Annotated in this window: 53 protein-coding genes (2 of these 53 running past the window's edge); 25 read left to right on the top strand and 28 right to left on the bottom strand. The window is 65.1% G+C overall.

The features are described from left to right. Positions 1-1,885, top strand: the 3' portion of a protein-coding gene (gene ppsA, locus LPW30_RS00505; RefSeq protein WP_239679814.1) for a phosphoenolpyruvate synthase. The gene continues 500 nt to the left of window position 1, outside the view; the window shows 1,885 of its 2,385 coding nt (coding positions 501-2,385); its start codon lies beyond the left edge, outside the window; the stop codon is at positions 1,883-1,885. 98 nt (positions 1,886-1,983) lie between these two features. Next, positions 1,984-2,799, top strand: a complete 816-nt coding sequence (gene ppsR, locus LPW30_RS00500; protein WP_025282753.1) for a posphoenolpyruvate synthetase regulatory kinase/phosphorylase PpsR — start codon at positions 1,984-1,986, stop codon at positions 2,797-2,799. Between the two features lie 4 nt (positions 2,800-2,803). Here the strand turns inward: ppsR and cysQ are convergent, their stop codons facing one another. Further along, positions 2,804-3,619 (bottom strand): 3'(2'),5'-bisphosphate nucleotidase CysQ, encoded by an 816-nt coding sequence (cysQ, locus tag LPW30_RS00495; protein WP_238623972.1) that lies wholly within the window; start codon positions 3,617-3,619, stop codon positions 2,804-2,806. Then, positions 3,616-4,164, bottom strand: coding sequence for an ADP compounds hydrolase NudE (nudE, locus tag LPW30_RS00490; RefSeq protein WP_025282751.1), 549 nt, complete (start codon positions 4,162-4,164; stop codon positions 3,616-3,618). The genes cysQ and nudE overlap by 4 nt, the downstream gene beginning before the upstream one ends. Positions 4,165-4,271: 107 nt before the next feature. On the opposite strand from nudE, the gene yrfG reads away from it, so the two are divergent. Both yrfG and LPW30_RS00480 read left to right on the top strand, forming a co-directional pair. Beyond that, complete coding sequence (gene yrfG / locus LPW30_RS00485; RefSeq protein ID WP_026623859.1) at positions 4,272-4,940, top strand: GMP/IMP nucleotidase; 669 nt, start codon at positions 4,272-4,274, stop codon at positions 4,938-4,940. A gap of 40 nt (positions 4,941-4,980) precedes the next feature. Continuing rightward, positions 4,981-5,667: a sulfite exporter TauE/SafE family protein gene (locus LPW30_RS00480; RefSeq protein ID WP_238623971.1), complete on the top strand. Its 687-nt coding sequence runs from the start codon at positions 4,981-4,983 to the stop codon at positions 5,665-5,667. Here the strand turns inward: LPW30_RS00480 and LPW30_RS00475 are convergent. The 4 genes from LPW30_RS00475 to LPW30_RS00460 form a co-directional block, all read right to left on the bottom strand. Then, entirely contained in the window at positions 5,631-5,963 is a 333-nt protein-coding gene (locus LPW30_RS00475) for a DUF167 domain-containing protein (RefSeq protein ID WP_025282748.1), read from the bottom strand. The genes LPW30_RS00480 and LPW30_RS00475 overlap by 37 nt on opposite strands. A gap of 14 nt (positions 5,964-5,977) precedes the next feature. Beyond that, positions 5,978-6,532, bottom strand: coding sequence for a YggT family protein (locus tag LPW30_RS00470; protein WP_026623860.1), 555 nt, complete (start codon positions 6,530-6,532; stop codon positions 5,978-5,980). A gap of 9 nt (positions 6,533-6,541) precedes the next feature. Next, complete coding sequence (proC, locus tag LPW30_RS00465; RefSeq protein WP_025282747.1) at positions 6,542-7,369, bottom strand: pyrroline-5-carboxylate reductase; 828 nt, start codon at positions 7,367-7,369, stop codon at positions 6,542-6,544. An 86-nt stretch (positions 7,370-7,455) separates the two neighbouring features. After that, positions 7,456-8,139 carry a YggS family pyridoxal phosphate-dependent enzyme gene (locus tag LPW30_RS00460; protein WP_238623970.1) on the bottom strand — a complete coding sequence of 228 codons (684 nt, stop codon included), beginning with the start codon at positions 8,137-8,139 and terminating at the stop codon, positions 7,456-7,458. Positions 8,140-8,232: 93 nt separating this feature from the next. On the opposite strand from LPW30_RS00460, the gene LPW30_RS00455 reads away from it, so the two are divergent. The 3 genes from LPW30_RS00455 to LPW30_RS00445 all read left to right on the top strand — a co-directional run bounded on the left by LPW30_RS00455 (position 8,233) and on the right by LPW30_RS00445 (position 11,771). After that, positions 8,233-9,267, top strand: coding sequence for a type IV pilus twitching motility protein PilT (locus LPW30_RS00455; RefSeq protein WP_025282745.1), 1,035 nt, complete (start codon positions 8,233-8,235; stop codon positions 9,265-9,267). 73 nt (positions 9,268-9,340) lie between these two features. Beyond that, positions 9,341-10,507 carry a PilT/PilU family type 4a pilus ATPase gene (locus LPW30_RS00450; protein ID WP_026623861.1) on the top strand — a complete coding sequence of 389 codons (1,167 nt, stop codon included), beginning with the start codon at positions 9,341-9,343 and terminating at the stop codon, positions 10,505-10,507. 49 nt (positions 10,508-10,556) lie between these two features. Then, the gene (locus tag LPW30_RS00445; RefSeq protein WP_025282789.1) at positions 10,557-11,771 is read left to right on the top strand and encodes a PilT/PilU family type 4a pilus ATPase; all 1,215 of its coding nucleotides are present in this window, start codon (positions 10,557-10,559) and stop codon (positions 11,769-11,771) included. A 46-nt stretch (positions 11,772-11,817) separates the two neighbouring features. Here the strand turns inward: LPW30_RS00445 and LPW30_RS00440 are convergent, their stop codons facing one another. From LPW30_RS00440 to gshB, 11 genes are all read right to left on the bottom strand, one after another. Next, complete coding sequence (locus tag LPW30_RS00440; RefSeq protein ID WP_026623862.1) at positions 11,818-12,699, bottom strand: dihydroorotate dehydrogenase electron transfer subunit; 882 nt, start codon at positions 12,697-12,699, stop codon at positions 11,818-11,820. Positions 12,700-12,714: 15 nt separating this feature from the next. Beyond that, on the bottom strand, positions 12,715-13,995 hold the full coding sequence (locus LPW30_RS00435; protein ID WP_025282786.1) for a dihydroorotase: 1,281 nt from the start codon (positions 13,993-13,995) through the stop codon (positions 12,715-12,717). Further along, complete coding sequence (locus LPW30_RS00430; protein WP_025282785.1) at positions 13,992-15,014, bottom strand: aspartate carbamoyltransferase catalytic subunit; 1,023 nt, start codon at positions 15,012-15,014, stop codon at positions 13,992-13,994. Before LPW30_RS00430 ends, LPW30_RS00435 begins: the two co-directional genes overlap by 4 nt. Beyond that, the gene (pyrR, locus tag LPW30_RS00425) at positions 15,011-15,520 is read right to left on the bottom strand and encodes a bifunctional pyr operon transcriptional regulator/uracil phosphoribosyltransferase PyrR (protein WP_025282784.1); all 510 of its coding nucleotides are present in this window, start codon (positions 15,518-15,520) and stop codon (positions 15,011-15,013) included. Before pyrR ends, LPW30_RS00430 begins: the two co-directional genes overlap by 4 nt. After that, positions 15,513-15,989 carry a Holliday junction resolvase RuvX gene (ruvX, locus tag LPW30_RS00420; RefSeq protein WP_025282783.1) on the bottom strand — a complete coding sequence of 159 codons (477 nt, stop codon included), beginning with the start codon at positions 15,987-15,989 and terminating at the stop codon, positions 15,513-15,515. The genes pyrR and ruvX overlap by 8 nt, the downstream gene beginning before the upstream one ends. Then, a complete protein-coding gene (locus LPW30_RS00415; RefSeq protein ID WP_025282782.1) occupies positions 15,982-16,539 on the bottom strand; it encodes a YqgE/AlgH family protein in 558 nt (185 codons plus the stop codon). Before LPW30_RS00415 ends, ruvX begins: the two co-directional genes overlap by 8 nt. 90 nt (positions 16,540-16,629) lie before the next feature. Next, entirely contained in the window at positions 16,630-17,514 is an 885-nt protein-coding gene (locus LPW30_RS00410; protein ID WP_025282781.1) for an energy transducer TonB, read from the bottom strand. After that, positions 17,511-18,020, bottom strand: a complete 510-nt coding sequence (locus tag LPW30_RS00405) for a Gx transporter family protein (RefSeq protein ID WP_239679813.1) — start codon at positions 18,018-18,020, stop codon at positions 17,511-17,513. Before LPW30_RS00405 ends, LPW30_RS00410 begins: the two co-directional genes overlap by 4 nt. A gap of 17 nt (positions 18,021-18,037) precedes the next feature. Next, the gene (locus LPW30_RS00400; RefSeq protein WP_239679812.1) at positions 18,038-18,400 is read right to left on the bottom strand and encodes a NusG domain II-containing protein; all 363 of its coding nucleotides are present in this window, start codon (positions 18,398-18,400) and stop codon (positions 18,038-18,040) included. After that, positions 18,397-19,482, bottom strand: coding sequence for an FAD:protein FMN transferase (locus LPW30_RS00395; RefSeq protein WP_239679811.1), 1,086 nt, complete (start codon positions 19,480-19,482; stop codon positions 18,397-18,399). Before LPW30_RS00395 ends, LPW30_RS00400 begins: the two co-directional genes overlap by 4 nt. After that, on the bottom strand, positions 19,479-20,444 hold the full coding sequence (gene gshB / locus LPW30_RS00390) for a glutathione synthase (protein ID WP_274521594.1): 966 nt from the start codon (positions 20,442-20,444) through the stop codon (positions 19,479-19,481). Before gshB ends, LPW30_RS00395 begins: the two co-directional genes overlap by 4 nt. A 216-nt stretch (positions 20,445-20,660) precedes the next feature. Here gshB and LPW30_RS00385 point away from each other — a divergent pair, with 216 nt between their 5' ends. The 6 genes from LPW30_RS00385 to LPW30_RS00360 all read left to right on the top strand — a co-directional run bounded on the left by LPW30_RS00385 (position 20,661) and on the right by LPW30_RS00360 (position 30,254). Next, positions 20,661-21,017: a response regulator gene (locus LPW30_RS00385; protein ID WP_177169973.1), complete on the top strand. Its 357-nt coding sequence runs from the start codon at positions 20,661-20,663 to the stop codon at positions 21,015-21,017. Positions 21,018-21,104: 87 nt separating this feature from the next. Continuing rightward, positions 21,105-21,467: a response regulator gene (locus tag LPW30_RS00380; RefSeq protein WP_025282775.1), complete on the top strand. Its 363-nt coding sequence runs from the start codon at positions 21,105-21,107 to the stop codon at positions 21,465-21,467. Next, complete coding sequence (locus LPW30_RS00375; RefSeq protein ID WP_035369662.1) at positions 21,467-22,027, top strand: chemotaxis protein CheW; 561 nt, start codon at positions 21,467-21,469, stop codon at positions 22,025-22,027. The genes LPW30_RS00380 and LPW30_RS00375 overlap by 1 nt, the downstream gene beginning before the upstream one ends. A 61-nt stretch (positions 22,028-22,088) precedes the next feature. Then, positions 22,089-24,185 carry a methyl-accepting chemotaxis protein gene (locus LPW30_RS00370; protein ID WP_239679809.1) on the top strand — a complete coding sequence of 699 codons (2,097 nt, stop codon included), beginning with the start codon at positions 22,089-22,091 and terminating at the stop codon, positions 24,183-24,185. 82 nt (positions 24,186-24,267) lie between these two features. Then, positions 24,268-29,787 (top strand): hybrid sensor histidine kinase/response regulator, encoded by a 5,520-nt coding sequence (locus tag LPW30_RS00365; RefSeq protein WP_239679808.1) that lies wholly within the window; start codon positions 24,268-24,270, stop codon positions 29,785-29,787. Further along, positions 29,784-30,254 (top strand): chemotaxis protein CheW, encoded by a 471-nt coding sequence (locus LPW30_RS00360; RefSeq protein ID WP_025282773.1) that lies wholly within the window; start codon positions 29,784-29,786, stop codon positions 30,252-30,254. The genes LPW30_RS00365 and LPW30_RS00360 overlap by 4 nt, the downstream gene beginning before the upstream one ends. Here the strand turns inward: LPW30_RS00360 and LPW30_RS00355 are convergent, their stop codons facing one another. From LPW30_RS00355 to LPW30_RS00345, 3 genes are all read right to left on the bottom strand, one after another. Next, positions 30,255-31,016 (bottom strand): 16S rRNA (uracil(1498)-N(3))-methyltransferase, encoded by a 762-nt coding sequence (locus LPW30_RS00355; protein WP_025282772.1) that lies wholly within the window; start codon positions 31,014-31,016, stop codon positions 30,255-30,257. 73 nt (positions 31,017-31,089) lie between these two features. Then, positions 31,090-32,619: a YifB family Mg chelatase-like AAA ATPase gene (locus LPW30_RS00350; protein WP_239679807.1), complete on the bottom strand. Its 1,530-nt coding sequence runs from the start codon at positions 32,617-32,619 to the stop codon at positions 31,090-31,092. A 91-nt stretch (positions 32,620-32,710) separates the two neighbouring features. Then, on the bottom strand, positions 32,711-34,282 hold the full coding sequence (locus LPW30_RS00345) for an ArnT family glycosyltransferase (protein ID WP_239679806.1): 1,572 nt from the start codon (positions 34,280-34,282) through the stop codon (positions 32,711-32,713). Positions 34,283-34,360: 78 nt separating this feature from the next. Here LPW30_RS00345 and LPW30_RS00340 point away from each other — a divergent pair, with 78 nt between their 5' ends. The 4 genes from LPW30_RS00340 (at position 34,361) to LPW30_RS00325 (ending at position 38,797) form a co-directional block, all read left to right on the top strand. Then, on the top strand, positions 34,361-35,272 hold the full coding sequence (locus tag LPW30_RS00340) for a lysylphosphatidylglycerol synthase transmembrane domain-containing protein (protein WP_238623962.1): 912 nt from the start codon (positions 34,361-34,363) through the stop codon (positions 35,270-35,272). A 68-nt stretch (positions 35,273-35,340) separates the two neighbouring features. Next, a complete protein-coding gene (locus tag LPW30_RS00335) occupies positions 35,341-36,348 on the top strand; it encodes a glycosyltransferase family 2 protein (protein WP_238624047.1) in 1,008 nt (335 codons plus the stop codon). Between the two features lie 184 nt (positions 36,349-36,532). Further along, complete coding sequence (locus LPW30_RS00330; RefSeq protein ID WP_239679805.1) at positions 36,533-38,173, top strand: tetrathionate reductase family octaheme c-type cytochrome; 1,641 nt, start codon at positions 36,533-36,535, stop codon at positions 38,171-38,173. 12 nt (positions 38,174-38,185) lie between these two features. Then, positions 38,186-38,797 carry a cytochrome b/b6 domain-containing protein gene (locus LPW30_RS00325; protein WP_025282766.1) on the top strand — a complete coding sequence of 204 codons (612 nt, stop codon included), beginning with the start codon at positions 38,186-38,188 and terminating at the stop codon, positions 38,795-38,797. Positions 38,798-38,918: 121 nt separating this feature from the next. Here the strand turns inward: LPW30_RS00325 and LPW30_RS00320 are convergent, their stop codons facing one another. Further along, on the bottom strand, positions 38,919-39,122 hold the full coding sequence (locus tag LPW30_RS00320) for a cold-shock protein (RefSeq protein ID WP_025282765.1): 204 nt from the start codon (positions 39,120-39,122) through the stop codon (positions 38,919-38,921). 217 nt (positions 39,123-39,339) lie between these two features. Here LPW30_RS00320 and LPW30_RS00315 point away from each other — a divergent pair, with 217 nt between their 5' ends. From LPW30_RS00315 to LPW30_RS00305, 3 genes are all read left to right on the top strand, one after another. Next, positions 39,340-41,523 carry a tRNA(Met) cytidine acetyltransferase TmcA gene (locus tag LPW30_RS00315; protein WP_239679804.1) on the top strand — a complete coding sequence of 728 codons (2,184 nt, stop codon included), beginning with the start codon at positions 39,340-39,342 and terminating at the stop codon, positions 41,521-41,523. 227 nt (positions 41,524-41,750) lie between these two features. Beyond that, entirely contained in the window at positions 41,751-43,478 is a 1,728-nt protein-coding gene (gene ilvG, locus LPW30_RS00310; RefSeq protein WP_239679803.1) for an acetolactate synthase 2 catalytic subunit, read from the top strand. Further along, on the top strand, positions 43,475-43,756 hold the full coding sequence (locus tag LPW30_RS00305; protein WP_025280453.1) for an ACT domain-containing protein: 282 nt from the start codon (positions 43,475-43,477) through the stop codon (positions 43,754-43,756). The genes ilvG and LPW30_RS00305 overlap by 4 nt, the downstream gene beginning before the upstream one ends. Positions 43,757-43,830: 74 nt before the next feature. On the opposite strand, the gene LPW30_RS00300 is transcribed toward LPW30_RS00305, so the two are convergent. From LPW30_RS00300 to LPW30_RS00290, 3 genes are all read right to left on the bottom strand, one after another. Beyond that, the gene (locus tag LPW30_RS00300) at positions 43,831-45,162 is read right to left on the bottom strand and encodes an MFS transporter (RefSeq protein ID WP_025280454.1); all 1,332 of its coding nucleotides are present in this window, start codon (positions 45,160-45,162) and stop codon (positions 43,831-43,833) included. 81 nt (positions 45,163-45,243) lie between these two features. Continuing rightward, positions 45,244-46,317 (bottom strand): homoserine O-succinyltransferase MetA, encoded by a 1,074-nt coding sequence (metA, locus tag LPW30_RS00295; RefSeq protein WP_025280455.1) that lies wholly within the window; start codon positions 46,315-46,317, stop codon positions 45,244-45,246. Between the two features lie 22 nt (positions 46,318-46,339). Next, positions 46,340-47,188: an ATPase gene (locus tag LPW30_RS00290; protein ID WP_238623959.1), complete on the bottom strand. Its 849-nt coding sequence runs from the start codon at positions 47,186-47,188 to the stop codon at positions 46,340-46,342. A gap of 144 nt (positions 47,189-47,332) precedes the next feature. Here LPW30_RS00290 and uup point away from each other — a divergent pair, with 144 nt between their 5' ends. Then, a complete protein-coding gene (gene uup, locus LPW30_RS00285; protein WP_239679802.1) occupies positions 47,333-49,225 on the top strand; it encodes an ATP-binding cassette ATPase Uup in 1,893 nt (630 codons plus the stop codon). Between the two features lie 123 nt (positions 49,226-49,348). On the opposite strand, the gene LPW30_RS00280 is transcribed toward uup, so the two are convergent. Further along, complete coding sequence (locus LPW30_RS00280; protein WP_025280458.1) at positions 49,349-49,897, bottom strand: SprT family zinc-dependent metalloprotease; 549 nt, start codon at positions 49,895-49,897, stop codon at positions 49,349-49,351. 294 nt (positions 49,898-50,191) lie between these two features. On the opposite strand from LPW30_RS00280, the gene LPW30_RS00275 reads away from it, so the two are divergent. After that, positions 50,192-50,587, top strand: a complete 396-nt coding sequence (locus LPW30_RS00275) for a hypothetical protein (RefSeq protein WP_239679801.1) — start codon at positions 50,192-50,194, stop codon at positions 50,585-50,587. Positions 50,588-50,839: 252 nt separating this feature from the next. Next, positions 50,840-51,046: a transcription antiterminator/RNA stability regulator CspE gene (cspE, locus tag LPW30_RS00270; RefSeq protein WP_025280460.1), complete on the top strand. Its 207-nt coding sequence runs from the start codon at positions 50,840-50,842 to the stop codon at positions 51,044-51,046. 105 nt (positions 51,047-51,151) lie between these two features. On the opposite strand, the gene LPW30_RS00265 is transcribed toward cspE, so the two are convergent. Both LPW30_RS00265 and rnd read right to left on the bottom strand, forming a co-directional pair. Next, the gene (locus tag LPW30_RS00265; RefSeq protein ID WP_025280461.1) at positions 51,152-51,640 is read right to left on the bottom strand and encodes an FKBP-type peptidyl-prolyl cis-trans isomerase; all 489 of its coding nucleotides are present in this window, start codon (positions 51,638-51,640) and stop codon (positions 51,152-51,154) included. Positions 51,641-51,704: 64 nt separating this feature from the next. After that, positions 51,705-52,874 (bottom strand): ribonuclease D, encoded by a 1,170-nt coding sequence (gene rnd / locus LPW30_RS00260; protein WP_239679800.1) that lies wholly within the window; start codon positions 52,872-52,874, stop codon positions 51,705-51,707. A 183-nt stretch (positions 52,875-53,057) separates the two neighbouring features. Between rnd and LPW30_RS00255 the strand changes: the two genes are divergently transcribed. Continuing rightward, the gene (locus tag LPW30_RS00255; RefSeq protein WP_239679799.1) at positions 53,058-54,038 is read left to right on the top strand and encodes a ChaN family lipoprotein; all 981 of its coding nucleotides are present in this window, start codon (positions 53,058-53,060) and stop codon (positions 54,036-54,038) included. A gap of 54 nt (positions 54,039-54,092) precedes the next feature. On the opposite strand, the gene LPW30_RS00250 is transcribed toward LPW30_RS00255, so the two are convergent. After that, on the bottom strand, positions 54,093-55,688 hold the full coding sequence (locus LPW30_RS00250) for a sulfatase-like hydrolase/transferase (RefSeq protein WP_239679798.1): 1,596 nt from the start codon (positions 55,686-55,688) through the stop codon (positions 54,093-54,095). Positions 55,689-55,727: 39 nt separating this feature from the next. On the opposite strand from LPW30_RS00250, the gene LPW30_RS00245 reads away from it, so the two are divergent. Further along, on the top strand, positions 55,728-56,574 hold the 5' portion of the coding sequence (locus LPW30_RS00245; RefSeq protein WP_239679797.1) for an OpgD/OpgG family glucan biosynthesis protein. Its footprint extends 659 nt past the window's final position; 847 of the gene's 1,506 nt are visible here — the first part of the coding sequence; the start codon lies at positions 55,728-55,730; the stop codon falls past the right edge of the window.

Genomic DNA, 56,574 nt, shown 5'->3' with positions numbered 1-56,574 from the left:
CCGGGCCATCTCCTACCGCGTGCACCAGGGGTTCGATCACTCCGAGGTGGCCTTGTCCGCCGGCGTGCAGCGCATGGTGCGCTCGGACATCGGTGCCTCCGGCGTCATGTTCACCCTGGACACGGAATCCGGTTTCCGCGATGTGGTCTTCGTGACCGCCTCCTGGGGCCTGGGCGAGACGGTGGTGCAGGGTTCGGTCAACCCGGATGAATTCCACCTCTACAAGCCCTCCCTGGAGGCCGGTCGCCCCGCCGTGCTGCGCCGCCACCTGGGCAGCAAGGCCATCCAGATGACCTTTGGCCAGGATGGCCAGAGCACTCAGACCATCCCCGTCGACGACGCCGACCGAAACCGCTTCTGCATCAATGACAAGCAACTTGAGGAGCTGGCCCGCCAGGCCGTGATCATCGAGAAGCACTATGGTCGCCCCATGGATATCGAATGGGCCCTGGATGGCGTGGATGGCGAGCTGTATATCGTCCAGGCCCGTCCGGAGACGGTGGAGAGCCGTCAGGACGGCCAGGTGATCGAACGCTTCCGCATCCGCTCGCCCCGCAGCGAAGTCATCGCCCGCGGGCGCGCCATCGGCCAGCGCATGGGCGCCGGCAAGGTGCGCGTGGTGATGGACCTGGACGATATGCACAAGGTGGAGGCCGGCGACGTGCTGGTCACCGACATGACCGATCCGGACTGGGAGCCGGTGATGAAGCGGGCCGCCGCCATTGTCACCGATCGGGGCGGGCGCACCTGCCACGCCGCCATCATCGCCCGCGAGCTGGGCATCCCCGCCGTGGTGGGCTGTGGTGACGCATCCCAGCGCATCAAGGACGGCCAGGAGGCCACCGTGTCCTGCGCCGAGGGTGACGAGGGTCGCATCTACAAGGGAATCCTGGATTTCGAGATCACCCAGACGCGCACCGACTCCATGCCCGAGGTGCCCTGCAAGGTGATGATGAACGTGGGCAACCCGGGCCGCGCCTTCCACTTCCGCAACATCCCCAACGCCGGTGTGGGCCTGGCGCGTCTGGAGTTCATCATCAACAGCATGATCGGCGTGCATCCCAAGGCGCTGCTGAACTTCGACTCGCTCTCCGGTGATCTGAAGGAAGAGATCTCCCGCCGCATTGCCGGTTACGATGATCCCGTGACCTTCTACGTGGAAAAGCTGGTGGAAGGGATCGCCACCCTGGGCGCTGCCTTCAATCCGCAGCCGGTGATCGTGCGCCTGTCGGACTTCAAGTCCAACGAATACGCCAACCTGCTGGCCGGTGAGCAGTACGAGCCCGATGAAGAGAACCCGATGATCGGCTACCGGGGTACCTCCCGTTACCTGTCGGAGAACTTCCGCGACTGCTTCGAGCTGGAATGCCGCGCGGTGCGCAAGGTGCGCGACGAGATGGGCCTGACCAACGTGGTCATCATGGTGCCCTTCGTGCGCACCCTGGGCGAGGCCGAGGGCGTGATCAAGCTGCTGTCGGAACTGGGTCTCAAGCGCGGCGAGAACGGGCTGAAGATCTACATGATGTGCGAGATCCCCTCCAACGCCGTGCTGGCCGAGCAGTTCCTGGAGTACTTCGATGGCTTCTCCATCGGCTCCAACGACCTCACCCAGCTCACCCTGGGCCTGGACCGGGATTCCGGTCTGGTGGCGGCCACCTTCGACGAGCGCGACCCGGCGGTGAAGGCCTTGCTGTCCCAGGCCATTCAGGGTGCCCGCAAGGCCGGCAAGTACGTGGGTATCTGCGGTCAGGGTCCGTCGGACTATCCGGATCTGGCCGAGTGGCTGATGCAGGAGGGCATCGAGTCCATCTCCCTGAACCCGGATACGGTGGTGGAGACCTGGCTGCGCCTCGCCGGCGACGAGAAGGGCCGCAAGGACGGCTGAGGCCGTGAGGGCGCACCCGCCCCCTCACCCCAGCCCCTCTCCCCAAGGGGGAGGGGGGGCTCTTTTTTGAACACTGGCTGCACGCGAGGAGAATGGCCATGATCCGCTCCGTCTTTTTCGTCTCCGACGGCACCGGCATCACCGCCGAGACCCTCGGGCACACCCTGCTCACCCAGTTCGAGCAGGTGTCCTTTCAGCAAATGAGCCTGCCCTTCGTGAACACCGACGACAAGGTGGAGTGGGCAGTGCAGCGCATCAACCGGGCGGCAGAATCCGATGGGGTGAAGCCTCTGGTGTTCTCCACCCTCATCGACTCCCAACTCAGAACCCATCTGGTCAAGTGCAACGGCGTGGTCTTCGATTTCTTCGAGACGTTCACCGGCGCCATGGAGAAGGAACTGGGGGTGACCGCCCAGCGGGTGGCAGGCCGATCTCATGGCATGGGGAACGTGCGCGCTTATTCCGAGCGCATCGATGCCTTGCATTACGCCATCCAGAACGACGATGGCGCCACCACCCGTGACTATCCCATGGCCGACGTGGTGGTCATGGGCGTCTCCCGGGCCGGCAAGACGCCCACCTGCATGTACCTGGCGCTCACCTACGGGGTCCGGGCTGCCAACTACCCCCTGGCGGATGATGATTTCGAACGGGGCAGCCTGCCGGCGGTGCTCGAACCCTACCGGCACAAGCTGTTCGGGCTCACGGTGGACCCGGAGCGATTGCATCAGATCCGCAAGGAGCGCCGCCGCGATAGCCGCTACGCCAGCATGGAGCAGTGCCTGATGGAGGTGCGTGCCGTGGAGAGGCTCTTCAAGCGCGAGCGCATCCCGTTTTTCAATATCACCCAGCGCTCCATCGAGGAGATCTCCGCCCAACTCATGCAGCAGGCAGGCCTGACGCGGCGGATTTGAGGCCCTAAAGGCCCTCCAGATACCGGGCCCAGTTGCGGTTGGTGTCGCCGATCACCAGGAATTCCGGGTTGAGCAGCGAGTCCTTGGTGTTATAACGCAAGGGCTGCATGTGGATATCGGTCACCTGTCCGCCGGCCTCGCAGACAACGCACTGCGCGGCGGCCGTGTCCCATTCGGACGTGGGGCCCAGACGCGGGTAGAGGTCCGCCTTGCCCTCGGCCACCAGACAGAACTTGAGCGAACTGCCCATGCTGATCAGTTCATGCTCTCCCACCCTTTCCAGCAGGGCCTGCATGCGCTCGGTGCCGTGAGAACGACTGCCGGCGATCACGGGGACGCGTTGCCCGGTGTTCACCCGGATGGGTTCGGCTGCGTCCGCGGCTGAACGGCGGCGGTGGGCACCCAGCCCTCGGGCGGCACTGTAGAGCAGATCAAGGGCCGGACAGAACACCACCCCCAGCACCGGCTCGTGGTCATGGATCAGGGCGATGTTCACGGTGAATTCGCCGTTGCGCTTGATGAACTCCCGGGTGCCGTCCAGGGGGTCCACCAGCCAGTAGCTGGACCATTGGCTGCGTTCGCCGAAGGGGATCTGGGTCGATTCCTCCGAGAGGATGGGAATCTCCGGGGTCAGTTCTCCAAGGCCCTGAACGATATGCCGGTGTGCTGCCATGTCCGCTTCCGTGAGTGGCGTGCGGTCCGCCTTTTCCATGACATCGAAGCCTTGGCCATAAATGGTCATGATGGCCGCGCCGGCCTCACGAGCAATGCGGCAGGTGTTGTTGAGAAGGCGTTCCAGTGAGTGTTCGTCCAGTGTCATGCGGTTCTCGAGAGTTGGTCGCGGGCCATGTAGAGCGCGGCGATGGAGCGGGCCTCGGTACAGTCGTCCAGAGCGATGAGTTGATCCAGCTGGCTCAGCTTCCAGGGTACCACCTGGATGTCCTCAGGTTCGTCCCCGGGGAGGCGTTCCGGGTAGAGGTCCCGGGCCAGGATCACGTGGGTGCTGTGACTCAGATACCCCGGGGCCACGGTCAGGGCAGTCAGGTAATCCAGTTGACGCGCGCCGTAACCCACCTCTTCCATGATCTCACGGTTGGCTGCCTCCAGCAGTTCCTCGCCTTGCTCCACCAGCCCCTTGGGCAGGCCCAGTTCATAGCGTTGCGTACCGGCAGCATATTCGCGGATGAGCAGCACCGTGTCGTCATCCAGCATGGGCACGATCAGCACTGCCCCCCGGCCAGAGCCCACCAGGCGTTCAAAACGGGTACGGGCGCCGTTGGCAAACAGGAGTTCCAGTTCCTCCACGTGGAAGAGCCGGCTGCGTGCCACCGTTCGGCGGCTGAGGATCTGAGGTTTTTGCGGCATGATGTCTGGGTGCCCTGTGATGGGTCGATGGGGTAGTCTCATGCTTGCCGGCGCAAGTCTCAAGGCCCGGATTTCATGTTTTCGAGTTTCGTGAGGACCGCAGTACAGTGAAGCCAACAGCCCCAAACCTGCCCTGGAACGACGTGGACACCGTGCTGCTGGACATGGACGGCACCCTGCTTGATCTTAACTTCGACAATCATTTCTGGCTGGAGTATCTGCCGCGCCGTTATGCCGAACGCCACGGCATGGCCCCGCAAGTGGCCCGGGAGGGCATGATCAAGCGTTATGCCGCGGTTCGCGGTACCCTCAACTGGTACTGCCTGGACTACTGGCAGCAGGAGCTGCAGATGGATATCGTCGCCCTCAAGCAGGAGGTGGCCCATCTGGTGGCAGTGCATGAACACGTGCCGGCCTTTCTGGCCACCATGCGTCGCCAGGGCCGCCGGCTGGTGCTGGTGACCAATGCCCATCGCGGTGGATTGGAGATGAAACTCACGCTCACCGCCCTGGAGGGGCATTTTCATCGGGTGATCAGCGCCCATGAGTACGGGCGCCCCAAGGAAGACCAGCGCTTCTGGGAGCAGTTCCGCACCAAGGAGCCCTTTGACCCGGCCCGTACCTTGTTTGTGGACGATAACCTGGATGTGCTGCGCGCCGCCGAGCGTTTCGGCATTGCCCATCTGCGCGCCGTGCGCCGGCCCGATAGCCGACGCGGCGAGGTGGACACCGGCGAGTTCGTCGCCATCCGCGATTTTCGGGATCTGATGCCCTGACGATCGCCCCCTGGAGCCATGGACCACCCCAAGGATTCACATGTCACTGGAACCCGGAACCCTCCTGGCCGCGTTTGTCGTCGGCCTGCTTGGCGGCGTGCACTGCGTGGGCATGTGCGGCGGCATCGTCGGCGCGCTGACCCTGGGCGTGAAGGGCGCCCAGAGTGATGAGCGCCCCCGTCTGGCGCCCTTCCTGCTGGCCTATAACAGTGGCCGCGTCATCACCTACACCCTGGCCGGCGTCCTGGCCGGTGGCGTGGGCTGGTTTGCCGCGAACCTCACCGATGTACACCACGCCCAGCAGGGGCTGCAGATCCTGGCCGGCCTGTTCATGATCGCCCTGGGACTGTATCTGGCCGGCTGGTGGTACGGCCTTGCCCGACTGGAGCGGGCAGGTGGTGTGGTGTGGCGGCGCCTGGAGCCCCTGGGCAGGCGCATGATGCCGGTACGCACGCCCGGGCAGGCACTGGGGCTGGGGCTGGTGTGGGGCTGGCTGCCCTGTGGCCTGGTGTATAGCGTACTCATCTGGTCGCTCACCGCCGGAGGGGCCCTGCAGGGGGGCGCCCTCATGCTGGCCTTCGGCCTGGGCACCCTGCCCAATCTGCTGCTGATGGGGGTCTTCGCGGCGCGTCTGGCCAGCTTTGTGCGCAAGCCCTGGGTGCGGGGTATCGCCGGTGGGGCAGTGGCGGGCTACGGGGTGTACATGCTGTTCGTGTCCTGGGTGTGATCCTGGCCGCAAACATCCAGCGGCGCCGCAAGACGCTGCGGTGCCTCAATGGCCAGGGTCTTCTCCCGGGAGGTGGCGCCGGACACCAGTTCCACCCGGGACCGGGCCACGCCGCAGTGCTTGCTCACCAGTCGGATCAGCCGCTGGTTGGCCGCCCCGTCCACCGGTGGGGCGGTGACATGGACCTTCAGACGATCCCCCAGCGGTTCTCCCAGCTTGTCGCGTGAGGCCTTGGGCTGGAGTTTCAGGCGCAGCAGCAGGGTGTCACCCTGCCACTGCCACCAAGTGTGGTTCATGGCTCGGACTTCCGTCAGATGGAGCTCACGAAAATCAGCAGCACGTTCAGCCCGATGATGGCCACCAATGGCGACAGGTCCACCATGCCCGTCTGCGGCATGATGCGACGGATGGGGGCCAGAATGGGGTGGTTCAGGCTGAACACCAGGTCCGCCACCGGGTTGCGACCCATGGCGCCACCGGCCTGGAACCAGCTCATCACCGCCTGGATGATGATGCTGATGATGTAGATCCAGATCACCAGACGGACCAGCGCCAGCACACTCACTACAAACAGGGTGAAGATGGGCACGCCCACTCCGTGCAGCATGGCGATCAGCCATATCTCCAGCATCTTGAGCAACAGCACCAGCACGAACGCCGCCGTGTCGATCCGGCCCATGGGGGGGATGAATCGGCGCAGCACCCGCAGCGGCGGATTGGTGACCGTGACAAGAAACTGGGATACCGGGTTGTAGAAATCCGCCCGGGCCATGGCCAGCAGGGTGCGGAGCATCACCGCCAGGATGTACAGGCTGAACAGGGTGGAAATCAGAAAGTCAGCGACGTTTTGAAACGCGTGCGTCATGGATGAACCTCAGTCCCGACCCAGTTGGTCGGCCAGTGCATGGGAACGGTCACGGGCGGCGGTGAGGGCGCGCAGCATGAGCTCGCGCAGCCCCCCGGATTCCAGCTGCGCCAGCGCCTGCTCGGTGGTGCCTCCCTTGGAGGTTACCCGGGTACGCAGGGTGGCGGCATCCTCGTCGGACTCCAGGGCCAGCTTGGCAGCGCCGAAGGCGGTCTGCAGGGCCAGCAGCCGGGCCGTGTCGCGGGGCAGGCCCAGCTCCACGGCCGCATCCTCCAGAGCCTCGATGAACAGGAAGCAATAGGCCGGGCCACTGCCCGAGAGGGCAGTCACCGCATCCAGCTGAGCTTCATCCTCCAGCCATACGGTCAGCCCCACGGCGCGCAGTATGGATTCCGCCACGTCGCGCTGTTCGTCACTCACGTGGGGGTTGGCGGCCAGCCCCGTGGCGCCGCTGCCCACCAGGGCCGGCGTATTGGGCATGCAGCGCACCACCGGCAGATTGCCACCCAGCCAGCGCTCGATATCCGCACCGCGCACGCCGGCGGCGATGGACACCACCAAGGGGTGGCGTTCCTGCACCTGGGTGGCCACCGAGCGGCACACCTCGCCGAGCACCTGGGGCTTGACCGCCAGGACCAGCACCTGTGCATGGGCGATGGCCGCAGCATTGTCATCGGTCGCGTGCACATCGGGCCATCGCTGGCTCACCGCGTCTCGTTGGTCCGGATTGGGATCGGCCGCCCAGATGGCATCCTGGTTCCACCCATCGGCGATAAGTCCACCGATGAGGCTGCGCGCCATGTTGCCGGCGCCGATGAAGGCGATCGTCTCATTCATGGGATGGCCCGTGTTGGCTATGTCCGTAGAGGCCCTATGGTAACCCGAACGCCGGGTGGATTCGTATGCCGCTCAAGCCCTGCCACCTATCCTCTGGCACCGAAGATGGCTGTGCCCACGCGGACAATGGTGGCGCCTTCGGCCACGGCGGCCTCCAGGTCGTCGGTCATGCCCATGGAGAGGGTGTCCAGATCGAAACCGCGTCGGATCAGATCCTCTTGAGCCTCCCGCAACCGGGCAAAGGCCCGCCGCTGCTCATCGAAATCATCGCTGGGGGCGGGGATGGCCATCAGCCCACGCAGTTTCAGGCCGGGCAGGGGGGCCACAGCTTCGGCCAGGGCAGGCAGGTCTTCCAGCGCGACGCCGGACTTGCTGTCCTCCTCGCTGATGTTCACCTGCAGGCATACATTCAGCGGCACGGCACCCAACGGGCGCTGCTCGCTCAGCCGCCGTGCAATGCGTTCCCGATCCACCGAGTGCGCCCAGCGGGCCGTATCGGCGATCAAGCGTGTCTTGTTGCTCTGGATGGGGCCGATGAAATGCCAGGCGGGGTGCCGATCACCCAGTGCCCGGGACTTCTCCTCCAGTTCCGAGGCATAGTTCTCCCCGAACTCACGCAGCCCGCAGTCCATGGCCTGGGCCACGATTTCCGCCGGGCGCGTCTTGCTCACCGCCAGGAGCTGGACGTCTTCAGTGGGGCGGCCGAAGCGCCGGGCTGCCGCCTGTAGGCGGTCTTGCACCGCCTGGATTCGATCGCATAGCTGGCTCATGGCGCTATGCTATATTCGGGGCTGATCAGAGTCACCTGTTCGTATGCGTTACAGGCATGCAACAGGTGAGGACAGGACATCAAAGGGGGCTGGATGGACATCACCCAATTGCTTGCGTTCGCCGTGAAGAACGGCGCTTCCGACCTGCATCTCTCCTCGGGACTGCCCCCCATGATCCGGGTGGACGGGGACGTCAGGCGCATCAACGTACCCGCGATGGACCACAAGCAGGTCCATTCCATGGTGTACGACATCATGAACGACAAGCAGCGCAAGGACTTCGAGGAGTTCCTGGAAACCGACTTCTCCTTCGAGATCCCCGGCCTGGCCCGCTTCCGTGTCAATGCGTTCAATCATAATCGGGGTGCCGGCTCGGTTTTCCGTACCATTCCCAGCAAGATCCTCACCCTGGAGGAACTGGGCTGCCCCAAGATCTTCGAGAAGATCTCCGAATATCCCCGTGGCATCGTGCTGGTCACCGGCCCCACCGGCTCGGGCAAGTCCACCACCCTGGCGGCCATGGTGAACCACAAGAACGAGACCGAGTACGGGCACATCCTCACGGTGGAGGACCCCATCGAGTTCGTGCACGAATCCAAGAAGTGCCTGGTCAACCAGCGCGAGGTGCATCGGGACACCCTGGGTTTCAACGAGGCCCTGCGCTCCGCCCTGCGTGAAGACCCCGACACCATCCTGGTGGGGGAAATGCGCGATCTGGAGACCATCCGCCTGGCGCTGACCGCCGCCGAGACCGGTCACCTGGTCTTCGGTACCCTGCACACCAGTTCCGCCGCCAAGACCATCGACCGTATCGTCGATGTCTTCCCGGCCGCCGAAAAGGACATGGTGCGCGCCATGCTCTCCGAGTCCCTGCGGGCGGTCATCTCCCAGACGCTCATGAAAAAGATCGGCGGCGGCCGCTGCGCCGCCCACGAGATCATGCTGGGCACCCCCGCCATCCGCAACCTCATCCGCGAGAACAAGATCGCGCAGATGTACTCCGCCATCCAGACCAGCCAGGGTGCCGGCATGCAGACCCTCGACCAGGGCCTGAAGGAAATGCTCCAGCGAGGCCTGGTCAGCAAGGAAGAAGCCAGGCGCAAGGCGGCGAATCCGGATAATCTCTGAGTCTGTCGGATACACTCAAACCAGGGTGGCCGGCGCCGGGCCGGCGGGTTGAATCACATTCGAGGCACGCTTCATGGATCGGGACAAGGCAATACGCTTCATGCACGACCTGCTCAGAACCCTTTTGAGCAAACAGGGGTCGGATCTGTTCATCACCGTGGGCGCGCCGCCGTCCATGAAGATCGACGGCAAGATGACGCCCGTGACCAACCAGCCCCTCTCGCCGGCCCACACCCAGGTGCTGGTGCGCTCCATCATGAATGACCGGCAGTCCTCGGAGTTCGAGCGTTGCCAGGAGTGCAACTTTGCCATCAGCCTGCCGGGGATCTCCCGCTTCCGGGTGAACGCCTTCACCCAGCGGGGCAGCGCCGGGATGGTGCTGCGCGTGATCACTGCCGACATCCCCGCCCTGGAGGATCTGGGTCTGCCGATGCAGCTCAAGGATGTGTCCATGACCAAGCGGGGCCTGGTGATCTTTGTGGGCGGCACCGGTTCGGGCAAGTCCACCTCCCTGGCGGCCATGGTGGGCTATCGCAACCAGAACAGTTACGGACACATCGTCACCATCGAGGACCCCATCGAGTTCGTGCACTCCCATGTGAATTGCCTGGTCACCCAGCGCGAGGTGGGGGTGGATACGGAAAACTACGAGATTGCCCTGAAGAACACCCTGCGTCAGGCACCGGACGTGATCCTCATCGGCGAGATCCGTGATCGGGAGACCATGGATTACGCCATCGCCTTCGCCGAGACCGGTCACCTGTGTCTGAGTACGTTGCACGCCAACAGCACCAACCAGGCGCTGGACCGCATCATCAACTTCTTCCCCGAGGAGCGGCGCCAGCAACTGCTCATGGACCTGTCCCTGAACCTCAAGTCGGTGATCTCCCAGCGCCTCATCCCCAAGGCGGATGGCAAGGGGCGGGTACCGGCGGTGGAGGTGATGATCAATACCCCGCTGATGTCGGACCTCATCTTCAAGGGCGAGATCCACCAGATGAAGGAGCTCATGTCCAAGTCCAACGAGGCCGGCATGCAGACCTTCGACCAGGCCCTGTTCCAGCTATTCGAGGCCGGCCAGATCACTTACGAGGATGCCCTGCGCAATGCTGACTCGGTCAACGACCTGCGCCTGCGCATCAAGCTGGACAGCAAGCGGGCCAGGAGCCAGGGGCTGCTGGATGATACCCAGGGTCTGAAGATGGAGGAGACCCCGGAGGAGTCGGGGATGCTCAAATGAGTCGTCGTTACGCCTGACGCCGCCGCTTGCTGAATCACGGGACCCGGACATGCTGCTTCAACCCTACCTCAAACTCATGGCCCAGAAGAATGCCTCCGACCTGTTCTTCACCACCGGTGCGCCGGCTTGCGTGAAGATCGAGGGAGAGGTGCGGCCCATGAGCCGCCAGTATCTGCAGTCGGGAGCAGTGAAAGAGCTGGCCTACGACATCATGGATGAGCGCCAGATCGAGATCTTCGAGCGCGAGAAGGAGATGAACCTGGGCATCTCGGTGGAGCAGTTGGGGCGCTTTCGGGTGAATGTCTATGTGCAGCGGGGTGAGGTTTCCATGGTGATCCGCTACATCAAGAGCGAGATCCCCACCGTGGAGCAACTGCGTCTGCCGCCAATCCTCAAGGAACTGGTGATGCATGACAACGGGCTGGTGCTGGTGGTGGGCTCCACCGGTTGCGGCAAGTCCACCACCCTGGCTTCCATGATCGACCACCGCAACAGCACGCGCACCGGGCATATCCTCACCATTGAGGATCCCATCGAGTACAGCTTCATGCACAAGAAGTCCATCATCGGGCAGCGTGAGGTGGGGCTGGACACCCTCTCTTACGACAATGCCCTTCGCGAGGCCATGCGCGAGGCTCCGGACATGATCATGATCGGCGAGGTGCGTGACCTCAACACCATGAAGGCGGCCATCACCTATGCAGACACTGGCCATCTGGCCCTCTCGACCCTGCATGCCGTGAATGCCAACCAGGCCCTGGACCGGATCATCAATTTCTTCCCCCCCGAGGCCAAACAACAGATCCTCATGGATCTTTCCCTGAATCTGCGGGGTATCGTCTCCCAGCGTCTGGTGCTGGGCAAGGAGGGTAATCGTCTGCCGGCCGTGGAGGTCATGCTCAATACCCCCTATGTGGCCGAGCTCATCCGCAAGGGGGAGATCAATGGCATCAAGGCCGTGATGGAGAAGGGGGCCTCCATGGGGATGCAGACTTTCGATCAGTCCCTTTTCGAGTTGTACAAGGCGGATCTGGTCCACCTGCCCGAGGCGCTATCCAAGGCCGACTCCCGGGGCGACCTGGAATGGCGCATCCATTTCGGGGGTGGGGTGCGCAGCCTGAAGAAGAAGGACGAGGACCTCAATCTGCCCAGTTCCGACAGTATGGCGGGCGCACGGGGGGTCACGGACGGACGCAAGGGCTTTGATGATGAGCTCAAGCCCTTGTCGGAGACAGGGGTGGGATCCGGGCAACCAAAGGAATAAACGGGCCATGGGGGCGGTGTCCCGGCGATGGGAGACACCGCCTGGTTCAGGCGGCGGGGAACACCCGCTCCGCCGGGAACACCGGGCCATCCACGCAGACCCGCTTCATGGCGGGGCCCTGGTCTGTGTGCACCTTGACCACGCAGCCAGCACACCCGCCCACGGCACAGGCCATGTATTCCTCCAGCGATACCTGACAGGGCAGGCGGTATTCCCGGGCAAGCGCCGCACAGGCCTCCAGCATGGGGTGGGGGCCGCAGGCGTAGATCTGTACCTTGCGCTGCTCGTGGGGCGGCAGGGCGTTCAGCCACAGGCGAGCCAGGTCGGTCACGAAACCCTCATGGCACCCGGAGAATCCGGCCTGGCTGGTGAGCCTTGATGGCACGCCCCAGTCCTCCAGCAACGGCATGGCGGCGATCACGCCCTCCGGGATACCGGGGATCATGATGCGTGATGGCTGCGGCTTGAAGGGGAAGGGCACTTCCGAGCCCATGATGACGAACGGCTCACTCACCGGGTCGCGGCGCATGGCATCGGCCAGGAAGACCATGGGCGGGATGCCCACCCCACCACCCAGCAGCAGGGCCCGGGGTCGGTCACCGTGGGGCATCTCGAACGGCGTGCCGATGGGGCCCATCATGTTGATCTTCTCGCCCACCTGGCGCCGTGCCAGCAGCCGCGTGCCTTCGCCCACCGACTTGTAAAGAAACTCCACCCAGCCCTCGTCGGGGTGGGTGCGCATGATGGACAGCGGCCGACGCATGGGCAGCAGCGGGTCGCACTGCAGGTGGGCAAAACTCCCGGGCCGTGCGTGGGCGGCGCACTGGGGCGCCCTCACCCGCAGGATGTGCTGATCGCCGGGATGGGAGGTGTGAGACAGGATGGGCGCATCCTCGACGAAGATGGTCCCGCGGTGTTTATGATTCATGGGGCGACTCGTTGTTTACTTTCGGGACTCGAAGATGACACGTCCGGCGGCCAGGGTATGGGTGACCCGACCCTGGAACTCCCAGCCAAAGAACGGACTGTTGCGACCGGCGCTGAGCCAGTTGTCGGCGCTGGGGCTATAGACCTTGTCCGGGTCCACCAGGGTGATGTCGGCCCGTGCATCCGGGGCCAGGGTGCCGGTGGGCAGGCCCATGATGCTGGCCGGGCCGGTGGTCACCCGCCGGATGGCCTCCATCAGGGGCAGCACGCCTTCTTCGGCCAGCCGCAGCGTCAGCGGCAGCAGGGTTTCCAGGGTGGACATGCCGGCCTGGGTGGCCGGGAACGGGGCCAGTTTGGCGTCCGCCTCGTGGGGTTGATGGTCCGAGCAGATGGCGGCGATGGTGCCGTCGGCCACCGCCTGGCGCAGGCCCTCGCGGTCACGGGCGGTGCGCAGCGGTGGCACCACGTGACACAGGCTGTTGAAGTCCGCCACGTCCATCTCGGTAAGGAACAGCTGGTGAGCGCATACATCGGCCGTCACCGGGAGGCCGTCCTGCCGGGCGCGGGCCACCAGGGCGGCACCCCTTGCCGTGGACAGTCGGCACAGATGGATGCGGGCGCCCGTCTGGGCCACCAGTGCCAGGATGACCCCCAGGCTGGCTGTTTCCGCGGCCTCGGGGATGCCCGTCAGCCCCAGGCGGGTGGCCACGGAGCCCTCGTGGGCACAGCCACCCGCAGCCAGGGAACGGTCGATGGGGTGCAGGAAGACGGTGATCTCGTGGCTGGCAGCATATTCCAGGGCCCGGCGCAGCAGCACGTGGCTGTCCAGGGGTTTGAGGCCCTGGCTGGCACCCAGGGCGCCGGCCCGCTTGAGTGCTGCCATTTCCGCCAGTTGCTGACCCTGCAGGCCTTCGGTGAGTGCCCCCAGGGGATGCACGCGCACGCCGCAGGCCTGTTTGGCGCGGCGATGAATCAGTTCGATCTGAGCGGGGGAATCCACCGGCGGGTCGGTGTCCGGGGGGCAGATGAGGGTGGTGATGCCGGCGCTGGCGGCGGCCCGGGTCTCGGAGGCGATGGTGGCCTTGTTCTCGAACCCCGGCTCGCGCAGGCGCGCCGCCAGATCCACCAGCCCGGGCAGCACCCAGCGACCCCGGGCATCGATACGCCGGTCGGGGTTGAACCCCTCCGGCGCGACACCCATTGCGACGATCCGCTCTTTTTCGATGAACAGATCCGTGACTTCATCCAGGCCCTGGTGCGGATCAATGACCCGGCCCTGTTCTATCAACAGCTTCATTGCGATGCACCCTGGTTGACGCTCCCCCCCATGATCATGGACATCACGGCCATGCGCACGGCGATACCATAGGTCACCTGCTTGAGGATGACGGACTGTGGTCCGTCCGCCACCCGGGAGTCGATTTCCACGCCCCGGTTGGCCGGGCCGGGATGCATGACGATGGCCTCGGGGGCAGCCAGGGCCAGGCGCTCCTCGTTCAGGCCCCAGAGCTGGAAGAACTCGTGCTCGGAGGGCAGCAGGCCGCTATCCATGCGCTCTCGCTGCAGTCGCAGCATGATGATCACGTCCACATCCTTGAGGCCGGCGCGGATGTCGTGGAAGACATGCACACCCAGTTCCTCCACAAAGGCTGGCAGCAGGGTGCGAGGGGCGATCACCCGCACCTCGCCAGCGCCCAGGACGTTGAGGGCGTGGATCTGGGAGCGGGCCACCCGCGAATGCAGGATGTCACCGACGATGGCCACCCGCAGGGCGGAGAAATCCCCTTTGTGGTGGCGGATGGTGAACATGTCCAGCAGCGCCTGAGTGGGGTGGGCATGACGACCGTCGCCGGCGTTGAGCACGCTCACGTGGGGTGCCACGTGCCGGGCGATGAAGTGGGCGGCACCGCTGTCGGCGTGACGCACCACGAACATGTCCACCAGCATGGCTTCCAGGTTGCGCAGGGTGTCCAGCAGGCTCTCGCCCTTCACCGTGGCCGAGGTGCTGATGTTGATGTTGAGCACGTCGGCGGACAGGCGTTTGGCGGCCAGTTCGAAGGTGGTGCGGGTGCGGGTGCTGGCCTCGAAGAACAGGTTCATCACCGTCTTGCCCCGCAGCAGGGGCACCTTTTTCACCGTTTGGGCGTTCACGCCCAGAAAAGACTCGGCGGTGTCCAGGATCTCGGTGATCAAGGGCCGGGAGAGCCCTTCGATGGTCAGCAGATGGCGCAGCCGACCCTGATCGCCAAACTGCAGCGATGGAGGCAGTGGCCCCGAGGTGGCTGGAGCAGGGGGGGTGGGCCGGGCCTCCGTCATGACGATGCCTCCAGTTGCACGATATCCAGATGCAACGGCTCAGGGCCGCGCAGCTTCACTTGTTGGTCCGGGTTCAGCTTCAGGTGTTCCCCCACCACCTGGGCCTGGATGGGCAACTCTCGTCCGTCGCGCTCCACCAGCACCACCAGGGTCACCGAGGCGGGCCGCCCATAATCGAAGATCTCGTTCATGGCGGCGCGGATGGTGCGGCCAGTGAAGAGCACGTCGTCCACCAGCAGGATATGCCGGTCTTCAACCGAGAAGGGGATGGAGGAGGGTTTCACCTGGGGGTGCATGCCGATGCGACTGAAGTCATCCCGGTAGAAGGAGATGTCCAGTCTGCCCAATGGGGCCTCCAGCTGCAGGCGGGACTGCAACTGCTCGGCCACCCAGACACCGCCACTGTGAATGCCCACCAGGCCGGGATCGGTGATGCTCTTGTCCTGCAGGCGGTGACGCAGTTCGTCGGCCATGCGGTCCAGGAGCTGTTTGACGTGTTCAGTCATGGGAGGTCTCTTGGGAAAGCCAGTGTTCCAGGAGCACCGCCGCCGCCACGGCGTCGATGTCCTCTTTGCGAATACGCCCGCGGCGTCCCTCGCGGCGCCAGTCCTTGAGATGGGATTCGGCCTCGGCAGAGGTGAATTGTTCATCCACCGGGCGCACCTTCAAGCCGTAGCGGGCACGCAGCCGGTCAGAAAAGGCCTGGATGCGTCGGGCCAGGGGGTGCTCGGTGCCGTCATCCGTTTCCGGCAGACCCACTACCAGCAACTGGGGCTGCCATTCGCGCACCAGGGTGTCCAGGCGGGGCCATTCGGGGATGCCGTTGCGGGCCGGCAGGGTTTCCAGGGGGGCGCTGGTGCCGGTGAGGCCATTACCCACCGCCACCCCAATGCGTCTCTCGCCATAGTCCAGCCCCAGTACCGTGCCCGACGTGGCCGGCCCCGTATTCGCCGGCTTCGATCGCTGTTCAGGCATGTCCCGCCTGGCCGGTCATCAGCGACAGATCGACCCCCAGGCGGCCCGCGGCAGCCTGCCAGCGCTTTTCGGTGGGTTGCTGGAAGAGGATATCCGGGTCGGAGGCGCAGGTGAGCCAGGCGTTCTCGCCGATCTCCTGTTCCAGTTGCCCGGGGCCCCAGCCGGCGTAGCCCAGGGCGATGAGGTAGGACTCGGGGCCGCTGCCGCGGGCCATGGCCTCCAGGATGTCCCGGGAGGTGGTGACCGAGATCCGCTCGCTCACCTGCATGGTGGAGGTCCAGCGTCGCTCCGGCGGGTGCAGGATGAAGCCCCGGTCCGGTTGTACCGGGCCACCATTGAAGACGGGCACCTGGCTGGCGTCCACCTCGATGGAGATGCCCATGTGCTCCAGCACCGACTCCAGGGTGAGGTCGGTGGGATGGTTGATGACGATGCCCATGGCGCCATCCTCGCTGTGCTCGCACACGTAGGTGACCGAATGAAAGAAATTCGGATCCTCCAGCGAGGGCATGGCGATCAGGAACTGGTCTGTGAAGTTGGCACTGTGCATGGGTTCAGGGCGCACTTGGGGTACATGGGCTAGTGTACACCCTTGATGCCGGCTGTCGTAGGTGGGGCAGTCAGTCAGATCGACCGATGTTCAACGGGTGCGCAGGGTCTGGTTGCCCTGGAACACCCAGGTGCGGGTAATCATGATCTGGTCGTAGGACTTGCGCATGTCGGCCGGGAAGGGCGCGAAAGGACCCGCCAGATCGACGATGCGCCGGGCTGCGTCGTCCAGCACGCGCTCTCCGGAACTGTTGCCCACCTCGATGCTCAGCACCTGGCCCTCCTGGTCCACCAGCACGCTGAGCACCAGGGAGCCGGAGAGACGCTGGCGCCGCGCCTCATCCGGGTAGTTGAGGTTGCCCACCCGCTCCACCTTGCGTACCCAGGCATCCAGATAACTGGCCTCCACGGCGGACTTGGCGCTCAGGGCATCCACGTAATGGGTGCGGGGACGATGGCCGTGGCGTCGGTTCTGTTCGGAGATCTCCGAACTCAACCGGGCCATCTGCAGGCTGCGCTCCACCAGTTCATCGGTGGTCAGTTCACGCGTGGGTGCTGGCGTTTCGGTGGGGGTGTCCGGCGTGGCGGGCTGTTCGCTCTGCTCCGCGGTGATCACCTCCACTGCTTCCCGGGGCGTGGGTTCCGGGGCGCCGGCGCGCAATTCTTCCGGAGCCAGGCCGTCGGTGGGTCTGAGCAGGGGGGCGGTCACCGGACTGCTGGGGCGCTCCTCGTCGGCCTCACGGCCGCTGGCCTGTTGATCCACCTGGGCGATGTGACGGGCATCGTCGGGCGTTTCCCGGGACTGGGTCTGCACCAGCACCACATCCATCATGGGTGGGCGTTCCAGGGGAGGCGCCGGCTCGAAATCGAAGCCCAGGCCGAAGATGACGATGCCGTGGATCGCCAGCGCCAGGAAGATTCCCAGGCCCAGGCGGTCGCCGGGTGTCACCATGCTGGAGGGGGTCAGGTTGCTCACGCTGAAGGCGAAAGCCGTCGTTGCATCAGGACCGCCATTGTACCGCTCACCACACCGAAAATCAGTGAGAAGGTGAGCAACACCGGCAGCAGTTTGAGCAGGCTGGCGTGGGGGATGAACAGCCACCAGGCCAGCAGGAACTGCCCCAGCATGTGCGCCAGGGCCGCCAGCACGCACAGTCCCATGGGACTCAGGGCCCGGCCTGCCAGACAATGGGCCAGGCCCAGGGCTGCAAGGCTGCACAGGGCACCGGCGGCGCTGAGCCAGAACGTGGGGCTGAGAAAGGTGCCGATCACCAGGCTGCCGGCCAGCACCCGCAGGCCGGTCACCCAGGCAGCCATGCGCCATCCATAGAGCACCAGGACCAGCACGGTAATCACGTTGGCCAGTCCCGGCTTGATCCCCGGCAGCGGGCTGGGGAAGGCGGCCTCCAGCACGTGCACGGCAATGGCCAGGGCGGCCAGCCAGGCAATCAGGTGGTCTTCGCGGGTGGTGGCAAGCTGCACGGGGGCGATGTCGGGAGTCAGTAGTTCATGCTGTCGAATTCGGACTCATCGCCCAGCACCTCGATGATCACCCGGTTGGGCAGGCTCACGGCCATGTCGCCGGTCCGCCTCAACCAGCCTGCGCTCTGGCAGATGCCCTGGGAGCCGGGGGAAGCAGCACAGCGCGCGGCCCCATCGGCGATCTCCACCACGGTGATGCCGGCAGGGCCCGAGATCTCCAGTTGCCGGGCCTCGTTCAGGGGCAGCCGGGCCACCTCTTCGTTGCCGGAAATCACCCGCACCTGCGAGGCGGGGGCACCCGGGCTCCAAAGCCAGGCATAGGTGCTGGCCACCAGCCCGCAGGCCAGCAGGATCACCAGGGCGTCGGCTCGGGTGATCATGCCGGCGGGGCGACGGACGCCGCGTCCTGCCCGTCGGGCAGCGGCGTGATGATGCGATCCTTGGGCTTCGTCTCGAAACGCACCCGCTTTTCCATGGCCGGGGTCATGTGCACCACGCCCGCATCATCGATGAGCATGACCTTCTCGATGCCCAGGCGGGCGGCGATGCGGGGCCAGTCGTCGGTACCGGCGATGAACAGGGCGGTGCTGGCCACATCCGCCTCGGCGGCATGATCATGGATCACCGTGACCGATCGGGTGCCCCGTGCGGGATGACCGGTACGCGGGTCGAGAATGTGATGATAACGCTCGCCCTCGTGCATGAAATACCGCTCATAGTCACCGGAGGTGAAAATGGCCTCATCGCCCTTGGTGTCGATGGCCGCGAGCACGCCCTGACCGTCGGGTGCGCGAACGCCGATGCGCCAGGGGCGGTTGCCCGGCCGGCCAATGGCGCGCAGGTCGCCCCCGGCATTGAGTATGGCGTTTTCCACGCCCAGGTCCTTGAGGTGTTCCATGGCCTGATGCAGGCCATACCCCTTGGCGTAGGCCCCCAGGTCCAGGCGCACGGCGGTGTTGTGACTGCGCATGCGGATGCCGTCGATCCATACATCGTCCATGGCAGGCTGTTGCTCCAGGATCGCCTGAATCTCCGCGTCATCCGGCGGCGGGCCCTGAGGGTCGTCCGACTGAAAGCCCCACAGGGCAAACAGCTCTCCCAGGGCCGGATTGAACAAGCCCTCGGTGGCCTCGGAGAGTCGCTTGGCCTCGATGATCAGCGGCAGTACCGAGGGGTTGGCGGAGAATTCCATGCCGGTGGCCAGCAGTTGGTTGGTGCGCCCCATGGGGCCGGGTTCCCAGGCATGCCAGGCGCCGTGCATGTAGTCCAGATCCGCCCGCACGGCCTCAGCGGCGGTGCGGGCCAGTTCCCGGTCAGCGGTGTAGATGTTCAGTTCGACGATGGTGCCGAAGGCGATGAAACGGTCCCGATGAATCTCCGGACGCTCGCAGCCGGCCATGAGGGCGGTGGTCACGATGATGGCCAGTACCGCAGCGGCCCTGTGAAGGATTGCCCGGCTCATGCCTCAGCCTCCAGTTTGCGGGCGATGGCACCCATGAGTTGATCTCCGATATCCAGTTCGAACAGGGTGTCCAGTTCCCGGATGCAGGTGGGGCTGGTCACATTGATCTCGGTGAGGTAATCGCCGATCACGTCCAGGCCCACGAAGGTCAGTCCCTTTTCCTTCAGCCTGGGGCCCACCTGCTGGCAGATCCATTGATCCCGGTCGCTGAGCTCCAGACCCTCGCCACGCCCGCCCACGGCCAGGTTGGCGCGGTTTTCACCCTCGGCCGGGATGCGGGCCAGGGCGTAGGGTACCGGTTCGCCGTCGATGAGCAGGATGCGTTTGTCCCCCTGGCGATATTCGGGCAGGAAGCGCTGCGCCATCACCGTGCGGGTGCCCCGTTGCGTCATGGTCTCCAGAATGACCCCCGTGTTGCTGTCCCCCGGGGTGAGGCGGAATACGGAAACGCCCCCCATGCCATCCAGGGGTTTGACCACGATATCCCCCTGGTGTGCCATGAACTCGCGGATGCGGCTGGGGTCGCGGCTGACCAGTGTGGGCGGGCAGCACTGGGGGAACCAGGCGGTGAACAGCTTTTCATTGGCGTCCCGCAGACTGGCCGGGTGATTCACCACATGGCAGCCCTCGGCCATGGCCAGCTCCAGCAAATAGGTGGTGTAGATATACTCCATGTCGAAGGGGGGATCCTTGCGCATGAGGATCACGTCCAGGTCAGCCAGGGGATGGGTGCCGGCCTCATCCAGCTCGTACCAGTGCATGGGGTCGTCGCGGACCGCCAGCGGGCGGGAACTGGCCAGCACGCGGCCGTCCTCCAGCCACAGGTCACCCTGTTCCAGATAATGCAGATGCCAGCCCCGGGACTGGGCAGCCAGCAGCATGGCCAGGGTGGAGTCCTTCTTCACCTGGATGCCCGCAATCGGGTCCATGACTACGCCCAATCGGATGTCTGTGCCGTTCATCGGCCCACCCCACACGCTTTCAAGGAGAATGGGTGCATCATACAAGACAGCAAAGGCAAAGCCATTGGCGGCGGCCTGGGGTTTTGTTTGATACGGCCCGGGGCATGGAGTAAATTCGGGGGCCTGTCTTGACACAACGGCATGCACGGGGGCGTCGTGAGCGAACACACCGAGGAAGGCGGTAGCGGGGAGGAGGATCTCTCGGGACTCAAGGTGATGGTCATCGACGATAGCAAGACCATCCGGCGCACGGCTGAGACACTGCTGAAAAAGCATGGCTGCGAGGTGGTGACGGCCACCGACGGCTTCGAGGCCCTGGCCAAGATCGCCGAGCACAAGCCGGACATCATCTTTGTGGACATCATGATGCCGCGGCTGGATGGCTATCAGACCTGTGCACTGATCAAGCACAACCGGTTGTTCAAGCAAACGCCGGTGATCATGCTGTCCAGCAAGGACAGCATCTTCGACAAGGCCCGGGGGCGTATCGTCGGCTCGGAGCAGTACCTGACCAAACCCTTCACCCGTGACGACCTGCTGGGTGCCATCAGGTCGCATGTCAGGAAACAGTAGGCCAGGCCCGGGGTGGGGCCGACCATACCCGGCCCATGCCGCCATCAGGGCGGATGAGGCCCAGAGCATCCATAGGGAGACCATGTCATGACCCGCATCCTGGTGGTCGATGATTCACCCACCGAACTGCATGTCATCAAGACCATGCTGGGCAAGCATGGCTATGAGGTGAGCACCGCTTCCAGCGGTGAGGATGGCATGGCCAAGGCGCGGGAGATCCTGCCGGACCTCATCCTCATGGATGTGGTCATGCCTGGCCTCAATGGTTTTCAGGCCACCCGGCAGCTGAGCCAGGACGCCGCGACCGCCAGGATCCCGGTGATCGTGGTCACCACGAAGGATCAGGAAACGGACCGGGTCTGGGCCATGCGCCAGGGTGCGCGGGATTACATCGTCAAGCCCGTGAAGGAGAAGGATCTGCTGGAACGGCTCAAGGACATCCTGCCCTGATGGAGTCCACCCAGACCCATACGGCGGCCGCGGATCCCTTCGCCTACCTGGTCTCCATGGAGCGCAAGGGGCGGTCCCTGGGTGGGCAGCTGCCCATTCAGGAGGAGCTGCGCGGGGCCTGGAAGGGCGTTCTGTTCCGCATTCACGGCGAATCCCTGCTGGCCCCCATGGAACAGGTGGCAGAAATCGTGACGCCCCCCTCGTTCACGCGCATCCCAGGGGTCAAGCCCTGGGCCCTGGGCATGGCCAACATGCGGGGCAACCTGCTGCCCATGATGGATCTGCACGGGTTCCTGTACGGCGACAACCTGGAATTCGATCCGCGACGGCAACGCCTGCTGGTGATGAATCACCAGGGCGTGTATGCCGGGCTGCTGGTGGAGAGCGTACTGGGGATGAAGCACTACTGGCGTGAAGAGCGGCTGGACGACGTGCCCGAGGTGGATGCGCGCCTGCAGCCTTACCTGGCCGGAGCCTGCCGCCGGGGTGATGAACATCTGGCGGTCTTCAGCCCGTGGAAGCTGGTGGACGACGAACAATTCATGAACATCTCGGCGTAAGCCGGTATCACACACAGGGTGCCATGGCGGCAGACGCCCATGGCGGGTCGAGGGAGACACGATGAAATCGCCTTCAAGTGACGGGGCCGCGAAGATGGGCATCAGCCGGGGCATGGCGGTGCTCACCGGCATTGTGGTGCTGTTGATGCTGCTGACCGTGTCCGCCTTCGTGTATTACACCATGCAGGTGGGTAACAGTCGGGACTATGCCGCCGTCGCCGCGGATCAACGACTGTGGGTTCAGCGTCTGGACTCCCAGGCCCGGGTGGCCGCAGCGGGCGATGATGCGGCCTTTGTGGAATTGCGGCGTCACCGGGATCGTCTGGACGCTTCACTGACCCGTTTGCGGGACGGCGATGCCGACATCACGCCGGTCTCCGGCGCCCTGACCGGGCCGCTGGGGGATCTGCGCGGCGCCTGGGACAGTTTTCGCCCCCCCCTGAATGACCTGCTGGATGCCCGCTCCACCCTGGCCGATGCCAGCGAGCGCGTCGGGCGCGCCGCCCCGGCACTGTCCCGACTGCGCGAGTCGGCGGAGGTGCTGGCCGGCGATCTGGCGGAGGCCGGTGCACAGTCCGACCGGGTCTATCTGGCAGCCCGCATCGCCATGAGCAGCCGGGACATGGAGCGGGATCTTCTGCTCGTCGAAGCCGGCGAGGGCCTTCCTGGCAGCGCCCAGCGTCTGGAGCAGGGGCTGCGGCGCCTGGAGGCGGACATCAATCGCCTGCAGGCCCTTGCCTTGCCGGACAACGATGTGGCGCCGGCCATGACAGATCAGGTGAGCCGGATTCAGGGCCACCTGGACAGCTTGAGCCCCGACCTTCAAGCCCTGGCGGGGTTGTCTTCCAGCCTGGCCCGCGTGTCCACGACCGCCGATCAGGCAAGCGCCCAGGCCGGCGACCTGCTGGCCGCGGTGGGTGGCTTTCAGGAGGCTGTGGAACGCCATGCTGCCGGGCTGAGCAAGTGGGTGATCGCCGGTTACCTGCTGGCGGCCCTGACGGTGGTGACCATCGGCCTGCTGGCCTATCTCTTCTATCAGGACGCCCAGCGCCGACTGGCCGTGACCACGGAGCAGAATCGTCGTAACCAGCGGGCCATCCTGCGCCTGCTGGATGAGATGACCAACCTGGCGGAAGGGGACCTGACCGTTCACGCCACGGTCACCGAGGACATCACCGGCGCCATTGCCGACTCGGTGAACTACGCCATCGACGCCCTGCGCAGCCTGGTGACCACCATCAACCAGACGGCCATGCAGGTCTCCACCGCTGCAGTGAAGACCCAGGCCACTGCGCTGCGCCTGGCCGACGCCTCCAACCACCAGGCCCGGGAGATCGCCTCCGCGTCCTCCGGCGTGACCGACATGGCCGACTCCATCGAGCAGGTGTCCCGCTCCGCCGAGTCCTCCGCCGAGGTGGCACAGAAATCCGTGCAGATCGCCTCCAAGGGCGCACTCACCGTGCGCAAGACCATCGACGGCATGGACACCATCCGCGAGCAGATCCAGGAGACCTCCAAGCGCATCAAGCGCCTGGGTGAATCCTCCCAGGAGATCGGCGACATCGTCAGCCTGATCACCGATATCGCCGACCAGACCAACATCCTGGCCCTGAACGCCGCCATCCAGGCCTCCTCGGCTGGTGAGGCCGGGCGCGGCTTCGCGGTGGTGGCCGACGAGGTGCAGCGACTCGCTGAACGCTCCTCCAACGCCAGCAAGCAGATCGAGGCCCTGGTCAAGACCATCCAGGCGGACACCAAGGAGGCGGTTATCTCCATGGAGCAGTCCACCTCCAACGTGGTGGGCGGTGCCAAGCTGGCCTTCGACGCCGGCGATGCCCTGGCCGAGATCGAAGGGGTGTCCCACCAGTTGGCTGACCTGATTGCCAACATCTCCAAGGCGGCGCGTCAGCAATCCGAGGTGGCGCAGAATATCTCCAACACCATGAACGTCATCCAGGAGATCACCATGCAGACCTCCGATGGCACCAACGAGACGGCCGTTTCCATCGGCAACCTGGCCAATCTGGCCTCCGAACTGCGCAAGTCGGTCTCCGGCTTCAAGCTGCCTGAGTCCGAGCAGCTGGAGACGGTGATCATCGACCCCGCCGACACTGACCAGGGAGGCAAGTCGGGCCGATCCGATCAGGGTCAGGCCTGATGCCCGAGTATCCAGGGCAATGACCTGCGGGGCACGATAGTCGCCGGTTCGCTAACACCATTGGGAACAGGCTGGGTGGGCCATGAGAGAAGACAGCCGAGAACATAGTGCCCTGCACTGGGTGAAGAAGGAGCTGGATGCGCTGCTGGTGGAGGCCCGCGTCGCCCTGGAAGCCTATCTGGAGGACAGTGCACAGACCGACAGGGTGCAGGAGACCCGCGCGCGGCTGCGGCAGGTGGAAGGCACCCTGCAGATGGTGGAGTTGTATGGCGCCGCCATGCTGGCTCGCGAGATGGAGGCGCTCACCACAGCCCTGGAGGACGATACCGTCACCAGCCGCGACGAGGCCTTCGAGGTGCTCATGCGGGCCATCCTGCAATTGCCCGACTACCTGGAGCACATCCAGACCGGCCACCGTGACATCCCCATCGTCCTGTTGCCGCTGCTCAATGACCTGCGCACCATCCGCAAGGCGGGGCTGCTGAGCGAGAATGTGCTGTTCTTCCCGGATCTGGCCGAAGGCGATGCCCTGCCCGGTCAATCTGCCGCCGAACCCCAGGAGGATGTCCGGGAATGGGCGCGCACCCAACGTCACCACTACCAGCGGGGCCTGCTGGCCTTATTGCGGGGCCAGAATGCCAAGGCCGGCCTGCACCGTATGGATCGGGTCATCAGCGGGTTGCGCCGCAATGCCCGCGAGGCATCGGTGCGCCGGCTGTTCGCCATTGCCGCTGCCGTCACCGAGGCCCTCACCGATGAGGGTCTGGAGCCTGGTGCGGCCGTCAAGCAGTTGCTGGGTACCCTGGATCGTCAGATCCGCACCCTGATCGATCAGGGTGAACAGGCCATGGCGGATCGCATCCCCGAGGAGTTGGTGCGTAACCTGCTTTACTACGTGGCCCGGGCACGCTCCGACGGGGAACAGGTGCGGGCGATCCAGCAGGCCTACCGCCTCAACGAGCTGGTACCCGATGAGGCGGATCTGGAAGCCGCCCTGGAGGGGTTGCGTGCCCCCAATCAGGAATTGATGAGTGCTGTTGCCAAGGTGATCCGCGAGGATCTGGCCGACGTCAAGGACAGTCTGGATGTCTTCATGCACACCGGTGGGCGCCGCGGCGCGGATCTGGACCCCCTGGTGGAAAAGCTGCATGGCATCGCCGACACCCTGGCCATGCTGGGCATGACCGAGCCCCGGGAGATTGCCCTGCGCGAGGCGGAGATCCTCGCCGCCATTGCCCGCGGCGAGAGTGAGGCTGACGAGCAGGTGCTCATGCAGGCGGCCGCCGAAATGCTCAATGTGGAGGCTGCCATCGGTTCGGCAGTGGCGGGTGAGGCCGGTCGGGAGCCGGAGCCGGCGGCTGGACGCCTGCCGCCCAGGTTGGGTGGCCTGTCACCGACGGATTCCCGTCCGGTGCTGGGGGCGCTCATTCGTGAGGCCCTGGCCGATATGAACCGGGCCAAGGAAGCCATCATCACCTTTTCCCAGGACCCCACCCACGTGCAGTCCCTGGATGAGGTGCCCGAGCACCTGGACGGCATTGCCGGGGCCCTGTCCATCCTCAACCTGGACGATGGCGTGGCCCTGCTGGAGGGGGTCCGGGATTACCTGCGCAACACCTTGATGAGCGGCGGCCAGCCGGCCACGGATGAGACACTGTCCACCCTGGCCGATGCCATCACCGCAGTGGAATGCTATCTCGAGGATCTGGATTCAGGGCAGGGAGATCCGGACGCCATGATAGAACTGGGCCGCTCGGCCCTGGCCCGTCTGGGTGTCGAGGGCATGACGGACGAGGCCACGGAGGCCCTGTTCCCGGATCTGTCCGAGGTGCCGCAGGCGCCGGAAGAACCGGCAGACCTGGACGAGACACTCCTGGCCGAAGGGGAGCTGGAACTGCTGGACCTGGAACCTCCTGAGACGACGCCCGAGGAGGTCGAACCCGAGACCGTGCTGACGGATACCGGGGATGAGGATCGCACCCTGGTGACGCCAGGTCGCCTGCCCGAGGAACAGGAGGACTGGCCGCCGTCGTTCCTGGGCGAATCCGATGTCACTCCGGAAGAGATCCCTGAAGAACCCTTGCCCGAGTGGGAGGACCAGACCCTGCGGCTGGAGCCGCTTGAGCCGCTTGAGCCGCTTGAGTCCGAGTCCGAGCCCGAGTCCGAGCCCGAGCCTGAACCCGAAACAACATCTGAAACCACCGGCGACGAGGTCTACGGCACCGAATCCTTGGCGGTGTTCGCCGGTGAGCCCGACGACGACATCCTGGAGATCTTCCTGGAGGAGGCTGCCGAGGAACTGGAACGCCTGCAGACCTGGCTGCCCCGCTGGCAGGCCAATCCGCAGGACGAAGAGGCCCTGACCACCATGCGGCGCTCCTACCACACCCTCAAGGGCAGTGGTCGTCTGGTGGGTGCGGAGTTGCTGGGCGAGTTTGCCTGGGCCAACGAGAATCTGATCAACCGTGTCATTGACCAGGCCATTCCCGTGGACGAATCGGTGCTGAGCCTCGCCGAGACCTCCTTGACGGTGTTGCCCCAGTTGGTGGGACAGATCCGCGGGGAGGGGGGGGCGGACGTCAACGTCCATGCACTGATGGATCGGGCGCGGCGTTTGGCATCGGGGCAGGGAGACAGGTCCACGCCCCTGCCCGCAGTCGAGCCTCCTGGGTTGGTGGAGCACGAGCCAGCGCCTGCAGCATCCACGGATGCCGAACCGGACGCTGAGACGGCCATGGAGCCGCGCATGGATCCGGCGCTGTTCGATATCTACCGCACCGAGACTGAGCAGCATCTGCACACCCTGGAAGACCTGATCGCCCAGGGTCGGCGGGAGGTGGAGGGATTGCCGATAAGCGAATCCCTGCAGCGCACCGTTCACACCCTCAATGGCAGTGCCCGCGCCGCCGACGTGCCCGAAGTCTCGGGTGTTTGCAGTGCCTGCGAGCGCTACCTGCGTGCCGTGGGGGAGGACGATAATCCGCGCCTGCCCGCGGACTCGCTGGACGAACTGGAGCAGATGCTCACCCACGTCCGTGTCGTGCTGGAGGCTCTGCTCCAGCCGGCGGGGTCCTGGGTGCCCGACGGGGCGGCACTGGAGGCCCGTTTCCAGGCGTTGTACGAAGAGGCGCTGGCGCGGCAGGAGGAGGCCCGTCAGGCCCGCAGTCACGATGAGGGGTTCGCCGAAAACGAAGGCGCCGATGTGGAAGGTGCCGACGTGGAAGATGCCGACGTGGAAGGCGCCGGGGAACCCGACGATGAGCTCATGGACATCTTCCTGGAAGAGGCCAGCGACATCCTCAACGAGGTGGATACCACCCTGGAGCGCTGGGGCGAGAGCCTGGATGATCAGGAACTGATCAACGAATTCCAGCGGCAGCTCCACACCCTCAAGGGGGGCGCGCGCATGGCGGGGATCACCGCCATCGCCGATCTGAGCCACGCCCTGGAAAGCCTGATGATCGCCATTTCCGAGGGGGAACGCGAGGCTCAGTCATCCATGCTGGACACCGTTCACCAGGGTGTTGACCGCCTGACCAGTATGGTGGAGCGGGCGCAGCGGGGTGAGCCTGTCCCGGTGGCCCCCGAACTGGTGGCGCAGCTGCACGACATGCGCGCGGGCGAGCCCGGCCCGGTGTTGGAACCAACGCCTGAGCCGGTACAGGAAGAGCCCGAGGTCCCTCCACCGGAAACCTCAGTGCCCATCCCGCCACCCCAGCCGTTCATGCCCGAGCCGGAGCCCGCTCCGGCCACACGCGCCGCTGCGGGGGGGCAGGAACAGGTGCGGGTGCGCGCCGATGTGCTGGATAACCTGGTCAACTTTGCGGGCGAGGTCAGCATCTACCATGCTCGCATGGAGCAGCAGATCACCGCATTCGGATTCAACCTGGGGGAGCTATCCCAGACCATCGCCCGGTTGCGCGAGCAGTTGCGCAAGCTGGAAATGGAAACCGAGGCGCAGATCCTGTTCCGGCACGAGCAGGAGCAGGGTGAGGATGCCAAGTGGCAGGAGGACTTCGACCCCCTGGAACTGGATCGTTATTCCAATATCCAGCAACTGTCACGGGCCCTGGCGGAGAGTGTCAACGACCTGGTGAGTATTCAGGATCTGCTCTCCGATCAGGTGCGTGATTCCGAAACCCTGTTACAACAGCAGTCGCGCGTCTCCACCGAGTTGCAGGAAGGGCTGATGCATACCCGAATGGTGCAGTTCGACACCATGGCGCCGCGGCTGCGCCGCATCGTGCGCCAGACGGCCACGGAACTGGGCAAACGGGTGGAACTGGACATCGAGGGGGAGGCCAGCGAACTGGACCGCTCCGTGCTCGAGCGCATGGTGGCGCCCCTGGAACACATGCTGCGCAATGCCATCGCCCACGGCATCGAGCCCCCGGAAAAACGCCTCGCCCAGGGCAAGGAGCCTGTGGGTCGCATCCTGCTGCGGGTCAGCCGTGAAGGTTCCGAAGTGGTTCTGCAGGTGCGGGATGACGGCGCCGGCATTCCGCTGGAGATGGTGCGGGAGAAGGTGCAACGCCTGGGGATGGTGCGTGACATGGCGTCCCTGTCGGACCACGACCTGATGCAGTTCATCCTGGAATCGGGCTTCTCCACCGCCGATCAGGTGAGCCAGATCTCGGGCCGCGGGGTGGGCATGGACGTGGTCAATAGCGAAATCAAGCAACTGGGCGGCGTACTGGCCATCGACAGCACCCAGGGAGAGGGCACCATCTTTACCGTGCGCCTGCCCTTCACCCTGGCCATCACCCAGTCATTGCTGGTGCAGACCGGGGAGGACGTCTACGCCGTGCCCCTGTCCAGTATCGAGGGCATCGTGCGCATGCGTGCCCGGGATCTGGCCGCGCTGTATGCGGAGCAGGACCCCCAGTACGAATATGCCGGCAATCAGTATGAGGTGAAGCACCTGGGGGCGCTGCTGGATGTCTCCCAGCCCCTGTTGCACAACCCGGATACCATGTTCCCGGTGCTGCTGGTGCGCTCTGGCGATGTGCGCATTGCTCTGCAGGTGGATAACCTCCAGGGCAGTCGGGAGGTGGTGATCAAGTCCGTGGGGCCGCAGGTGGCCAAGGTCAAGGGCATCTCCGGCGCCACCATCCTCGGGGACGGCCGGGTGGTGATGATCCTGGATATCCCCGCCCTGGTGCGGGCCGGCGCCGGTGTGCAGCTGGTCTATCACGGCGATGGCCAGCCCGGCGCGGAGGAGTCCCGGGCCACCATCATGGTGGTGGATGATTCCATCACCATCCGCAAGGTGACGGCCCGGGCCCTGGAGCGCCACCATTATCAGGTGCTGACCGCCAAGGACGGCCTGGATGCCCTCGCCCTGCTGCAGGACACCGTGCCGGACCTGATCCTGCTGGACATCGAGATGCCGCGCATGGACGGTTTTGAGCTGGCCACCCACGTGCGTAACGATGTGCGTCTGAATCACATTCCCATCATCATGATCACCTCCCGCACCGGCGACAAGCATCGGCAGCGGGCCATGGAGATCGGCGTGAATCACTACCTGGGCAAGCCCTATCAGGAAACCGACCTGCTCAACCACATCCAGGGGTTGCTGGAGGCCCAAGGCACCCGATGAGCAATCAACAGCCGGACAGCGTCAATTGTTTCATCATCTCACTGCAGGAGCAGAACCTGCTGCTGCCCCAGTCGGTGGCGGTGGAAGTGGTGACCCAGCAGGTGGTGAGGAGTGTGCCTGGTGCCCCCGCGTGGCTGCGCGGGGTCTTCGACTGGCGCCAGGCCCAGGTCCCCATCGTCTCCCTGGACACCCTGCTGCAGGTGCCCGAGGAGCGTCAGACCCGCATCAACCGTTTCGTGGTGCTGCATGGTGTGGAACGCCATGCAGGCCTGGAATATTACGGCTTGCAGGTGCGGGGCATCCCCCATCCCGTGAAGCTCAGCCCTGCCGATATCGAACTGGAGCCGCGCCGCGAAGAGGACCCATCGGTGATTGCCGCCCGGGTGCGTGCCAGTGGGGTGCTGTGCATCATCCCCGCCTTCGAGATGATGGAGGACATGCTCGAGGCCGGGCTCAAGGGGCTTTGATCAGCCCATGTCCCCCCACAGGGACTGGATGATGGCCAGGGCCGCTACACCGGCGGTCTCGGTGCGCAGCACCCTCGGGCCCAGTCGCACCGGGCTCAGGCCGCAGTGACGGGCCTGGGCAATCTCACCTTCCTCCAGTCCGCCCTCGGGGCCGATCAGCAGCGTGACCGCCCGGGGCTGATCCCTGGATGCCGCCAGATCCCCAAGACCTGATGTGGCCTCCGGGTCCAGTACCAGCGACCATGAGGCGACTTCCTGCGCCTCGCGCCCCGGCTGCTCGTCCAGCCACTGGCTCAGGGGCAGGGGGGGCAGCAACTTCGGGATATCCGTGCGACCGCTTTGCTCGCAGGCGCTGATGATCACCCCACGCCAATGGTCCAGGCGCTTTTGCATGCGTTTCGGGTCGTCATGGGTCACGCTGCGCCTGGCCACCAGCGGCTGAATCCGGCTCACCCCCAGCTCCGTGGCCTTTTGCAGGCTGTAGTCCATGCGGTCCCCCTTGGCGATACCCTGCAGCAGGGTCACGCGCAGCGCCGGGCGGGTGTCCCGGGGGCGATGTTCATCAATGTGCACCCGGGAGGCCCTGCGTTCGGCCTGGGTGAGGGTGACGGCATATTCGCCGCCTTCGCCGTTGAAGAGTATCAGCGGTGCCCCTACCCGCAGCCGCAGCACCTGCACCACATGCCGGTGGGCGCGTTCGTCCAGGGCGATCTCTTCGCCGGTTTGCAGGGGTTGATCGATGAAGCAGCGTGGGATGCGCATGGCCAGGGTCCGGTGGCTGTCACGGGGAGGCGGCTCACCTTACCCTTTGTGCCGGCCGTGCTCCAGTCCCGGCTTATCCGCCCGTGTCTTCTCGCCAACGGTCCATGGCCCGATAGCTCAGGGCCTCCATGAGATGCGCCTGCTGGATGGTCGCCTGTTCATCCATGTCCGCCAGGGTACGAGCCACCCGCAGGATGCGGTGATAGCTGCGGGCCGACAGCCGGAACCGGTCCATGGCCTGTTCCAGCAAGCGTCGGTTTTCTGCGCTCAGTTCCGTCAGTCGCTCCAGTTCGCGACCGGAGAGGGCCGTATTCAGGCAGCCCTGTCGCGCCAGCTGCCCCTCGCGACAACGGAGCACCCGGGCTCGCACGGTGGCGCTGGACTCCGGGGTGGGGCCGGCGTCCATGAGTAGATCCCGGGGCAGGCGCGGCACCTCGATGCACAGGTCGATGCGATCCAGCAGGGGTGCCGAGATGCGTCCGCGCTGACGCCTGCGTTGTTCCGGTGTGCAGCGGCATTGCGGCCCCAGGTCGCAGTCATATCCCTGAGGGCAGGGGTTCATGGCCGCCACCAGTTGAAACCGCGCGGGAAACTCCGCCTGATGTGCCGCCCGGGAGATGGTGATCTGGCCGGTCTCCAGGGGCTCGCGCAGCACGTCCAGCACCCGTCGGTCGAACTCGGCCATCTCATCGAGGAAAAGAATGCCGTGATGGGCCAGGGAAATCTCCCCGGGACGCGGTCGTGAGCCACCTCCCACCAGGGCCACCCCGGAGGCCGTGTGATGCGGCGACCTGAATGGCCGGGTGCGCCAACGACGGGTGTCGATCCCCTGCTGGCTGATGGCGTGCAGGGCAGCGGTCTCCAGGGCCTCGGCCTCGCTCATGGGGGGCAACAAGCCCGGCAGGCGACTGGCCAGCATGGTCTTGCCGGTGCCTGGCGGGCCGATCATCAGCAGGTGATGGGCGCCGGAGGCGGCCGCCTCCAGGGCGCGCCGGGCCTGGGGCTGGCCGCGCACGTCCGCCAGGTCGGGCAGGGCGGATCCATGATCATCATCGGTGCCCTCGGATCGGCGCGGATGACTGTCCAGGGGCGATTCGCCACATAGATGCCTGCACACCTCCAGCAGATGTCCCGCGGCGATCACGTTCACATCCTCCACCAGCACCGCCTCGTCCGCATCCCCCCGGGGCAGGACCAGTGTTCGCCCCGCCTGGTGGGCGGCCATGGCCGCCGGCAGAACGCCACGCACCGGGCGCAACTCGCCGGTGAGACCCAGTTCGCCCAGGAATTCGCTGTTACGGATGGAAGCCATGGGGATCTGCCCCGAGGCGGCCAGGATGCCCAGTGCAATGCCCAGATCGAAGCGGCCGCCATCCTTGGGCAGGTCGGCAGGGGCCAGGTTCACGGTGATGCGCCGGGCGGGAAACTCGAAGCCGCTGGTCTGCAGTGCGGCCCGCACCCGGTCGCGGCTCTCCTTCACCGCGGCCTCGGGCAGGCCCACCATGGCAAAGCTGGGCAGGCCATTGGCCAGGTGCACCTCGATATGCACCGGAGGCGCCTGGATGCCCAGTTGCGCCCGGCTGGCGATGACAGCAAGATTCATGGATCCTTCCATCGGGTCTCGTCCTTGAAGACCGCAGACTATACGCGGCCACAAGGCGGTGGCAAGTGCCACCGCCCGGGACGGGTTGGCCTCACCGGGCCAGCACCCTCACCAGCACCACGCCGCGTTGGGAGAACAGGATCTCGTAGTCCTCCAGCCGCTCCAGGGAGTCCTGCTTGGTGACGGCCACTTCGCCCACCTCGGGCTCTCGGCGCTCCACGCTGCGCTCTGCATAGATGTTGAAGCTCGGGTTGTGCAGGCGCCACATGACCACCGTATCGGGCAGATCGCGGGCGGCCAGGCCCGCTTCCTTGATGGGGGCCTGTTGCAGGCCGGCGGCGGCCGGGAGCAGCAGACCGGCCACGCCCACGTTCATCACCAGCCCCAGCAGGAAGATGCGCCAGGCCCGGGCCATGCGCCGGTCGAACATGAAGAACACCGCCGCCACGGTGGCAATGGCGAAGAAGGCATGCCAAAGCGGCCCGAAGTGCTGTGGGTAGTCGCTCAGCAGGGCCAGGATGAAGTCATCGTCCACATGGGGCTTGATCAGCCCCACCAGCTCCGGCAGGGCCAGCAGGGCGCCGAACAGCAGGGCCGGGGGCAGGAACAGCAGGAAGCGGCTGCGCACCGCGTCCAGGTGCATGGCCATGAGGATGAACAACGGCGTCACGCCATAGAAGATGTAGTGGGGCAGCTTGGTGCTGGCCAGGGAGAACAGGGCCAACACGAACAGGAACCACAGCAGCAGATAGCCCTGCAGGTCATCCCGGAAGCGTTCCTTGAGTTCCACAAAGCTGCGCAGCATCACGGTGGTGTAGGGGAGCATCACCACCAGCAGCACCGGCAGATAGTAAAAGATCGGCCCACTGTGGCTCTCCATGGGCTCCAGGAAGCGCTGCAGGTTGTGCTCCAGGAAGAACCCGAGCAGGAAGCCCGGCCCCTCCCGCCAGGTGATGGCCAGATACCAGGGCAGCACCAGCAGCAAGAAGAGCAGGATGCCCAGGGGGTTGAAGGCGGCCTTCAGCCAGTCCCGCCAGCGGCCCTTGAGGGCATAGAAAATCAGGCTGACCGCCAACGGGATGACCACCGCCACTGGCCCTTTGGTGAGAAAACCCAGGCTCATGCAGGCGAAGGCCAGGTATACCCAGCGGTGACCGCCCTCCCGGAAGTGCAGGAAGATGGCGAACATGGCCCCGGCAATGAACAGGTTCAGGGCGGCATCGGCGATGGCCCCGCGACCCACGATGATGATGCCGATGGTGGTGGCACCGATGATGCCTGCGGCCAGGGCCGTGTGGTGGCCCAGCACGCGACGGGTGAAGGCCCAGATGAGCAGCATCCAGCCGGCCGAGGCCAGGGCCGAGGGCAGTCGCAGGGCGAACTCGTTCAGCCCCAGGGCGCTCACGCTCAGGGCCTGTAGCCAGTAGATCAGTATCGGCTTATCATAACGCGGCTCGCCGAACAGGTAGGTGGCCAGAAAATCCCCGCGCTCCAGCATGTTCCGGGTGGCCTCGCTGAAGGCGCCTTCGTCCAGGTCGAACAGGGCGAAACCGTCCAGGTTGTAGAAAAAGCCCGTGAACATGGCGGCCAGGAACAGCACCCACAGCCAGCGCAGTGAGAGTTGATCCAGATCGGGACTCAGGGGGTCGGCAAAGCGGGACATGCCATCGGACCTGTCGGGACGAGTGAAAGGGCCGACAGTCTACCAAACAGCGCCGCCGCGCTCTGCCTTCAGTTACCCATGCCTCACCTCAGACTGCTCACCTCCATTGCCATCTTCGGCGCCTTTGTTGTCTTCGTGGAACTGGCCTACGGTTGGTCACGGGTATTGGCGCCCTGGGCCGAACTCTCCTGGGGCCTGGTCATCGTGGCCGCCCTGCTGGCCGGGCTGACCTATGTCCTGCGCACCCTGCGACTGTACGACTATTATCGGCCAGTGATGAGGGGCCGCTTTGGTGCCTGCCTGCGCCTCACCCTCACCCATAATCTGCTGAATAATCTGCTGCCCATGCGCACCGGGGAGTTGAGCTTTCCGCTGCTCATGGCGCGTTACTTCCAGGTGCCACCACTGAACTCCGTGCCGGTGCTGCTGTGGTTCCGGTTGATGGATCTTCACACCCTGGGATTTTTCGCCCTGCTGGCCCTGGGCAGTCATGCCCTGGGGGTGGGGCCGGCCCTCGCACTGTCGCTCATGTGGCTGGCCACCTTGCCGCTCATCCGCCGGATGGCACCTTTCTTGATTGCCCGGATCGAACCCTGGGAGGACCGTCGTCTGGCATCCCTGATGCTCAGGGCCTTGCAGGCCCTGCCCGAGTCGCCCCGGGCATTCTGGCGTGCCTGGGGCTGGACCATGGGCAATTGGGCCGTCAAACTTGCCGTCTTTGTCTGGGTCCTGGCCCTGTTCCTGGAGACCTCGGCCCCGGCTTTGTGGCTGGCGGTGATCGCCGGCGACCTCACCAGTGTACTGCCGGTGCACGGTGTGGCTGGCGCCGGTACCTATGAGGCCGGTGTCATGGCGGCCCTGCTGCCCTTCGGTGTAAACGCCCAGGATGCCCTGGCGGCCGCCATCAACCTGCATTTGTTCATGCTGGGATCAACCCTTGTCGCCGGTGCCCTGGTGCCCTGGCTCCCGGCGACCCGAGGAGAAAACTGATGTCCACCCTGCTTCCTGCCGACCCTTCAGCCAACGAAGCCAGCCCTGGGGACGGCCTGGGCTACGCCATGTATGTGACCGAGGAGGGGTTGTCCCTGTCCCTGGTGGTGCCCATGTACAACGAGGAAGACAATGTGGTCCCGCTGGTGGAGCGCATCCACGAGGCCCTGGCGGGGCAGCCCATCCCCTGGGAAGTGGTGCTGGTGGATGATGGCAGCGCCGATGCCACACCCGACCGCATGCTGGAGCAACGCAAGCGCCATGGCCGGCATGTGCGGGTGGTGTGCCTGCAGCGCAATTTTGGTCAGACCGCCGCCATGCAGGCGGGTATCGACCATGCCCGGGGCAGCATCATCGCCACTCTGGATGGGGATCTGCAGAATGATCCCGGCGACATTCCCGCCATGGTACGACGCCTGCTGGAGGAGGATCTGGACATGGTGGCGGGGTGGCGCAAGGATCGCCATGACGACCTGTGGAAACGCAAGATCCCCTCGCGGATCGCCAACAAGCTCATTCGGTGGACCACCAAGGTGAACCTGCACGACTACGGCTGCAGCCTGAAGGTGTTCCGGGCCGATGTCCTCAAGGGGGTGCGGCTCTACGGCGAGATGCACCGTTTCATCCCGGCCTGGTTCGCCACCCAGACATCGCCCCGGCGTATCCGCGAGCACGTGGTCACCCACCATGCCCGGGCCCACGGGGACTCCAAGTACGGTATTTCCCGCACCTTTCGGGTGATCCTGGATCTGCTGTCGGTCTATTTCTTCATGCGCTACAAGGCCCGGCCTGGGCATTTCTTCGGCTCCATCGGCCTGGTCTTCGGTGGGTTGGGCTCGGTGATCCTGGGCTATCTGTTCCTGGTGAAGGTGCTGCTGGGTGAGAGCATCGGCACACGGCCGCTGCTGTTCGTGGGGGTGATGTGCGTGCTGGTGTCGGTGCAACTGTTGACCACCGGCGTGCTCAGCGAACTCATGGCCCGCACCTATTTCGAATCCGGCCGCATCCGCTCCTATGTGGTTCGCGCTGGCGGCTATGAGCGCGCCGAGCAGGCCGACTGGCATCGTGCAGGTTGATGCCGGGCCGCCTTTGATGTGGGTCATGGACTTCGCCTTTCGCCATGGCGCGAAGGGTTTGAGTGGTTTATTAGTAAATACTAATTAATCGACCCATCAGCGGTCTCGATAGGCCCCGTTACGCAGCGCGGCGTTCCGCCGCCCGCCGGGGCCTTCCTCCGCGACACCTCCCGAGGAGTCATTCGTGTCAAGACCCCTTGTCTGCTCTTTCCTGCTCGGAATCATGCTGACCCTGTTGATGGCACCTGTCCTGGCACAGGAGCCGGGCCAGTCGCCGGCGGCAGATACCCTGGATGCCCCCACCATGCTGCTGGAGAGCACTGCGGATCATCGCAAGTTCGAACAGCTCAGTGGTCCGTTCGAGTCTGGTCCCGATGTCACCCGGGCCTGCCTGGAGTGCCATACCGAGGCGGCCCTTCAAGTCCATCGCAGCATCCACTGGACCTGGGAGTATGATCAGCCGGAAACCGGCCAGAAGCTGGGCAAACGCTTTGCCCTCAATAATCTGTGCCTGGGGATTGCGGGCAGCGAGGAACGTTGCAGCTCCTGTCACACGGGTTACGACTTCGACGGTGCTGACTTTGATTTCACCGCCGAGGAAAAGGTGGACTGCCTGGTGTGCCACGACACCACCGGCACCTACGTGAAGTTCCCCGTGGGCGGCGGCCATCCGCCCGCCGAGGACAGGGTCTTCCGTGGCACCCTTTTCAAGGCACCGGATCTGGCCGAGGTGGCGCAGAACGTGGGCAAGACCAGCCGCGAGACCTGCGGTTCCTGTCACTTTGAGGGGGGCGGGGGTGATGCGGTCAAGCATGGGGACCTGGACAGCACACTGTTGTCTCCCGCCCATTCCGTGGACGTGCACATGTCACCGGACGGGCTGGATTTCAGTTGCTCCACCTGCCATGAATTCAGCGGGCATATCCAGGAAGGCAGTCGCTACCATGTAACCGCCAAGGCTGAGGGTGGCATCAGCGTGCCCGGGCGCGAGAGCGAACGCCCATCCTGCGAGTCCTGCCATGGCACCGAGCCCCACGACACCCGCATCCACGACAAGCTCAATCAGCACGTGGAGCGCATCGCCTGTCAGACCTGCCACGTGCCGGAAATCGCCCGGGGCGGGATGCCCACCAAGATCTCCTGGGACTGGTCCACTGCGGGCGAGCGGAACGAGGATGGGCGCCCCATCGTGCGCAAGGATCAGCAGGGCAACGTGATATATGACGGCATGAAGGGGAGCTTCGGCTGGGACGAGGACTATCCCCCCCTCTACCGCTGGTTCGACGGCAACATGCGCTACACCCTGCTGGGTGACCGCATCGACCCGGGCCAGCCGGTGGAAGTGAACTTCCCCGAGGGCAGCCCCGATGACCCGCGCGCCCGCATCTGGCCCTTCAAGGTCATGGAGGGGCGCCAGCCCTATGACACGCAGTTCGAGACCCTGCTCCTGGCCCACCTGTTCGGCCGGGACGACAATGCCTTCTGGCGGGGTTACGACTGGGACAAGGCCATCACCTCGGGCATGGCCGAGGCCCGCCGTGCCGGTCAGACCGATGCGACCTACAGCGGCAGTTTCGATTTCGTGGACACCCGCATGTACTGGCCGGTGAATCACATGGTGGCGCCCAAGGAGCAGGCCTTGAGCTGCGAGTCCTGCCACAGCACGGACGGGCGCCTGGCGGATCTGCCCGGGCCCTACATTCCAGGGCGGGATCGTCATCCCTGGATCGAACCCATCGGCTGGACGGCCGTGATCCTCACCCTGCTGGGCGTGCTGGGCCACGGCGGGGTCCGTTACTGGCTCCATCGCCGCCGCTACCACTGACGAGTGCATACCATGAGTTCAGTTCGTATCTTCACCCTGTATGAGCGTTTCTGGCACTGGAGCCAGGCGGTGCTGATCTTCGGCCTGTTGCTCACGGGGTTCGAGATCCACGGCACCTACGGGCTGCTGGGCTACAACACCGCGTTCTCCATCCATATCGTGCTGGCCTGGGCGCTGATCGTGCTGTGGGCCTTCACCATCTTCTGGCATGTGGTCACCGGTGAGTGGCGCCAGTACGTGCCCACGCACCGGGGCATGCTGGCGGTGATGATGTACTACGCCTACGGGATCTTCTCGGGGGAGGCCAAGCCCTATACCCAGACGCCCGCGTCCAAGCACAATCCGCTGCAGCGCATGGCTTATTTCAGCTTCAAGGCGGCCATTGCCCCGGCGCTGTGGATCTCGGGTCTGCTGTTACTCTTTTATGCCGCCTGGCGCGGGACGGCGCTGGAGGGCCTGCTCCCTTTCGCCACCGTGGCCTATGTGCATGTGGCCGCGGCCTTCGGGTTGCTGGTCTTCATCATTGGCCATGTCTACATGGCCGGCACCACGGGTGATCCCTGGTATGCCTACCTGAAATCCATGTTCACCGGGAAGAAGGAAGGCCGCTCGGACAGCCACTGAAGTCAGGGGCCGTCGAGTCCCTGAAACAAAAGAACCCCGCCAAGGCGGGGTTCGCATCACTCAATTCTGTTGTCAGGTCTGCTGGGTTCGGCAGGCTTGCGCCCCCGGGCCTTCAGCCTGATCAGGCGGGCTGGACGTTCGCCGCAGCCATGCCCTTGGGCGTGGTCTGGGTCTCAAAAGAGACCTTCTGGCCTTCGGCCAGCGTACGGAAACCACCGCCTTCGATGGACGAGAAATGTACAAAGACATCCTTGCCGCCATCGTCGGGGGTGATGAACCCAAAGCCCTTGCTTTCGTTAAACCACTTCACGGTACCAGTCAGCACTTCAGTATTACCTCGATCAAAAGAACAAAAGAGCAGAGCGAGTGAAGTCCATACCATCAAGCGATTCAGGCCCGTCCAGTCAGGGCTTTCACAATGTCTGCTCGCTCGATCATACGCCTGACCCTGGTTGGATGCTATAACTGTTTCACATTTTTGCGTTCCAGTGATCCAGTTCTCCTCACGGGCGGCACGCCACCACGGCCCCGACGGCAAAACCATGTCCTCACCCCAGGTTTCCCGGCGCACCCCGGCGCATCGGTCACAGCGTTCCAGCCCCGACGTCCGGATCACACCGACTGATTCCCCGGAGCACCGTCGCCTTGTCTGGCTGGCCGGCCCGGCAGAACCCATGCAGGCGCTGGCATGGGACTGGTGCGCCGGTTTGTCCGCAACCATGCGGATGGCCTGGGTGGGAGCCGCACCGGCCTCGCCGGCCTCGTACCCACACCTGCCCTCGGCCCAGGCCGATACCTTGCTGGGGCGGACGCTGGATGTGCTGATTCTGGACGCCACGGCCGGCTTGCATTCCGACGCCCTGGGAGCTGCGACGGGTGCAGTGCGCGGGGGTGGCGTGGTCCTGTTGATCCTGCCCCGACGCCAGGCAGAGGTCTCCCGTTTCGGGCAGCGGTGTCTGCGTGTTCTGGGGGACTCGGGGCTGTTGCCGCTGAATCCGTCACGGGAGAGCCTGACGGCCCGGGACCTGCCTTTGCCTTTCCCCCTGCCAGTCGGCATGCCCCGGACGCCCGATACGGATGACTGCCTCACAGGGGATCAGCATCAGGCTGTCCAGGCCCTGGAGCGCCTGGCCCATGGCCGGGCCGGACGCCCGCTGGTGCTCACCGCCGACCGGGGACGGGGCAAATCCGCGGCCCTGGGCATCGCTGCCGCCCGTCTGCTGGCGGCCCGTCAGGAACTGCCGGTGACGCATGCCCCTTACCGCATCCTGGTCACTGCGCCTCGTCTTGCTTCGGTGGCGCCGGTGTTCGCTCACGCTCGGGGCGGTCTGGGGGAGGACTCTTCGGGCGCGGCGCGTGATCGGGGCCATCGGCTGGAGGTGCCCGGTGCCGTTCTGGAATATCGTCCCCCTGACGAGGCCTGTGACATCCCTGCGGATCTGCTGCTGGTGGATGAGGCTGCCGGGATCCCCGTCCACTGGCTTGTCCGACTGCTGGAGGGGCATCAGCGGGTCGCCTTTGCCACCACCATCCATGGCTATGAGGGGGCCGGGCAGGGGTTTGCGACCCGGTTCCAGGGGATTCTGCGGAGCCGTGCCCCGCAGACCCGCTATCTGCACCTGACCCAGCCGATCCGCTGGGCGGCGGATGACCCGGTGGAGGCCCTCATGGATCGTTTGCTGATGCTCAGCGCTCGACCGGCCGAGGTGGGGCATGAGGCCCGCCCAAACCCTGGGGAGGGCATGGTCCAGGTGCTCTCACCTTCTCTGTGGCTGGAGGACGAACCCCTGCTGGAGCAGGTTTTCGGTCTGCTGGTGCTGGCCCATTACCGCACCCGTCCCTCGGATCTGCAGCGCCTGCTGGATGACTCCGGACTTCAGGTACTGGCCTGGCGCCATCAGGGGCAGGTGGTTGCCGTGGCGCTGCTGGCGCGGGAAGGGGGGCTGGATGACGAACTGACCCGGGCCGTTGCCCAGGGGCGCCGCCGGCCCCAGGGGCATTTTCTGCCGGTGGGGATGATTCTCCATGGTGGTGCCCCGCCGGCCTCGGGCCGTCTTCATTATGAGCGGGTGGTGCGGATTGCCGTGCATCCGCAGTTGCAACGGCAGGGCCTGGGCACGGCCCTGCTGAGGCGGGTGGTGGATCATGCGTGCCAGGGGGGCGCCGACCTGGTGGGAGCGGGCTTTGGGGCCACGCCGGAGCTCCTGGATTTCTGGCGCGGCGAGGGGTTTGAAGTCACTCGCATCGGCGTCAAGCCGGAGGTGAGCAGTGGTGGCTGGGGCGCCACGTTACTGCGCCCACTCACCCAGGCCGGTAGAGAGGCCATGGAACCGGCGCGCAGCCACTTCGTTCGCGGTCTGCCGCGGCTGCTGGCCGGTCCCTTGCGTTCCATGGACGCGGACCTGGCGCTGTCCCTGGGTGCCGGCTCGGGCGCTCCGCCGCCCGCGCCACGGGATATCCCGGCCCTGGAGGCCTTCGCCCGCTGGCAGCGCCCCTTCGAAGCCTGTCTTCCCGAACTGGATGCCCTGATCCGCTGGGGTCTGGCCGATCCAGCGCGCCTTGCCGGGTTGCCCAGGGCGCATCGTCTCGCACTGGTGATGTGTCTGCTGCAGCAGCGTTCCTGGGAGGCGACGGCCCGGGCGCTGGGGGTGTCGGGGCGCAAATCGGTGATCCGATGTCTGCGTGAGGCGGTGGAAGGGGTTGCCAAGCGGTTTTGGGCCGCTTAAGATCAAGACCAAGTGAACAACACAACTATTCGGATCGCCATTTAATGTTCGGCCACATCGTCAGCGTACGGGTACTGGTAGTCGTGGAAACACCACGGCCCGGGAGCCTGTTGCGCTGACGATCTGACCACACCGATCCGATTCCTGCAAAAACCCCCGGGCACCCCCCGGGGGTTTTTGCGTTATGGCCGCCCAAAAAAGACAGGATTCAGCAGGAGACTGACCCCATGCCGCCCAGCCAAGCCGCCACCGCCGACGGGGCTCAAGCCCCGGATCAAGACCCTTCCAACGGTGCCGACGCCGTTATCCAGATCCTGCGGCGCCATGGTGTCGACACCGCATTCGGTTATCCCGGTGGGGCCATCATGCCCCTTTACGATGCGCTGGCCCGGCAACCCGGCGCCTTGAAGCACATCCTCACCCGCCATGAACAGGCCGCCGGTTTCGCCGCCAATGGCTTTGCCCGGTCCTCCGGGCGCCTGGGGGTGTGCATTGCCACGTCCGGCCCCGGCGCCACCAACCTCATCACCGCCATTGCCGACGCCCACATGGACTCGGTGCCCCTGCTGGTGATCACCGGCCAGGTGCCCACCGGACTCATGGGCACTGATGCATTTCAGGAGACCGATGTCCTGGGTCTGACGCTTCCCATCACCAAGCACAGCTACCTGGTCCGCCGGGTGGAGGATCTGCCCGGCATCCTGGAAGAGGCCATCTGGCTGGCTCAGGAGGGGCGTCCCGGACCGGTCTGGGTGGACATTCCCAAGGACGTGCAACTGGCCCCCTTGCCCGGGGCGTCATGGGCGTCCGCCGAGACCGGTGTTGCCCATGAAGCCCCAGCCCTTGATGAGCAGGAATTGGCCCAGGCCCGCGCGCTGCTGGCCGAAGCGGATCAGCCCATCATCTATGCTGGCGGCGGCGTGGTGCTGGCCGAGGCAGTGGAGGCCTTTCGCGACTTCGTCGAGACCACCGGGGCGCCGGTGGTCACCACTCTCAAGGGGCTGGGCCTGCTGGTGGCGGATCATCCTCTGAACATGGGCATGCTGGGCATGCACGGAGCGCCCTGTGCCAACCGGGCGGTGCAGGCCTGTGATCTGTTGGTGGTGGTGGGGGCGCGCTTTGATGACCGGGCCACCGGGCGGCTGGCGGATTTTGCTCCCCATGCCCGGGTGATCCATATGGACGTGGATGCCGCCGAGGTTTCCAAGCTGCGCCCGCCCCAGGTGTCGTTGCTGGGGGATCTGAATCGCCTGCTGCCGGCCCTGGCCACGCCCGCGTCCACCGAGGTCTGGCGGCACCATTGCGCCGAGCTGCGCCGGGTGGGGGATTTTCGTCTGCCGCCGGAAAAGGGCGATACCTTTCCGGCACTGCGCTTTCTCAGGCGCCTCTCCGAGCAGGGCAATGCCCAGGTCCATATCGCCTGTGATGTGGGTCAGCACCAGATGTGGGTGGCCCAGTTCCATGGTTTTGGGCACCCGCGTCGCCACCTTACCAGTGGCGGCCTGGGGGCAATGGGTTTTGGTCTGCCGGCGGCCATTGGGGCCCAGATGGCGCACCCCAGCGCCCAGGTGATCAATATCAGCGGCGACGGCTCTTTCATGATGAATGTGCAGGAGCTGGCCACCCTGCGCCGTTACAACCTGCCGGTGAAGATGGTGGTGTTCGATAACCAGTATCTGGGCATGGTGCGGCAGCAGCAGGAGCTCTTCTATGAGGGACGCCTGGCGGAGGTGGATTTGTCCGATAACCCGGATTTCGTCCAGGTGGCCCAGGCCTTCGGTATCCCGGCGCTGCGCATTGAAGGCGTGGATTCGGTGGATGCCGCCATTGAGGCCTGCCTGGAAACCCAGGGGCCGTTGCTCCTGCATATCCCGGTGGCCCGTGAACAGAATGTCTGGCCCATTGTGGGGCCGGGCATGTCCAATGACCAGATGATCGAGGAGGAGGTCGCATGAACCCGCAATTCCAGTTACTGGCCCGACCGGCCGATGGCAGTCTTGAGCGCATCCTGCGCACGGTGCGTTCCCGGGGGTTCGAGGTGCGGGACATGCATGTGCGCCTGGACGATGATGGCCATCGTTATCATGTGCGTCTCAAGGTGGCCGGCAGTCGTGACCCGGCCATGCTGGCGCGGCAGCTGGAGAAGCTGTGTGATGTGGAGCATCTGGCGGCGCTGCACACGGCCGGGGCAGCGGATGAACCCGCCAACGCCCCCCGAATGGCCGCCGGCTAGCCCAATGCCCCCGCCCCTGTGTCGGCAGGGCTTTTGTGGGAGCGGGCCTGCCCGCGAATGGGTGGCCGCCGATCCTACTGCACTTCCTCCAGCCGCCAGGCGCTGGCGACGCCGGCCAGGGTGACCAGGGAGAGCACCAGGATGGCGGCGGCGGTGCCGGCGAGTTGGGCCACCATGCCGAACAGGCCACCTACCAGGAGCAGGGCGCCGATCAGGGTATTGCTCACGGCGGTGTAGGCGGCGCGGGTCTGCTCGGTGGCCATGTCCACCAGATAGGTCTTGCGGCCCAGGCGGATGCCAGCATGGGCAATGCCCATGATGAACAGATAAACGGCAAAGGCCCAGTGGGTGGCGGCCCAGTCCACCCCCAGGGTGACCAGGGCGAAGACCAGCAGGCCCAGAAGCCCCGCCATGGCCCCGGAAAGCATGAGCACCTGGCGGCTGGATCGATCCGAGAAGCGCCCCCAGAACGGGGCGCTGAGGGCGCCGGCCAGGCCGGTGGCGATGATCAGGATGCCCAGGCCGGAGATGTCACCAGAGCCTTCCTGCTGGGCCAGGATCACGTAGAAGGGCAGGGCCAGGGCGGTGGTCATGAGCAGGGCCCGGGTGATCACGAAATGCCGGAAGGGTCGGTCCGTGCGCATCAGGCTCAGGGAACGCAGGCCCTCGCTGACGGCGTTGCCACCGCCCTCGGTGGCGCCGGGGGCCTCCTTGAGTGCGGCAAAGACCAGGGCGGCCAGCAGCCAGAGTCCGCCGGCGATCATGAGCAGGGCGACGAAGAAGCCGATGCCGGCGTCTTCGCTGGCCTGGAAGGTCAGCCAGACCCCCACGGCCAGGGTGACGGCACCGGCCATGGCCGCTGCATAGCCCATCAGGGTGCCGCGGCGGCGTTTGGCGATGGTCTTGCCTAGCACGTCCTTGGAGGCCACGGAGTTCACGCCCCGGGACAGGGCGAACAGGGTCAGCAGCCCGATGATGGCCCAGCCGGCGGCGGCTCCGGTGAGTGTGAGGGCCACCACGGCCATGAGCATGACCGCCACCCCCTGACCCACGCTGCCCCACACCCAGAACCATTTGCGCACCGACGCTCGGCGGATGTAGGCGGCCACGAACAACTGCGGCAGCAGGGAGCCGGATTCACGGATGGGCACCAGGAATCCGGCCAGTGCCGCCGGGGCGCCCAGGGCGGCCATGAGCCAGGCCAGCACCAGGCGAGCACTGGCCAGTTCATCGCCGATCTTGGAGGCGGTGTTGGAGACCAGATGGACGAAGAAATTCGCCGGCTGCACCCGGCAGGCGGCGTCGGGGATGTCCTTGCAGACCCGGGCGTCCTCGTCTCCGGTGAGGGTTTCGTAGAGTTCCACCACGGGGCGCGAAGGCTGCTGGAAAGGGGGTTGTGCTGACATGGGCAGGATCCTTCAGCGGGCGCGCCACGCCCATGGAGGCTGGCGGCTCTGGATTCGATGGTCCATGGATGGCGCGCGGGGTCAGCCCCGGCTGCGGTTCAGGGGGTTTCCCGGGTCCACCTCGTCACGGAAGGGGCGTTTGCGATCAATATGGGTGTATTGATAGACGTTGCCAATCCAGTTGTTGATCACCGCCTCGGCCGTGTCGTGCCAGGTGTTGTCCAGTTGTTCGATGATGAGCTGCTCGGGAAACTCCGGGGGTACTTCGTTGCGGGCGAGGGCCAGGTTCAACTGTTCACGATGCTCTTCCAGGATCGCCTGACTCTTGAGGCTGAAATAATTCTGCACCACGGGTGGATAATCGGGACGCTCCCCCGCCGCATAGCGCTTGACCTCCCGCTTGTACTCCTTGAGCAGGCTGATGAGGTCGTACTCCGGGTGCCCCTGGAAGAAGACGATACGAAATTCGTCCTCGCTCACCGCCAGATGCACGCCGGCTTCCTCGCTCTCTGCCAGTACCTTGAGCCCGGCGGCCTCGAACTGCTCGCGGGAAACATGGTTGAAGCGGGAGTGGGGCACATCGAAGCGGGTATTCACGCCCGCCACCAGCGGATGAGTGCGATCCACCACACGATGGGAATACACACCCCAGCGCTTGAACCCCAGCGGGCTGCGGGTCTGGCCATAACGGAACTGCATCACCGCATGGGTGGCCAGGCAGGAGCACAGGGTGGAGGTCACGTTCTCGTGGGCCCAGTCAATCACCTGGATCAAGGGCTTCCAGAAGGGCTCCAGTGATAGATCCGGCTGAGTGACATTGGCGCCGGTGATGATCAGGGCGTCCAGGCCCTGCTCCTGGATCTGCTCCCAGGGCTCGTAATAGCGCTCCACGTGTTCGCGGCCCTTGGGGCCGCGCTCCAGGGCATCCAGGGTGAAGGGGTGCAGATAGAACTGGGCGATCTGGTTGCTCTCGCCCACAAGCCGGAAAAATTGGCGTTCGGTGGCCGCCAGGGCGGCATCGGGCATCATGTTCAACAGCCCGATGTGCATGGCCCGGATGTCCTGGCGCAGGGCGTAGGCACCGGCCAGCACCGTCTGGCCTTCTTGCTGAAGGCGGGAAAACGTGGGCAGTTCGGAGTTGGCGACAAGCGGCATGGTGAGGGTCCCGGTTCGGGGTTCAGAAAGTCTGTCTTTCCAGAGCCTTTTCGATCAACGCGTTGAACTGGTTTTCGCTATGTACCTGTGCCAGTTCATCCGTGGTGATGGTATAGCCGTACTGGTCCGCCAGGGCCTCGTAGCGGGGCAGGCGGTCGCGGAACAGGCGCGGGAACATCCAGCGCACGAATTGATCCGGGTCGATCTGGGCCACGTAACGCAGGTTGTTTTCCCTGAGATAGACCTCCAGCTCCCGGTCCAGGAAGTCCTCCCGGTAATACAGCGGCTTGGGGCTTTCCTCGGCCCGCTGAATCAGCTCTCGCTCGTCCCGGTCCGTGGCCTTGATGTAAATGATGAGGGAGTGCTCGGCCAGCAGTTCCATGACGCCCGGGTCGTCCAGTTCGCACACGCTGCCACCGGCGTCATTCACCACATGGTCGAATCCATAGATCTCGTGAGCCTTGCGGATGAAGTCCGGCACGTCCCGCATGGCGTTCACTTCGCCGTCGTGGTGCAGGCGCTGGCGTCGCTTGAACTCCTTCAGCGACAGGCCGCCCTTCTCCGGGTCGCCCAGCTTGCCCAGAAAGCTGGACACCGGCTGGAGGTTGTCCACCGACAGGTTGTTGACGATGCTGATGGAATCCGAGCGCAGCAGGTCCCGCAGGAATTCGATGTGCATCACCTGGCGCTTGATGTTATCCAGGATGGGTTCATCCAGATAGCGGGTACCGATGCGGTAATCGCCGGAATAGTGGAACCAATGGGCGCGTCGCAGCAGGTGAGACAGGCGCGTCTTGCCCACGCCGGACATGCCCAGCAGGGTGATGGATTTGTTGCGCCAGTGCCGGTACTCGGAGGCCAGGAGTTTCAAGGCGTGCTCATCAGGTGATGGGTGAGTGATCCCCCATTTTACTGATGTTTGGGCCGTGGGTGTCACCCGGCTCCTCGGTTGGACGTTTGAGACTCGTGGCTTCCGGGTACAATGCGGGTCCGCCCAAACCCTGCCGGAACCTCCATGCCTTTGCTGGTCATGCGCAATATCCAACTCAGTTATGGTCATCACCCGTTGCTGGACGGAGTGGATCTGACCATCGAGCCCGGGGAGCGCCTCTGCCTGGTGGGCCGCAACGGCGCGGGCAAATCCACCCTGATGCGCATGCTCAAGGGTGAGATACAGGCCGACGACGGCGAAATCGTGCGCAGTGATGGCCTCAAGGTGGCCATGCTGGAGCAGGCGGTCCCGAAGGAGGTTGAGGGCAGCGTTTACGATGTGGTTGCCGATGGCCTTGGGGCCCTGGGGGACACGGTGCGCCGTTATCATGGCTTGATTCGCGCCATGGAGACCGGTGCCGACGAGGCCCAGCTCAAGGCCCTGGAACAGTGCCAGCACGAACTGGAGGCCGGCGATGGCTGGATGCTGGAGCAGCGGGTGGAGATGGTGCTGTCACGCCTGGGGCTGGAGGCGGACGCGCCGTTCCATGGACTGTCGGGTGGTCTGAAGCGTCGTGTGCTGCTGGCCCGGGCCCTGGTCACGGGGCCGGATCTGCTGTTGCTGGACGAGCCTACCAACCACCTGGACGTGGCTGCCATCGAATGGTTGGAAGAGTTTCTGCTGGGGTTCGAGGGCACCCTGCTGTTCATCACCCACGACCGGGCCTTCCTGCGGCGACTGGCCACCCGCATCATCGAGCTGGATCGTGGCCGGCTCACCAGCTGGCCCGGCGACTACGACACCTATCTCACCCGCAAGGCGGAGGCCCTGGAGGCAGAAGAGCGGCAGAATGCCTTGTTCGACAAGAAGCTCGCCCAGGAAGAGGTCTGGATCCGCCAGGGCATCAAGGCCCGGCGCACCCGTAACGAGGGGCGGGTGCGGGCCCTCAAGGCCCTGCGGGCGGAACGCAGCGAGCGGCGCGAGCGTCAGGGTACGGCGCGCCTCCAGACCCGCTCGGCGGCGCCATCCGGGCGCATCGTGGCAGAGGCGGAGAACGTCAGCTTCAGCTTTGACGGCAAGCCAGTGATCCGGGACTTTTCCGCGCTGGTCATGCGCGGCGACAAGGTGGGCATCCTCGGCCCCAACGGTGCGGGCAAGACCACCCTGCTCAAGCTGCTTCTGGGGCAGTTGGAGCCCCAGTCCGGTCACATCCGTCTGGGGACCAACCTGGAGGTGGCCTACTTCGATCAGCATCGGGCCGCGCTGGACGAAGAGGCCAGCGTGATGGACAACGTGGGCGAGGGTCGCGACCGACTCACCCTGGGGGATGAAAGCCGTCATGTGCTGTCCTATCTGCAGGATTTTCTCTTCGAGCCGGCCCGTGCCCGTCAGCCGGTGAAGGCCCTCTCGGGGGGCGAGCGCAACCGCCTGCTACTGGCCAAGCTGTTCACCCGCCCTGCCAACGTGCTGGTGCTGGACGAACCCACCAACGATCTGGATGCGGACACCCTGGAGATGCTGGAGGCGCGTGTGGTGGAGTTTCCCGGTACCGTGCTGGTGGTGAGCCACGACCGTGACTTCCTGGACAACGTGGCCACCAGTGTCATCGCCTTCGAGGGAGAGGGCTGTTTCCGGGAGTACGTGGGGGGCTACTCAGACTGGTTGCGGCAGCGGCCCAAGGCGAAGGCGCCTTCCGCCACGTCAGTCGCCGCGCCCGCCGCTCAGGCCCCCAAGGCGAAGCCAGCACCGAAATCCGCCAAGCTCGGTTACAAGGATCAGCGGGAACTGGATGCCCTGCCCAAGCGCATTGAGGCCCTGGAGGCTGAACTGGCGGATATTCAGCAGACCCTGGGCGACCCGGATTTCTATCAGCGACCCAAGGAAGAGATCGCCGCCGTCCAGGCCCGCATGGAGTCACTGGAAACCGAGTTGGCTCAGGCCTATGAGCGCTGGGAGACGCTGGAATCGGGTGGCTGAGGCTCTCCGATGATGAAAGCGACGTTTCGAGACCCTCTCCCCGGGGGGGAGGGGTAAGGATCGGCACAGTGCCTGCCTCACCCCCGCTCATCCCCTGACCTTCTCCCCCTCGGGGGAGAATGTCTATGTGGCTTTTACGTGAGGGGCCAGGGGTTCTTCCGGGGAAAAACGCAGGGTTTCGCCGCATTTGCGGCAATAGTAAATGCGCTCCCCGGCCTGCGCCGTTCTATGCCGTCGGGTACCCAGGGCGTAGACGTTGCAACTGCAGCGATAAGGGAACTTGCGGGTGCGCCGGGTGGGCACCCCGGACAGATCCGATGAATGGGTCACCCGGGGCTCGAAACCGAGCCTCAACATGACCTCCCGCCACTCCGGCCCGTGGGGCCGTCGCCGGTCCGCCCCCAGACCAAAGCGTCGGTAAATGATGCTGTGAGCCACCTCATGAGCCACGGTCTCGGGAAAGTGATTGGCCCAGTCCTGGGCAAAGATGTGCGGGTTGAACCGCAGCGATTCCTCCCCGCAGACCACACGCCACTGACCTGCTGCACGCCCACGCAGGTTCAGAGCCACAGGCGGCGGTGGGCTGGTGATGTCGTACCAATGGGCGGCCCGCATGAACAGGTCATGGGCCGTTTGTCGGATGGCCTGTTGGCGGGCATCATCAAGGGGCATCGCAGGCGTCGGGATCCGGGAAAGGGCAATTGAGGCGAGGGGCAAGGATAGCCCCTTTGCACGCGTTGCACCAATCCAGCGGGGGGGCGTTCTACTTTTGCTTTGCGAAGCGCTAAAATGTCAGTTTTATCGACACAAACCAAAACCCCCAAGGGTTGGTTCCATGGCACCCGATGTGGGTGACGCAGCAATGCGTCGCCACTTTATCTGCCCCTGGAACCGGCACTCATCAAGGGTATCCAATTATAAAATCATCATTGGCGTGTGAGAAAAATGACCGAGTCGCTTGAAACCATGACTTCTGAAGAATTGTACGAGCTGGCCCGCCAGCGCCGGGAGGACGAGCGCCGTCAAGTGGAGGAGGAGCGACGGGAGCGTCTCGCCCGGTTGCAGGCACAACGCAGTGAGGTGGTGGCCCGTCAAAAGGCTGAACTGGCAGCCCTGGATAAACAGATCAAGCAATTGGGGGCGGATACGGCCAAAGGCCGTGGCCGTGGTTCGAGTACCTCCAATCTCAGCCAGCATGTGGTGGACATCATCAACGAGCGTGGCCAGATGAGCACCAGGGAACTCAAGGGCGAACTGGAATCCCGGGGCTTTGAAGCGCGCAATATCAGTCAGACCCTGGCCTACCTCAAGCGCAATGGCCGGGTGGTGAGCACGGCTCGAGGTGTCTACGCGGCTGCCTGATGAAGGCTTTGACCGCAAATATTATGGTACAACGCAAATGCGCCCAATATCCTGATCCTGAAGGGGAAAATTCGTTGGGCCCGCGTCCGGGCGGCCTTGAATACAGTGCTTCGGGTTATACCGGTATGGCGTGTGGGGCGGGAAGCGGATAGACTGGGCCCATGTAGCGGTTTGAGTTGTCCGTTCGACGTCGGCACCGGCCCGCTGCATGGAGCTGTACTCACCTGAAAGAAAAGATTGAGGTTAGGATCAATGTCTACCGGTACTGTAAAGTGGTTTAATGAAACGAAGGGCTTTGGGTTTATCGCCCCCGCAGATGGCGGTGCCGACGTGTTCGTGCATTACTCAGCGATCTCCGCTGATGGCTTCAAGACCCTGGCGGAAGGTCAGAAGGTCAACTACCAGGTTCAGCAGGGCCCCAAGGGTCTGCAGGCCGTTAACGTGACCGTTGAAGGCTAAACAAGCCGGAATTCGATCATGAAAAAACCCCGCCGGTGATGACTCGCCGGCGGGGTTTTTTTTGGGGCCTTACTTGGTTTCGGGCCGCTTCAAACGGGCTGAGGATCAGTGATCGTTGGCCCCTTCATCGGTGTGTGCGTGACCGTGCTCCAGTTCTTCGGGAGAGGCCTCGCGCACTTCACGTACCGTGACATCAAAGTTCAAGGTGGTGCCAGCCAGAGGATGGTTGGCATCGATGGTGACATCATCACCATCAATGGCCACAACCGTCACCACCTGCACGCCACCGTTCTGGTTACCGGCGTGGAACTGCATGCCCACTTCCAGTTCGTCAACGCCCTGAAACTGACTGCGATTCAGGGTCTGGATCATCTGCTCATCCCGTTCCCCGTAGGCCTGTGCCGGCTCTACGCGAACATTGAGTTCGTCACCCTGCTTTTTGCCCTCAAGGGCTGTTTCCAGCCCAGGAATGATATTGCCCGCCCCGTGAAGGTAGGCCAGAGGCCCACGATCGGAGGAGTGATCGATCACCCGGCCTTCGTCGTCGGTAAGCTTGTAATCAATGCTTACCACCTTGTTGCTGCCGATCTGCATGCGGCCGTTCCTCCAACTTCTTTCATGAATGAGACCCCAGTCTAACGTGCATGCGGGGGCGACTTCATCTTTCCGGGTTCTCGCCATGGGTTAGCGTGAGCTGGTGACCTCGTACGGAAAGGCCAGTCTCCCCTCGTAGCCAGGTCGACAGTTCCCGTCCTGCGAGGCGGGCACGCCAGCCCTGCAGGAGCGAGCAGTCCGGGTCACCGGATACCAGGGCCTCCAGGTCACGGCGGGTGGCGATGGCGGCGGGGCTGATGTCGTTTTTCAGCGCCAGATGGCGCAGCAGGCCCATGGCCACGTCCACCAGGGCCTCCTGGTCGGCCTCCAGGCGTGTACGTGGGGGCAGGGTGGGGCAGTCAGCCGAGGGGCATTGGGCACCCTCGCGAATCAGTTCCAGCAGGGTGTCGCCGTGGCGGCGCGCGGTCTGCTCGGCCAGGCCCCGCACCCGTTCGAGGGTCTTGAGGTCGCGGGGCTTGCGGCGGGCCAGGTCCAGGATCACCTCGTCCTGGAGCAGCCAGCGGCGCGGGCGGTCCAGGCGCATGGCTTCCTGTTCGCGCCAGCGGGCCAGGTTGCGGGCCACAGCCAGAGCCTGTTCGCCGCGCAGGGTGTTGATGCCCTTCAGGCGCCGCCAGATGGTCTCCGGGTCGGGCTGGTAGGTGCGCGGATCCTGCATGCGCTGAAAATCGTCTTCCAGCCAGGCGAGCCGACCGTTGTCTTCCAGGGCCTGACGCATCAGCGGATAGGCTCGGGCCAGATAATGCACGTCGTCAGCGGCATAACGCAGCTGAATGGTCTCCAGGGGGCGCTGGGCCCAGTCGGTACGCGACTGCCCCTTCTCCAGCTCCACTCCCAGCACCAGCTGGATCAGCTTGCCATAGCCGACCTGATCCCCATGGCCCAACAGGGAGGCAGCCACCTGGGTGTCAAAGATGGGCCCGGGCACGCGGCCTTGTTGATGAAAAAAGATCTCCAGATCCTGGCTCGCTGCGTGCAACACCTTGGTGATATTCGGGTCGAACAGCAGGTGCGTGAGCGGCGAGAGATCCTCAAGATTGAGCGGATCGATGCAGGCGACTTCCTCGGGGGTGGCCACCTGAATCAGGCACAGCTGAGGGTAATAGGTCTTCTGCCGGATGAATTCCGTATCCAGGGCGAACCAATCCACCCCCTTGAGGCGCTCACAGAAGGCCTTCAGGGCCTCGGGCTGGTCGATGAACGGGACTGTTTCCATGTTCAACGCCCCCTGCCGCGTGCGTGTGTGGCGATGGTGAAAAGGTCACCGAAGGCGGGGGATACAGGGTCCATCAGGGGCTCCATGGTGTTTTTTGCGGTAAGGGTTTTGGGCGATACTGGCCACGGGTCAGTATAACCCTCCACCCGGGTTCACCGATCAATCCAGTGCAGGAAAGCCTCCATGCGATTTCGTTTGCATCATCTTCTGTCTGCCGTGGCCCTCGGCGTGCTCATGTGCCTTCCTGCGCACGCCGAGGGCCATGAGTGGCTGGCGCCGCACCTGCGGGATCATCCCCTGGTGGGACAGATCTGGTCTCCTGACGAACAGCGTCAGATCTCCCGGGAGGGGCTGGACGAGAGGCTGATGGCGGCGGAGATCCTGCTTCTGGGGGAAGTGCATGGCAACCCGGATCATCACGCCTGGCAACTGAAGTTGATCCAGACCCTGGCGGCGGCGGACAGGGCCCCGGCGCTGGCCATGGAGATTTTTGATCTGGAGCACCAGTCCCGGCTGGACACCCTGCGCGCCCAGGGCGAGACAAACGCCGATGCCCTGGCTGACGCCGCCGGGGTGGAGGCCCGCCACTGGCCCTGGGATGAATATCGCCCGCTGGTGCAGTGGGCGCTGGATCAGGACCAGCCGCTGGTGGCTGCCAATCTCTCCAGCGAGGAGGCCATGCAGGTGGCCCGGGATGGGCTGCGCGAGCACATGGACGAGGCCGAACGCCAGCGCCTGGGCCTGAGCGAGCCCCTGCCGGGTCCGGTGGGTCGCCGCTTGATCGAGCATATCGTCGACGCCCATTGCGGTTATCTTCCGGCGGCACGCACCGGTGGCATGGTGGATGCCCAGCGGGCCCGGGATGCCCACATGGCCGACCGGCTGCTGGACACGGCCGATCGGCCCGTCGTGCTCATCGCCGGCAGCGGTCATGTGCGTCGCGACTATGGGGTGCCCCGGTATCTGCAGACCCGGGGGGCCCAGGGCACGGTCCTGAGCCTGGCCTTTGTGGAGGTGCGCGAAGGGGATGAGTCCATCGAGGATTACACCACCGCCATGGAAGGGGTGTACGACGTGATCCTGTTCACCCCGCGCCAGCGGATCACAGACCCTTGTGATGACTTCCGGGAGCAACTGGAGGGGATGCGCAAGCAGTCCTCGTGACCTGCACCGCACGCACTGATGCGGCGCCACCCGCTGAACAGCGAGCGGTGGGCCTCACCCGGGACCAAAGTCCGCATGCAGCCAATGCCGGAACGCATCCATCCCGGCCGCCTGCCCAGGCTTTGGCGGGATGAGACCGGGCACAAAGCCCCGCTCACGAAAAGGTTGCAGCAGCGCGGGGTCCCGGCTGATGAGGTGGACGGGCACGGCGGGAGAGGCGTCCTCGCCGATGATCAACGGTGCCGCCTGATGGTCTCCCAGCAGGATCAGCAGGGTGTCGTCTTCAAGGAACTGCAGCGCCCAGTCCAGGGAGACATGCAGCGAATAATCCACCGAACGGGCAAAGTAATCGCGGACCCGTTCCATGTCCTGCCAGAGCGTCTCGGGGCTTGGGCCGGCCTCCCCCCAGGGCGCGAAGATGCGCCCATCTCCTACCTGTTCCCAGTCCTCGATCAGGGGCAGAATCGGGGTCCAGGGGGCATGGCTGCTGACCAGGGCCACCTGGGCGAACAGCGGTGCGCTCACCTGCGCCCGCAAGGCATTGAAGCGATGCAGGGTGAACTGGTCGGGCATGGTCACCCAATTCAGCGGCGGGCCGGCATAGTCCAGGTCGGCGGCGGCGAAGATGTGATCAAAGCCATAGGCGCGACCCTCGGGCCATGGCATGGTAATGGCTGGCATGACCGTCATGGTTTCGTGGCCGGTGGCCTTGAAATCATCCACCAGCGTTGGCAGCCCCAGTTCCAGCATGAGGCGATACCACAATGCGTTGTCGATCCACACGCCGCTCAGCATCGAGGCATGCGCCAGCCACGACTGCCCACCCAGGATGGGCGCGTCCAGGCGCCCGGTGACCGCATGCAGCCCCGCCGCTTCCAGACGAGGGGCCATGGCTTCAAGCCGCGGCAGCACAGGGCCGGAGAACCGCGGATCGTCGGTCAACGAGACTCCGTAGGATTCCACGAAAACCAGATAGACATCGCGCCCGGCCAGGCCGGGCAGGGCCCGGGCCGGTCTGGCCCCGTCCACCACGGCGGTCTCGAACTGACGACGGGCATGGTGGGTCTCCCGGATCTGTCGGGACTGGAACGCCAGGGTATCCACCACCGGGGTGCGGGCTACGGGTACGACACGCTCGCCGGCCACCTCCAGCGCCGTGAGCACGGCGGCCAGGGTGCCGATAACCAGGGCGGGCACGGCCGCACTCCCCCCCAGCGGCACGGGCCGCAGCCCCCGGAAGACCAAGGCCAGGACCCCCAGGAGCAGCAGCGCCGTCACCACCAGGATCATGACCGCCAGCACCTGACCGAGATTGCCCACCAGCAGGTGATGGACCGAAACCAGGGCCGGCAGGTCGAAGTACAGGTTCAGCGATCGGCCCAGTATCTGATGGGTCGCCGCATCCCCCAGGCCCGCCGCCACGGCCAGCACCAGCAGCAAGGCCACCCCGGCGCGGGCGGCGTGGGTCGTCCAGTGGGCGGTCAGCCAGGCGAACAGAACCGGCAGCCACCAGGCCTCCAGGGCGATGCAGCGGCCGCCCACGTCCCCGAAGCGCAACCACAGCGGCAGCACCAGCATGATGTTGAGCAGCACTGCGGCCAGCAGCAGGGGCCAGCCGGCGATGGGACCTGGGCGGGGTGTGACGGGCATGGGCAGCGCAACATCGGGGTTCGGGGGCTGGCGCTCATTATGCTGACCTTGTGCCTGGCCTGGCCAGCCGCCCGGGCCGACCTCCTGGATACCCTGGGCGAACGGGCCCAGCGACTGGCCGACTCACCCTGGCAGGCACCCCCCACCCTGGAGGCATCGGCCCTGAAGGCGCTGGACTACGATGCCCACCGGCAGATCCGCTTTCGCCCGGAACGGGCCCTGTGGCGGGAGGTGTCGGACTTCCAGGTGCAGTTCCTGCACGCGGGCTTCCTGTTCGCCCAGCCGTTGCGGGTGTACGAGTGGGTGGATGGACAACGCCGGCCCATCCACTTTCACCCGGACCTGTTCCGCTATGACGACGACGCAGCGCAGCTGGACCCGGAGCAGCGCGCCGCTGGCGGGTTCTCCGGGCTGCGCCTGCACTATCCCCTGAACCGGGAAGATGTCCGGGACGAGTTCCTGGTCTTCCAGGGGGCCTCCTACTTTCGCCTGGTGGGGCGCGGACAACGCTACGGCCTGTCCGCCCGCGGGCTGGCGGTGGATACCACCCGCCTGGGCTCGGAGGAGTTTCCGGCATTCACCGAGTTGCACCTGCAGCGGCCGGAGCCGGAGGATCGGCACGTCAACCTGTTCGCGCTGCTGGAGGGCCCGTCGGTGACCGGCGCCTATGCCTTCCGGGTGCACACCACGGAGCCGGTCACGGTGGACGTTCAGGCCCGCCTGTTTGCTCGTCACGACCTTACGGGGCTGGGGATCGCGCCGCTGACCAGCATGTACACCCATGGGGATCTTGCCGACCCCATCACCGCGGATTTCCGTCCCCGGGTGCATGATTCGGAAGGCTTGCTGGTGCATACCCGGGCCGGGGAGTGGATCTGGCGCCCGT

Origin of the sequence: Ectothiorhodospira variabilis (assembly GCF_022227625.1) — a bacterium.
Classification (GTDB): domain Bacteria; phylum Pseudomonadota; class Gammaproteobacteria; order Ectothiorhodospirales; family Ectothiorhodospiraceae; genus Ectothiorhodospira; species Ectothiorhodospira haloalkaliphila.
The sequence above is the reverse complement of the archived record's forward strand: the minus strand, read 5'-3'. Positions and strand labels throughout refer to the sequence as shown.

Bases quoted from the DNA above. Each gene is read 5' to 3' on its own strand.
- ppsR (WP_025282753.1), top strand. From the start codon at position 1,984: ATGATCCGCTCCGTCTTTTTCGTCTCCGACGGCACCGGCATCACCGCC.
- cysQ (WP_238623972.1), bottom strand. From the start codon at position 3,619: ATGACACTGGACGAACACTCACTGGAACGCCTTCTCAACAACACCTGC.
- nudE (WP_025282751.1), bottom strand. From the start codon at position 4,164: ATGCCGCAAAAACCTCAGATCCTCAGCCGCCGAACGGTGGCACGCAGC.
- LPW30_RS00480 (WP_238623971.1), top strand. From the start codon at position 4,981: ATGTCACTGGAACCCGGAACCCTCCTGGCCGCGTTTGTCGTCGGCCTG.
- LPW30_RS00475 (WP_025282748.1), bottom strand. From the start codon at position 5,963: ATGAACCACACTTGGTGGCAGTGGCAGGGTGACACCCTGCTGCTGCGC.
- LPW30_RS00470 (WP_026623860.1), bottom strand. From the start codon at position 6,532: ATGACGCACGCGTTTCAAAACGTCGCTGACTTTCTGATTTCCACCCTG.
- proC (WP_025282747.1), bottom strand. From the start codon at position 7,369: ATGAATGAGACGATCGCCTTCATCGGCGCCGGCAACATGGCGCGCAGC.
- LPW30_RS00460 (WP_238623970.1), bottom strand. From the start codon at position 8,139: ATGAGCCAGCTATGCGATCGAATCCAGGCGGTGCAAGACCGCCTACAG.
- LPW30_RS00455 (WP_025282745.1), top strand. From the start codon at position 8,233: ATGGACATCACCCAATTGCTTGCGTTCGCCGTGAAGAACGGCGCTTCC.
- LPW30_RS00450 (WP_026623861.1), top strand. From the start codon at position 9,341: ATGGATCGGGACAAGGCAATACGCTTCATGCACGACCTGCTCAGAACC.
- LPW30_RS00445 (WP_025282789.1), top strand. From the start codon at position 10,557: ATGCTGCTTCAACCCTACCTCAAACTCATGGCCCAGAAGAATGCCTCC.
- LPW30_RS00440 (WP_026623862.1), bottom strand. From the start codon at position 12,699: ATGAATCATAAACACCGCGGGACCATCTTCGTCGAGGATGCGCCCATC.
- LPW30_RS00435 (WP_025282786.1), bottom strand. From the start codon at position 13,995: ATGAAGCTGTTGATAGAACAGGGCCGGGTCATTGATCCGCACCAGGGC.
- LPW30_RS00430 (WP_025282785.1), bottom strand. From the start codon at position 15,014: ATGACGGAGGCCCGGCCCACCCCCCCTGCTCCAGCCACCTCGGGGCCA.
- pyrR (WP_025282784.1), bottom strand. From the start codon at position 15,520: ATGACTGAACACGTCAAACAGCTCCTGGACCGCATGGCCGACGAACTG.
- ruvX (WP_025282783.1), bottom strand. From the start codon at position 15,989: ATGCCTGAACAGCGATCGAAGCCGGCGAATACGGGGCCGGCCACGTCG.
- LPW30_RS00415 (WP_025282782.1), bottom strand. From the start codon at position 16,539: ATGCACAGTGCCAACTTCACAGACCAGTTCCTGATCGCCATGCCCTCG.
- LPW30_RS00400 (WP_239679812.1), bottom strand. From the start codon at position 18,400: ATGATCACCCGAGCCGACGCCCTGGTGATCCTGCTGGCCTGCGGGCTG.
- LPW30_RS00395 (WP_239679811.1), bottom strand. From the start codon at position 19,482: ATGAGCCGGGCAATCCTTCACAGGGCCGCTGCGGTACTGGCCATCATC.
- gshB (WP_274521594.1), bottom strand. From the start codon at position 20,444: ATGAACGGCACAGACATCCGATTGGGCGTAGTCATGGACCCGATTGCG.
- LPW30_RS00385 (WP_177169973.1), top strand. From the start codon at position 20,661: ATGGTCATCGACGATAGCAAGACCATCCGGCGCACGGCTGAGACACTG.
- LPW30_RS00380 (WP_025282775.1), top strand. From the start codon at position 21,105: ATGACCCGCATCCTGGTGGTCGATGATTCACCCACCGAACTGCATGTC.
- LPW30_RS00375 (WP_035369662.1), top strand. From the start codon at position 21,467: ATGGAGTCCACCCAGACCCATACGGCGGCCGCGGATCCCTTCGCCTAC.
- LPW30_RS00370 (WP_239679809.1), top strand. From the start codon at position 22,089: ATGAAATCGCCTTCAAGTGACGGGGCCGCGAAGATGGGCATCAGCCGG.
- LPW30_RS00365 (WP_239679808.1), top strand. From the start codon at position 24,268: ATGAGAGAAGACAGCCGAGAACATAGTGCCCTGCACTGGGTGAAGAAG.
- LPW30_RS00360 (WP_025282773.1), top strand. From the start codon at position 29,784: ATGAGCAATCAACAGCCGGACAGCGTCAATTGTTTCATCATCTCACTG.
- LPW30_RS00355 (WP_025282772.1), bottom strand. From the start codon at position 31,016: ATGCGCATCCCACGCTGCTTCATCGATCAACCCCTGCAAACCGGCGAA.
- LPW30_RS00350 (WP_239679807.1), bottom strand. From the start codon at position 32,619: ATGAATCTTGCTGTCATCGCCAGCCGGGCGCAACTGGGCATCCAGGCG.
- LPW30_RS00345 (WP_239679806.1), bottom strand. From the start codon at position 34,282: ATGTCCCGCTTTGCCGACCCCCTGAGTCCCGATCTGGATCAACTCTCA.
- LPW30_RS00340 (WP_238623962.1), top strand. From the start codon at position 34,361: ATGCCTCACCTCAGACTGCTCACCTCCATTGCCATCTTCGGCGCCTTT.
- LPW30_RS00335 (WP_238624047.1), top strand. From the start codon at position 35,341: ATGTATGTGACCGAGGAGGGGTTGTCCCTGTCCCTGGTGGTGCCCATG.
- LPW30_RS00325 (WP_025282766.1), top strand. From the start codon at position 38,186: ATGAGTTCAGTTCGTATCTTCACCCTGTATGAGCGTTTCTGGCACTGG.
- LPW30_RS00315 (WP_239679804.1), top strand. From the start codon at position 39,340: ATGTCCTCACCCCAGGTTTCCCGGCGCACCCCGGCGCATCGGTCACAG.
- ilvG (WP_239679803.1), top strand. From the start codon at position 41,751: ATGCCGCCCAGCCAAGCCGCCACCGCCGACGGGGCTCAAGCCCCGGAT.
- LPW30_RS00305 (WP_025280453.1), top strand. From the start codon at position 43,475: ATGAACCCGCAATTCCAGTTACTGGCCCGACCGGCCGATGGCAGTCTT.
- LPW30_RS00300 (WP_025280454.1), bottom strand. From the start codon at position 45,162: ATGTCAGCACAACCCCCTTTCCAGCAGCCTTCGCGCCCCGTGGTGGAA.
- metA (WP_025280455.1), bottom strand. From the start codon at position 46,317: ATGCCGCTTGTCGCCAACTCCGAACTGCCCACGTTTTCCCGCCTTCAG.
- uup (WP_239679802.1), top strand. From the start codon at position 47,333: ATGCCTTTGCTGGTCATGCGCAATATCCAACTCAGTTATGGTCATCAC.
- LPW30_RS00280 (WP_025280458.1), bottom strand. From the start codon at position 49,897: ATGCCCCTTGATGATGCCCGCCAACAGGCCATCCGACAAACGGCCCAT.
- LPW30_RS00275 (WP_239679801.1), top strand. From the start codon at position 50,192: ATGACTTCTGAAGAATTGTACGAGCTGGCCCGCCAGCGCCGGGAGGAC.
- cspE (WP_025280460.1), top strand. From the start codon at position 50,840: ATGTCTACCGGTACTGTAAAGTGGTTTAATGAAACGAAGGGCTTTGGG.
- LPW30_RS00265 (WP_025280461.1), bottom strand. From the start codon at position 51,640: ATGCAGATCGGCAGCAACAAGGTGGTAAGCATTGATTACAAGCTTACC.
- rnd (WP_239679800.1), bottom strand. From the start codon at position 52,874: ATGGAAACAGTCCCGTTCATCGACCAGCCCGAGGCCCTGAAGGCCTTC.
- LPW30_RS00255 (WP_239679799.1), top strand. From the start codon at position 53,058: ATGCGATTTCGTTTGCATCATCTTCTGTCTGCCGTGGCCCTCGGCGTG.
- LPW30_RS00250 (WP_239679798.1), bottom strand. From the start codon at position 55,688: ATGCCCGTCACACCCCGCCCAGGTCCCATCGCCGGCTGGCCCCTGCTG.